55 protein-coding genes (2 of these 55 cut by a window edge) are annotated in these 57,671 nt (G+C 54.6%); 30 read left to right on the top strand and 25 right to left on the bottom strand.

The genetic code is table 11. From position 1 onward, the window contains the following. A protein-coding gene (gene malQ / locus H650_RS12505) for a 4-alpha-glucanotransferase (protein ID WP_020455561.1) crosses the window boundary here: on the top strand, positions 1-1,580 show its 3' portion. Its footprint begins 511 nt before the window's first position; only the last 1,580 of its 2,091 coding nucleotides appear in the window; its start codon lies off the left edge, out of view; the stop codon is at positions 1,578-1,580. Between the two features lie 43 nt (positions 1,581-1,623). Here the strand turns inward: malQ and gntT are convergent, their stop codons facing one another. The 4 genes from gntT to gntX form a co-directional block, all read right to left on the bottom strand. Then, the gene (gene gntT / locus H650_RS12500; protein WP_020455560.1) at positions 1,624-2,940 is read right to left on the bottom strand and encodes a gluconate transporter; all 1,317 of its coding nucleotides are present in this window, start codon (positions 2,938-2,940) and stop codon (positions 1,624-1,626) included. Between the two features lie 3 nt (positions 2,941-2,943). Then, complete coding sequence (locus tag H650_RS25750; RefSeq protein ID WP_147271695.1) at positions 2,944-3,165, bottom strand: hypothetical protein; 222 nt, start codon at positions 3,163-3,165, stop codon at positions 2,944-2,946. 134 nt (positions 3,166-3,299) lie between these two features. Continuing rightward, positions 3,300-3,875 carry a Fe-S biogenesis protein NfuA gene (gene nfuA / locus H650_RS12495; RefSeq protein WP_017459535.1) on the bottom strand — a complete coding sequence of 192 codons (576 nt, stop codon included), beginning with the start codon at positions 3,873-3,875 and terminating at the stop codon, positions 3,300-3,302. Positions 3,876-3,933: 58 nt separating this feature from the next. After that, on the bottom strand, positions 3,934-4,617 hold the full coding sequence (gene gntX / locus H650_RS12490; protein ID WP_044489512.1) for a DNA utilization protein GntX: 684 nt from the start codon (positions 4,615-4,617) through the stop codon (positions 3,934-3,936). Positions 4,618-4,655: 38 nt separating this feature from the next. Here gntX and bioH point away from each other — a divergent pair, with 38 nt between their 5' ends. Further along, positions 4,656-5,429: a pimeloyl-ACP methyl ester esterase BioH gene (gene bioH / locus H650_RS12485; protein ID WP_020455558.1), complete on the top strand. Its 774-nt coding sequence runs from the start codon at positions 4,656-4,658 to the stop codon at positions 5,427-5,429. Here the strand turns inward: bioH and feoC are convergent. From feoC to greB, 5 genes are all read right to left on the bottom strand, one after another. Beyond that, positions 5,426-5,665: a [Fe-S]-dependent transcriptional repressor FeoC gene (gene feoC, locus H650_RS12480; protein WP_020455557.1), complete on the bottom strand. Its 240-nt coding sequence runs from the start codon at positions 5,663-5,665 to the stop codon at positions 5,426-5,428. The two genes, bioH and feoC, sit on opposite strands and share 4 nt — an antisense overlap. A gap of 12 nt (positions 5,666-5,677) precedes the next feature. Beyond that, entirely contained in the window at positions 5,678-7,996 is a 2,319-nt protein-coding gene (feoB, locus tag H650_RS12475; RefSeq protein ID WP_020455556.1) for a Fe(2+) transporter permease subunit FeoB, read from the bottom strand. A 33-nt stretch (positions 7,997-8,029) separates the two neighbouring features. Next, a complete protein-coding gene (gene feoA / locus H650_RS12470) occupies positions 8,030-8,257 on the bottom strand; it encodes a ferrous iron transporter A (RefSeq protein ID WP_017459530.1) in 228 nt (75 codons plus the stop codon). Between the two features lie 493 nt (positions 8,258-8,750). Beyond that, on the bottom strand, positions 8,751-11,090 hold the full coding sequence (locus H650_RS12465; RefSeq protein WP_020455554.1) for a Tex family protein: 2,340 nt from the start codon (positions 11,088-11,090) through the stop codon (positions 8,751-8,753). Positions 11,091-11,185: 95 nt separating this feature from the next. Further along, a complete protein-coding gene (greB, locus tag H650_RS12460) occupies positions 11,186-11,659 on the bottom strand; it encodes a transcription elongation factor GreB (protein ID WP_020455553.1) in 474 nt (157 codons plus the stop codon). A gap of 227 nt (positions 11,660-11,886) precedes the next feature. On the opposite strand from greB, the gene ompR reads away from it, so the two are divergent. Both ompR and envZ read left to right on the top strand, forming a co-directional pair. After that, the gene (ompR, locus tag H650_RS12455) at positions 11,887-12,606 is read left to right on the top strand and encodes an osmolarity response regulator transcription factor OmpR (RefSeq protein WP_001157751.1); all 720 of its coding nucleotides are present in this window, start codon (positions 11,887-11,889) and stop codon (positions 12,604-12,606) included. Continuing rightward, positions 12,603-13,955 (top strand): two-component system sensor histidine kinase EnvZ, encoded by a 1,353-nt coding sequence (gene envZ / locus H650_RS12450; RefSeq protein ID WP_020455552.1) that lies wholly within the window; start codon positions 12,603-12,605, stop codon positions 13,953-13,955. The genes ompR and envZ overlap by 4 nt, the downstream gene beginning before the upstream one ends. A 45-nt stretch (positions 13,956-14,000) precedes the next feature. Here envZ and pckA read toward each other — a convergent pair whose 3' ends face one another. The 5 genes from pckA to H650_RS12425 all read right to left on the bottom strand — a co-directional run bounded on the left by pckA (position 14,001) and on the right by H650_RS12425 (position 20,138). Next, the gene (gene pckA / locus H650_RS12445; protein ID WP_020455551.1) at positions 14,001-15,620 is read right to left on the bottom strand and encodes a phosphoenolpyruvate carboxykinase (ATP); all 1,620 of its coding nucleotides are present in this window, start codon (positions 15,618-15,620) and stop codon (positions 14,001-14,003) included. Between the two features lie 337 nt (positions 15,621-15,957). After that, positions 15,958-16,836 (bottom strand): Hsp33 family molecular chaperone HslO, encoded by an 879-nt coding sequence (gene hslO / locus H650_RS12440; RefSeq protein ID WP_020455550.1) that lies wholly within the window; start codon positions 16,834-16,836, stop codon positions 15,958-15,960. A 24-nt stretch (positions 16,837-16,860) separates the two neighbouring features. Next, positions 16,861-17,262, bottom strand: coding sequence for a ribosome-associated heat shock protein Hsp15 (gene hslR / locus H650_RS12435; protein ID WP_020455549.1), 402 nt, complete (start codon positions 17,260-17,262; stop codon positions 16,861-16,863). Beyond that, complete coding sequence (gene yrfG / locus H650_RS12430; RefSeq protein ID WP_044489747.1) at positions 17,262-17,939, bottom strand: GMP/IMP nucleotidase; 678 nt, start codon at positions 17,937-17,939, stop codon at positions 17,262-17,264. Before yrfG ends, hslR begins: the two co-directional genes overlap by 1 nt. A gap of 60 nt (positions 17,940-17,999) precedes the next feature. After that, positions 18,000-20,138, bottom strand: coding sequence for an intracellular growth attenuator family protein (locus H650_RS12425; RefSeq protein WP_020455547.1), 2,139 nt, complete (start codon positions 20,136-20,138; stop codon positions 18,000-18,002). A 316-nt stretch (positions 20,139-20,454) separates the two neighbouring features. Here H650_RS12425 and nudE point away from each other — a divergent pair, with 316 nt between their 5' ends. Then, positions 20,455-21,015, top strand: coding sequence for an ADP compounds hydrolase NudE (gene nudE, locus H650_RS12420; RefSeq protein WP_020455546.1), 561 nt, complete (start codon positions 20,455-20,457; stop codon positions 21,013-21,015). 78 nt (positions 21,016-21,093) lie between these two features. Here nudE and mrcA read toward each other — a convergent pair whose 3' ends face one another. After that, entirely contained in the window at positions 21,094-23,646 is a 2,553-nt protein-coding gene (gene mrcA, locus H650_RS12415; RefSeq protein WP_020455545.1) for a peptidoglycan glycosyltransferase/peptidoglycan DD-transpeptidase MrcA, read from the bottom strand. Between the two features lie 119 nt (positions 23,647-23,765). Between mrcA and H650_RS12410 the strand changes: the two genes are divergently transcribed. The 12 genes from H650_RS12410 (at position 23,766) to trpS (ending at position 33,797) form a co-directional block, all read left to right on the top strand. Then, positions 23,766-24,551 carry a hypothetical protein gene (locus H650_RS12410; protein ID WP_020455544.1) on the top strand — a complete coding sequence of 262 codons (786 nt, stop codon included), beginning with the start codon at positions 23,766-23,768 and terminating at the stop codon, positions 24,549-24,551. Next, complete coding sequence (locus H650_RS12405) at positions 24,551-25,087, top strand: PilN domain-containing protein (RefSeq protein ID WP_020455543.1); 537 nt, start codon at positions 24,551-24,553, stop codon at positions 25,085-25,087. The genes H650_RS12410 and H650_RS12405 overlap by 1 nt, the downstream gene beginning before the upstream one ends. Continuing rightward, positions 25,071-25,532 carry a HofO family protein gene (locus H650_RS24250; protein WP_238328349.1) on the top strand — a complete coding sequence of 154 codons (462 nt, stop codon included), beginning with the start codon at positions 25,071-25,073 and terminating at the stop codon, positions 25,530-25,532. Before H650_RS12405 ends, H650_RS24250 begins: the two co-directional genes overlap by 17 nt. Next, positions 25,522-25,869 carry a HofP DNA utilization family protein gene (locus H650_RS12395; protein WP_020455541.1) on the top strand — a complete coding sequence of 116 codons (348 nt, stop codon included), beginning with the start codon at positions 25,522-25,524 and terminating at the stop codon, positions 25,867-25,869. The genes H650_RS24250 and H650_RS12395 overlap by 11 nt, the downstream gene beginning before the upstream one ends. After that, entirely contained in the window at positions 25,835-27,070 is a 1,236-nt protein-coding gene (gene hofQ, locus H650_RS12390; protein ID WP_071925237.1) for a DNA uptake porin HofQ, read from the top strand. The genes H650_RS12395 and hofQ overlap by 35 nt, the downstream gene beginning before the upstream one ends. 287 nt (positions 27,071-27,357) lie before the next feature. Then, positions 27,358-27,879 carry a shikimate kinase AroK gene (gene aroK, locus H650_RS12385; protein ID WP_017459852.1) on the top strand — a complete coding sequence of 174 codons (522 nt, stop codon included), beginning with the start codon at positions 27,358-27,360 and terminating at the stop codon, positions 27,877-27,879. A gap of 55 nt (positions 27,880-27,934) precedes the next feature. Further along, entirely contained in the window at positions 27,935-29,023 is a 1,089-nt protein-coding gene (gene aroB / locus H650_RS12380; RefSeq protein ID WP_044489511.1) for a 3-dehydroquinate synthase, read from the top strand. A gap of 88 nt (positions 29,024-29,111) precedes the next feature. Further along, a complete protein-coding gene (damX, locus tag H650_RS12375; RefSeq protein WP_020455538.1) occupies positions 29,112-30,431 on the top strand; it encodes a cell division protein DamX in 1,320 nt (439 codons plus the stop codon). Between the two features lie 67 nt (positions 30,432-30,498). Further along, complete coding sequence (gene dam / locus H650_RS12370; protein WP_020455537.1) at positions 30,499-31,320, top strand: adenine-specific DNA-methyltransferase; 822 nt, start codon at positions 30,499-30,501, stop codon at positions 31,318-31,320. Positions 31,321-31,371: 51 nt separating this feature from the next. Further along, positions 31,372-32,049 carry a ribulose-phosphate 3-epimerase gene (gene rpe, locus H650_RS12365; protein WP_020455536.1) on the top strand — a complete coding sequence of 226 codons (678 nt, stop codon included), beginning with the start codon at positions 31,372-31,374 and terminating at the stop codon, positions 32,047-32,049. Then, positions 32,042-32,800, top strand: a complete 759-nt coding sequence (gph, locus tag H650_RS12360) for a phosphoglycolate phosphatase (protein WP_020455535.1) — start codon at positions 32,042-32,044, stop codon at positions 32,798-32,800. The genes rpe and gph overlap by 8 nt, the downstream gene beginning before the upstream one ends. Continuing rightward, positions 32,793-33,797: a tryptophan--tRNA ligase gene (gene trpS / locus H650_RS12355; protein WP_020455534.1), complete on the top strand. Its 1,005-nt coding sequence runs from the start codon at positions 32,793-32,795 to the stop codon at positions 33,795-33,797. Before gph ends, trpS begins: the two co-directional genes overlap by 8 nt. A gap of 48 nt (positions 33,798-33,845) precedes the next feature. Here trpS and cysG read toward each other — a convergent pair whose 3' ends face one another. From cysG to nirB, 4 genes are all read right to left on the bottom strand, one after another. Then, positions 33,846-35,210 carry a siroheme synthase CysG gene (gene cysG, locus H650_RS12350; RefSeq protein ID WP_020455533.1) on the bottom strand — a complete coding sequence of 455 codons (1,365 nt, stop codon included), beginning with the start codon at positions 35,208-35,210 and terminating at the stop codon, positions 33,846-33,848. A 17-nt stretch (positions 35,211-35,227) separates the two neighbouring features. Then, a complete protein-coding gene (nirC, locus tag H650_RS12345; RefSeq protein ID WP_044489510.1) occupies positions 35,228-36,037 on the bottom strand; it encodes a nitrite transporter NirC in 810 nt (269 codons plus the stop codon). A gap of 95 nt (positions 36,038-36,132) precedes the next feature. Then, positions 36,133-36,459, bottom strand: a complete 327-nt coding sequence (gene nirD / locus H650_RS12340; protein ID WP_020455530.1) for a nitrite reductase small subunit NirD — start codon at positions 36,457-36,459, stop codon at positions 36,133-36,135. Beyond that, entirely contained in the window at positions 36,456-38,999 is a 2,544-nt protein-coding gene (nirB, locus tag H650_RS12335) for a nitrite reductase large subunit NirB (RefSeq protein ID WP_020455529.1), read from the bottom strand. Before nirB ends, nirD begins: the two co-directional genes overlap by 4 nt. 240 nt (positions 39,000-39,239) lie before the next feature. Between nirB and H650_RS12330 the strand changes: the two genes are divergently transcribed. The 6 genes from H650_RS12330 (at position 39,240) to argD (ending at position 44,028) form a co-directional block, all read left to right on the top strand. Further along, positions 39,240-40,541, top strand: a complete 1,302-nt coding sequence (locus H650_RS12330) for a cytosine deaminase (RefSeq protein WP_020455528.1) — start codon at positions 39,240-39,242, stop codon at positions 40,539-40,541. A gap of 143 nt (positions 40,542-40,684) precedes the next feature. Beyond that, a complete protein-coding gene (gene ppiA, locus H650_RS12325) occupies positions 40,685-41,257 on the top strand; it encodes a peptidylprolyl isomerase A (protein ID WP_017459864.1) in 573 nt (190 codons plus the stop codon). A 105-nt stretch (positions 41,258-41,362) separates the two neighbouring features. After that, positions 41,363-41,533: a FicA/YhfG family antitoxin gene (ficA, locus tag H650_RS24585; RefSeq protein WP_020455527.1), complete on the top strand. Its 171-nt coding sequence runs from the start codon at positions 41,363-41,365 to the stop codon at positions 41,531-41,533. After that, entirely contained in the window at positions 41,523-42,125 is a 603-nt protein-coding gene (locus H650_RS12320; RefSeq protein WP_020455526.1) for a putative adenosine monophosphate-protein transferase Fic, read from the top strand. Before ficA ends, H650_RS12320 begins: the two co-directional genes overlap by 11 nt. A 31-nt stretch (positions 42,126-42,156) precedes the next feature. After that, positions 42,157-42,720, top strand: a complete 564-nt coding sequence (gene pabA / locus H650_RS12315) for an aminodeoxychorismate synthase component 2 (protein WP_020455525.1) — start codon at positions 42,157-42,159, stop codon at positions 42,718-42,720. Positions 42,721-42,807: 87 nt separating this feature from the next. Further along, on the top strand, positions 42,808-44,028 hold the full coding sequence (gene argD, locus H650_RS12310) for a bifunctional acetylornithine/succinyldiaminopimelate transaminase (RefSeq protein WP_020455524.1): 1,221 nt from the start codon (positions 42,808-42,810) through the stop codon (positions 44,026-44,028). Here the strand turns inward: argD and H650_RS12305 are convergent. Next, positions 44,018-46,096: a YccS/YhfK family putative transporter gene (locus H650_RS12305; RefSeq protein WP_020455523.1), complete on the bottom strand. Its 2,079-nt coding sequence runs from the start codon at positions 46,094-46,096 to the stop codon at positions 44,018-44,020. The two genes, argD and H650_RS12305, sit on opposite strands and share 11 nt — an antisense overlap. A 46-nt stretch (positions 46,097-46,142) precedes the next feature. Beyond that, positions 46,143-46,775, bottom strand: coding sequence for a cAMP-activated global transcriptional regulator CRP (crp, locus tag H650_RS12300; protein WP_000242758.1), 633 nt, complete (start codon positions 46,773-46,775; stop codon positions 46,143-46,145). A 304-nt stretch (positions 46,776-47,079) separates the two neighbouring features. On the opposite strand from crp, the gene H650_RS12295 reads away from it, so the two are divergent. Next, positions 47,080-47,484 (top strand): OsmC family protein, encoded by a 405-nt coding sequence (locus tag H650_RS12295; protein WP_020455522.1) that lies wholly within the window; start codon positions 47,080-47,082, stop codon positions 47,482-47,484. 42 nt (positions 47,485-47,526) lie between these two features. On the opposite strand, the gene H650_RS12290 is transcribed toward H650_RS12295, so the two are convergent. From H650_RS12290 to H650_RS12280, 3 genes are read right to left on the bottom strand one after another with little or no spacing between them, the layout of a single operon-like run. Further along, positions 47,527-48,396, bottom strand: a complete 870-nt coding sequence (locus tag H650_RS12290) for a phosphoribulokinase (protein ID WP_020455521.1) — start codon at positions 48,394-48,396, stop codon at positions 47,527-47,529. Between the two features lie 54 nt (positions 48,397-48,450). Then, on the bottom strand, positions 48,451-48,669 hold the full coding sequence (locus H650_RS12285) for a YheU family protein (RefSeq protein WP_017459872.1): 219 nt from the start codon (positions 48,667-48,669) through the stop codon (positions 48,451-48,453). After that, positions 48,666-49,685: a hydrolase gene (locus H650_RS12280; RefSeq protein WP_044489509.1), complete on the bottom strand. Its 1,020-nt coding sequence runs from the start codon at positions 49,683-49,685 to the stop codon at positions 48,666-48,668. The genes H650_RS12285 and H650_RS12280 overlap by 4 nt, the downstream gene beginning before the upstream one ends. Before the next feature lie 178 nt (positions 49,686-49,863). Between H650_RS12280 and H650_RS12275 the strand changes: the two genes are divergently transcribed. Next, the gene (locus H650_RS12275; protein WP_020455519.1) at positions 49,864-50,985 is read left to right on the top strand and encodes a toxic anion resistance protein; all 1,122 of its coding nucleotides are present in this window, start codon (positions 49,864-49,866) and stop codon (positions 50,983-50,985) included. Positions 50,986-51,002: 17 nt separating this feature from the next. After that, entirely contained in the window at positions 51,003-51,980 is a 978-nt protein-coding gene (locus H650_RS12270; RefSeq protein ID WP_020455518.1) for a hypothetical protein, read from the top strand. A 40-nt stretch (positions 51,981-52,020) separates the two neighbouring features. Here the strand turns inward: H650_RS12270 and H650_RS12265 are convergent, their stop codons facing one another. Further along, positions 52,021-52,743: an NUDIX hydrolase gene (locus H650_RS12265; protein ID WP_020455517.1), complete on the bottom strand. Its 723-nt coding sequence runs from the start codon at positions 52,741-52,743 to the stop codon at positions 52,021-52,023. A gap of 195 nt (positions 52,744-52,938) precedes the next feature. Between H650_RS12265 and prs the strand changes: the two genes are divergently transcribed. The 4 genes from prs to H650_RS12245 form a co-directional block, all read left to right on the top strand. Beyond that, positions 52,939-53,799, top strand: a complete 861-nt coding sequence (prs, locus tag H650_RS12260) for a ribose-phosphate diphosphokinase (RefSeq protein ID WP_020455516.1) — start codon at positions 52,939-52,941, stop codon at positions 53,797-53,799. A gap of 13 nt (positions 53,800-53,812) precedes the next feature. Then, complete coding sequence (locus H650_RS12255) at positions 53,813-55,303, top strand: nicotinate phosphoribosyltransferase (RefSeq protein WP_020455515.1); 1,491 nt, start codon at positions 53,813-53,815, stop codon at positions 55,301-55,303. Positions 55,304-55,511: 208 nt separating this feature from the next. Then, a complete protein-coding gene (gene mdcA / locus H650_RS12250) occupies positions 55,512-57,167 on the top strand; it encodes a malonate decarboxylase subunit alpha (protein WP_020455514.1) in 1,656 nt (551 codons plus the stop codon). Beyond that, positions 57,167-57,671 carry the 5' portion of a triphosphoribosyl-dephospho-CoA synthase gene (locus H650_RS12245; RefSeq protein WP_020455513.1) on the top strand. 353 nt of this gene lie beyond the right edge of the window, so the window shows 505 of its 858 coding nt (coding positions 1-505); the start codon lies at positions 57,167-57,169; its stop codon lies beyond the right edge, outside the window. Before mdcA ends, H650_RS12245 begins: the two co-directional genes overlap by 1 nt.

The raw sequence follows: 57,671 nt of genomic DNA, 5'->3' as shown, positions 1-57,671 counted from the left end.
TCGGCGAGGTGGCCAGCCGTGGCGGTGCGTTTATCGGGCTTAACCCGATTCATGCGCTCTATCCGGCGAACCCGGAGAGCGCCAGCCCGTACAGCCCGTCATCGCGCCGCTGGTTGAATGTTATCTATATCGATGTCAATGCGGTGGCGGATTTCCGCGACAGCGAAGAGGCGCAGGCGTGGTGGAATTTACCCACCACGCGCGAAACGCTACAGGCCGCCCGCGATGCACAATGGGTGGATTACGCCACCGTCACTGCGCTGAAACTGGAGGCATTGCGCATGGCGTGGCAGCGCTTTCGCCAGCGTGCGCAGAGCGATGAACAGGCTGTGGCGTTCCAGCTTTTTGTGCAGCAGGAAGGCGAGAGCCTTTACTGGCAGGCGGCGTTCGATGCGATTCACGCTAATCAGGTGAAAGAAGATGTGCTGCGCTGGGGCTGGCCGGTGTGGCCGGAAGGGTATCAGAATACGAACAGCCCGCAGGTGAAAGCGTTCTGCAAAGAGCATGAGGATGAGGTCAATTTCTACCTCTGGCTGCAATGGCTGGCTTACACCCAGTTCGCCGAATGCTGGCAAACCAGCCAGGGTTACGCGATGCCGATTGGTTTGTACCGTGACCTGGCCGTGGGTGTGGCGGAAGGTGGCGCAGAAACCTGGTGCGATCGCGAGTTGTATTGCCTGAAAGCATCCGTTGGCGCGCCGCCGGATATTCTCGGCCCGTTGGGGCAAAACTGGGGCTTGCCGCCGATGGATCCGCATGTGATCCACGCCCGCGCTTATGCGCCATTTATCGATCTGCTGCGTGCCAATATGAAAAACTGCGGTGCGCTGCGGATTGATCATGTGATGTCGATGCTGCGTCTGTGGTGGATCCCGTATGGTGAAACGGCGGATCACGGCGCGTATGTGCAGTACCCGGTCGATGACCTGCTCGCCATTCTCGCGCTGGAAAGCCAGCGTCATCAGTGCATGGTGATTGGTGAAGATCTGGGAACCGTACCGGTGGAGATCGTCGGTAAACTGCGCAGCAGCGGTGTGTACTCCTACAAAGTGCTCTACTTCGAAAACGATCATGAAAAAACGTTCCGCGCGCCGCAGGCGTACCCGCAACAGTCAATGGCGGTGGCGACAACGCACGATCTTCCTACCCTGCGTGGCTACTGGGAAAGCGGCGATTTGACGCTCGGTAAAACGCTGGGGCTCTATCCGGATGAAGTGGTTTTGCGCGGGTTGTACCAGGATCGCGAACTGGCGAAACAGGGGCTGCTTGATGCGCTTCATCAGTACGGTTGTTTGCCGCAGCGGGCCGGACATAAAGCGTCGCGTATGCCAATGACGTCGGTACTCAACCGTGGAATGCAGCGTTATATCGCCGACAGCAATAGCGCGCTGTTGGGGTTGCAACCGGAAGACTGGCTGGATATGGCCGGGCCGGTGAATATTCCGGGCACCAGTTATCAGTATAAAAACTGGCGGCGGAAGCTGGCGGTGTCGCTGGAGGCGATGTTTGCCGATAAAAAGGTCAATAAGTTATTAAAAGACCTCGATCGACGCCGTAAAGCGGCGGCAAAGCGGAAATAAAAAAGGCCCGGTTATCCGGGCCTTTTTACGTGCAGCGACTGAATTAAACCACCATGCCCAACAGCAGGCAGCCAACCAGACCGCACACGGAAATGATGGTTTCCAGCGCCGACCAGGAGCGCATGGTCTCGCCGATGGTCAGGTTGAAATACTCTTTGAACAGCCAGAAACCCGGATCGTTAACGTGAGAGAAAATCACGCTACCGGAACCGACTGCAATCACCATCAACTCCGGGCTTACGCCGGTGGTGGCAATCAACGGCGCTGCAATACCACCTGCGGTGATTGCCGCAACGGTGGCGGAACCCAGCGCGATACGCAGCACTGCGGCAATTGACCACGCCATAAACAGCGGGGAGAGATTGGTGGAATGCATCATTGAAGCGATGTATTTATCGACGCCGCTATCAACCAGAACCTGTTTGAACGCACCACCACCGCCGATGATCAGCAGCATCATGGCAATGATTTTGATGGAGCTGGTCAGCGTTTCGTTGATGTCGTCCATCGAACGGCCACGGTTCAGGCCGAAGGTGAATACCGCAATCAGCACCGCAATCATGGTTGCCATGACCGGGTCGCCGAAGAATTCAGCGTAAGGCAGCAGCGCATGGCCTTTCGGCAGCAGCATTTCTGCTACCGCGCGCAGTGCCATCAGGATCACCGGTACCAGCGATGTCCAGACGCTGACGCCAAAGCCCGGCATCTCTTCTTCGGTGAAGGTTTTCGCGTTGTAGAGGCCATCCGGGATCGGTTTATCAATGCTTTTCAGGAAACGGGCATAGACCGGGCCAGCAAGGATAACGGTTGGGATACCGAGCAGTGTTCCGTAGAGCAGCGTTTTGCCCATATCCGCATGGAAAATGGTCGCAATCGCTGTTGGGCCCGGGTGTGGAGGCAGAAAACCGTGCGTCACTGACAGCGCTGCCGCCATCGGCACACCCACATACAGCAGCGGAATACGTGCGGATGCCGCAATGGTAAACACCAGCGGCAGCAGCAGTACGAAGCCGACTTCATAAAACAGCGCGAAACCGACGGTAAAACCGGTCAGCACCACTGCCCACTGAATGTACTGGCGACCAAATTTTTCGATAAGCGTGGTGGCAATGCGCTGTGCGCCGCCGCAGTCCGCCAGCAGTTTGCCGAGCATGGCACCAAAACCCATGATCAGCGCAAGGCTGCCGAGCGTACCGCCAACACCATTTTTAATGGATTTAATAACGGCATCGAGCGGCATGCCCTGCATCATCCCCACGGCGAGCGCCACAAGGATTAGGGCGATAAATCCGTTCAGTTTGAAGCGGATCATTAACAGGAGTAAGAGAGCAACACCGATAGCGACTATGACTAATGGCATGATTTACCTGGCCTTTAATTTGTTATGGGTAACGTCAGTATTTCTGGCAGCCGCTGAAAATTCCCGAAAGAGGAAGGAGCGAGCTGCGGCACCGTTGCGGCTGACATCCATTGCTAAAAATTGTAGTCGGATGTTTTTTAAGTTGTCGGTGCTGGCAGGAATGATACGGGTAACATCCACGAAAAGAGAATCACTCTGGCGATCTAAATGTAAGATCTGAGACATGCGTCATATTAACGCCAGGAAACTAAACAGGTATGAAAAGAGAAATGTGGGCGGGGAGATACGGGTAACACAGGATTAACGTTGTAGACCCGGCAAGCAGAACGCCGCCGGGCAATCTACAGCAGAAAGCAGGCTTAGTAGTAAGAGTGCTCGCCGCGCTGGTGTTCGGTCAGATCGCGCACACCTTTCAGTTCCGGGAACTCGGTCAGCAACTGCTTTTCGATACCCTCTTTCAGCGTCACGTCGACCATGGAGCAACCGTTACAGCCGCCGCCAAACTGCAGAATGGCGTAGCCTTCATCGGTGATCTCCATCAGCGAAACACGGCCGCCGTGGCCGGCTAACTGCGGGTTGATTTGCGACTGCAGCAAATACTCAACGCGCTCCATCAGCGGCGCGTCGTCGGACACTTTACGCATTTTTGCGTTCGGCGCTTTCAGCGTCAGCTGGGAACCCAACTGGTCGGTGACAAAATCGATTTCCGCATCTTCCAGATACGGCGCGCTCAGCTCATCGACATAGGCAATCAGTTGTTCAAATTTCAGCGCGGTGTCGGTGGCTTCAACCGCGTCCGGCGGGCAATAAGAGACGCCACACTCAGCGTTGGGCGTGCCTGGGTTAATCACAAATACGCGGATTTGTGTCCCTTCTTCCTGATTTGCCAGCAGTTTGACAAAGTGCGCTTGGGCAGCGTCGGAAATACGGATCATAGCAATGGCCTAATAGTTGACTATTTTACTTGGTTATAATACGCCCATCATCGAGGGTCTACAAGGTTCGACACAGGCACCAGACCTGAACAGTTGCTGCGCCGCTGCGTAATAGCAGCCGGGTGATTTCCGCAACGGTGCTGCCGGTCGTGACGACATCATCCACCACGACGATATGGAGACCGGCAACGGGCAATTCAAGACGAAAGGCATTTTTCAGGTTCTCCTTGCGCAAACGGGCATTGAGTTGATGCTGCACAGGCGTTGCCCGCACCCGGCGTAGAGCGCCGGAAGAGTATGGGCATTGCAACCAATGCGCCAGCGCCCGGCACAGGAGATCGCTTTGATTAAAGCCTCTGCGCCACTGGCGACGCGCATGTAGCGGTACGCTGAGGATAATATCCGGCGTCTGCCAGTTTCCGCTGCGGCGTGCGTTTAATACGGCTAACAGCAGCAGACGGGCCAGCGCGCGGGCGATTTCCGGGCGAGGCATAAATTTAAACTGCTGCACCAGCGGACTAAGCGGTGGTGCATAACGGCTGACGGCAATCAGCCGCTGCCAGGGCGGCGGTTTTTGCAGACAGCGCCCGCAGGCAATGTCGTCGCGAGCGGCGGGTAAACCGCACAAAGGGCAAACTTTTTCGCGCACTTCCATGGCGCGCGTGCAGCCGGAACAGACTCCCCACTGGCTCAGCATCAATGGCATTCGACATAGCCAGCATAAGCCTGGCACTGTTAGCATGTGCCACCTCCTTGTGTGAAAGAAGAGAACGATAGCTGATGAAGAACATCTGGTGGCAAACCAAAGGCGAAGGAAATTGTCATCTTGTGCTGCTGCACGGATGGGGGCTGAATGCGCAGGTCTGGGATTGCATTACACCGGAACTGAGTTCGCAATTTACGCTGCATTTAGTGGATCTGCCGGGCTATGGCAGAAGTGAAGGGTTTGGCGCGCTGGCGCTGCAACAGATGGCGGATATCGTGTTATCTCACGCGCCAAAAAAGGCGATATGGCTGGGCTGGAGCCTGGGCGGGCTGGTGGCGAGCCAGATTGCGTTGCAATCACCTGAACGCGTCAGTGCGTTGGTTACGGTTGCTTCATCGCCCTGTTTTAGCGCGCAGGGCGATTGGGCGGGTATCAAGCCTGAGGTGCTGGCCGGTTTTCAACACCAATTGAGTGAGGATTTTCAGCGTACCGTTGAGCGTTTCCTGGCATTGCAGACGCTCGGCACCGAAACTGCAAGGCAGGATGCGCGCGAGCTGAAAAACGCGGTGTTGTCGCTTCCGATGCCGCCAACGGAAGTGCTGAACGGCGGGCTGGAGATTTTAAAAACGGTAGATTTACGCGAAGCACTGAGTGGACTGACGCTGCCGTTTTTACGTATGTATGGCCGTCTTGACGGACTGGTGCCGCGTAAAATCGTTCCGTTACTGGATGATATGTGGCCGCAGAGCGAGTCGTTGATTTTCCCGAAAGCGGCACATGCGCCGTTTGTTTCCCATCCTGCCGCGTTCTGCGAGGCGTTGCTGGCGCTGAAAGCCAGGCTTGTTTAACGCAGCGCCCACCACTCGCGAGAGCAGGCGCTTTTCCCTTCCGGGCACTGCTTGCAGCTACCGGTTAAACAACCGGTAGCCTCTTCCTGAATACGCACGGCTTTACCCATGGCTTCCATGCGAGCGAGCATGGCGTCGATCATCGCGCGCGGCGTATGCAGCGCGGCGCTCAGTTGCTGAGCCTCCATCCGGCCTTGCAATGCCAACAAATCACGCACTTCAATTAACGACGCCATCGTTGTTGTTCCTTAGTGACAATCGCCCGCCGGGCTGTCGCAGCAGCTGGCGACGGTTTTACGCGTTGCCAGCAGGCTGACATCCACCCGGCTTCTGGCGCGACGAAGGGCGCTAATTACCACCACGTTAAACAGCAGAACCGCCAGAATACAGGTCAGGCTGTAGACCGGGTGCTCGCTGAAGGTCGCCGTCTGGTAAAAGAGCGTGGCGAGCGAGTAAGCGATATTCAGCCCCCACAGCACCGAGAAGCCCATCCAGCCACGGCTGGATTCGCGGGCGATAGCGCCCATCGCGGTGATACACGGTACGTAAAGCAGCACAAAAATCAGGTAGCTGTAAGCGGCTGCCGCACTGCCGAATTTTTCGCTCATTACGCCCATGGTACCGGTCGCCATTTCGCCATCGCCTTTGCTGGCTTCGATTGGGTTAGCCAGTACGCTCAGGCTAAACGTCTCTTTCACGCTTTTCGCCGTATCTTCCAGAGCGGCAATCAGCTCACCCGTCAGGCTGAATTCCGCCGGGTTAAAGGCTTCCTGCTCAATATTTTCCGCGGTGTAAAGTGAGTTCAGCGTACCGACGACCACCTCTTTCGCCATTGCTCCCGTGACAAGACCCACGGTGGCTTGCCAGTGGTCACCATGCACGCCAATCGGCTCCAGCAGCGGGGTAAAGACGCGGCTGACTGAGGCCAGTGCAGATTCATCAATTTTGTGTACGGTACGACCATCCAGCGAGAAGCTGTTCATCGCGCTGAGGAAAATGCTGACGATGATAATCACTTTACCCGCGCGGATGACAAAGCCTTTCAGACGCTGCCAGGTTTGCAGCAACAGGCTTTTCAGATGCGGCACGTGATACACCGGCAGTTCCATCACAAACGGCGATGCTTCGCCGCGCAGCAGCGTATGTTTCAGCACCAGTCCGGTAAGGATCGCCATCACGATACCAATCACATACAGCGAGAAGACGGTGAGCGCTCCTTGCTGGCCGAAAAAGGCGGCAGCGAAAACTGCGAAAATGGCCAGACGCGCACCACAGGACATAAACGGCGCCATCATGATGGTTATCAAGCGCTCACGCGGCGCGTCTAATGTACGTGCGCCCATCACTGACGGTACGTTACAGCCGAAACCGACAATCAGCGGTACGAAAGATTTGCCCGGCAGCCCCAGCGATTGCATCAGACGATCCATCACAAACGCGGCGCGCGCCATATAACCGGAGTCCTCAAGAAAAGACATAAACAGGTACATCATGCCGAGCTGCGGCACCAGCGGCAGCACGGTATTCACGCCGCCACCAAGCCCTTGTGCGAGGAATACGGTCAGCCATTCCGGGAAGTGCAGCGTATAACCCAGCCACTGAATACCGTGAATGAAGATCGCGACTGAACCTGCGTCGAAAATCGGCTGGAACGCGCCGCCGATGTTAATCGCGAACAGGAACATCAGATACATGACGAACAAAAAGATCGGCAACCCTAAAAAGCGGTTAATGATGATGCGATCAACCGCGGCGGTGAACTGGCTTGGCTCAGCGGTGAGCGTGTTGCTGACGGTATCGCAAATCGCCGCAATCGATTGATAACGCGCATCAGCAATATGCAACGCAGGGTCGTCCATTTCCGCTCCCAGGCGAGCGAGCGAGGCAGCCAGTTGCTGTTCGTTTACGCCAGAATTGGCGCGGCTGTAGATATCACCTTCCAGCATTTGCAGGCCCATCCAGCGACGTTGCTGCAACGGCACATCATCGGCCATTTGCTGCGCCAGCGCGTCTGCTTCGCGGGAAAGGGGTTGGGCGTAATGCACCAGTTCAACGTTGTCGTTGTGTTGGTGACGATCGACAGCCATTTTTAGCGCTTCAATCCCGCGACCACGCGTGGAAACCAGCGGGATTACCGGGCAGCCAAGGCGCGCGGCAAGACCATCGATATCAATACGGACTTTCTGTTTTTCCGCGATATCCAGCATGTTGAGGGCGATAATGCACGGCACGCCCAGCTCCAGCAATTGCAGCGTCAGGTAAAGGTTGCGCTCAAGATTGGAGGCATCGACCACGTTGATCACCAGATCGGCGTCACCGCTTAAAATGTAGTGGCAGGCGATTTGCTCATCGAGCGACGTTTGCGCGGAAATGGTAGTGAGCGAATAGGTGCCGGGAAGATCGACCAGCGTCACCTGGTGGTCGGTCGTGTTGAACTGTCCCTCTTTGCGCTCAACGGTTACGCCGGACCAGTTTCCCACCCGCTGACGTGCGCCGGTGAGCTGATTAAATAACGTTGTCTTGCCAGAATTAGGGTTACCAATTAAGCCAATGGTCAATTTTTTCATTTTTACTTAGCACTCTTTGTAACAACTGGCTGATTAACGAGATACCGCTTCCAGTTCAAGGAACGCGAGATCTTTTTTCCGTAACACTAAATTAACGCGGCGGGTTTCAATATGAATAGGGTCACCCAAAGGGGCGACGCGCACCACATTAAAAGAGGAGCCGGGCAACATCCCTAATGACAGAAGTTTCTGTCGCCAGGCCGGACTTATTTCTTGGGAGAAACCGGTAATTTTCCACGCACTGTCTGGAGAGAATTGCATAGAGCCTACTTATTTACGCTGCGAGCCAAGAGTTTCCACGCGCCGTCTGGCGCACTGTTCATCATCGAAGGAGTGGAGAAATAATCTACTGATCCAATGATAATGAGAATAGTTTTTATCATCAATCATAAAAATGCGTTTGCCGGGGGCAGAAATGAGAATTTGATTCTCTTTTGACGTAGCTCAAAAATTTGTTGGGTTGTGTATTACCAGCGCAAAACGAGAAAATATTACCGCCAGGCTAAAAAGGTAATTTTTATTTTACAAAGTTAATTCGCGTTTAATGTTTGTAATATGCGCCGCGCAAGGAAAATAACGCCGATGCCGATTGTGTAATTAAATACAGGCAGTGATTAGTTAATAATTTTGAATAGTAAATAACAGCTGAAATAACAAGTTAATTGCTTTTCGTTCATCATTTGACAGATTTAATCTGGACTTTTTCGAACGTGTTTGCAAAAAATACCCCTCCCGGTGAAGGGAGGGGTAAAGATTAACGTTTTTTACCCATTGCCGCAGCGAGTGCATCCATCATTGCACTGTTGCCGCCTGGCTGGTTGTCGCGACCGCGTGGCGCTTTCGCCGGACGAGCCGCGTTGCGGTTCGCGTTATCGCGATTGCTCGTGTTACCACTCCCTCGACGGGAATTGGTCTCGCCTGGCTGCTCGTCCAGACGCATGGTCAACGCGATTCGTTTGCGCTGTAAATCCACTTCCAGCACTTTGACCTTCACGATATCGCCCGCTTTCACCACGGTATGCGGATCTTCGACGAACTTATCCGCCAGCGATGAAATATGCACCAGACCATCCTGATGCACGCCGATATCAACGAAGGCGCCAAAGTTCGTCACGTTGGTGACCGCGCCTTCAAGCACCATGCCCGGTAGCAGGTCATTCATCGTTTCCACGCCTTCGGCAAAGGTCGCGGTTTTAAACTCCGGACGCGGATCGCGGCCTGGTTTTTCCAGCTCTTTGATAATGTCGGTAACAGTCGGCACACCAAACTGCTCATCGGTAAAATCGCTGGCTTTCAGCTTGCGCAACTCCGCGCTATTGCCCATCAGATCGCGCAGTGACTGCTCGGTTGCCGCCAGAATACGTTCAACCACCGGGTAGGTTTCCGGGTGAACGGTGGAGGCGTCCAGCGGGTTGTCGCCGTGGTTAATACGCAGGAAGCCCGCGCACTGCTCAAAGGCTTTCGGCCCCAGACGGCTCACTTTCAGCAACTGCTGGCGGTTCTGGAACTGACCATTTTCATCGCGCCAGGCGACAATATTCTGCGCCATCATGCGGGTTAAACCGGCGACGCGCGTCAGCAGCGGCACAGAGGCGGTATTCAGGTCGACGCCAACAGCGTTCACGCAATCCTCCACAACTGCATCCAGTTTGCGCGCCAGTTGCGTCTGGCTGACATCGTGCTGGTACTGGCCGACACCGATAGATTTCGGATCGATTTTCACCAGCTCCGCCAGCGGATCTTGTAAGCGGCGGGCAATAGAGACCGCACCGCGCAGTGAAACATCCAGATCCGGGAATTCGAGCGCCGCCAGTTCGGAAGCGGAATAAACCGATGCGCCCGCTTCGCTGACAATCACTTTCTGCGCGGTCACGTTCGGAAACTGTTTCTGCACATCGAGGTAGAAGCGTTCTGTTTCGCGCGAGGCGGTGCCGTTACCAATCGCCACCAGTTCAACATTGTGTTTTTCACACAGCGCTGCGACGGCTACCGCCGCTTTTGCCGCTTGCCCGGTATGCGGATAGATCGTGTCGGTGGCGACCAGTTTGCCGGTGGCATCCACCACTGCGACTTTCACACCGGTACGCAAACCCGGATCAAGACCCATCGTGGCGCGCAGCCCGGCAGGGGCGGCCATCAGCAGATCTTGCAGGTTACGGGCGAAAACATTGATGGCTTCGTCTTCCGCGCGTTCGCGCACGGTGCCCATCAGCTCCGTTTCCAGATGCATCAACACTTTGATACGCCACGTCCAGCTCACCACGCCTTTACGCCAGCTGTCCGCTGGCGCGTTGTTCAGGCGCAGGCCGAGGTGGTCGATAATAATTTGCTCGCAGTGGCTCTCTTTTGGCGGCTCATCAAACTGCGGATCGGCGTTCAGCGCCAGTTGCAGCACACCTTCGTTACGCCCGCGAAACATCGCCAGCGCGCGGTGCGAAGGGACAGTCGAAATCGGTTCGTGATGATCGAAATAGTCGCGGAATTTCGCGCCTTCATCCTCTTTGCCGCTAACCACGGTGGAGACGAGATGGGCGTTTTTCCACAAATAGTCACGCACTTTTGCCAGCAACGCGGCATCTTCCGCGAAGCGTTCCATCAGGATATAGCGCGCGCCATCCAGTGCCGCTTTGCTGTCGGCGACGCCTTTGTCGGCATCGACAAACGTTGCGGCCAGCGTTTCCGGATCTTGCGACGGGTCATTCCAGAGGGAATCTGCCAGCGGTTCCAGCCCTGCTTCAATGGCGATTTGCCCGCGCGTGCGGCGTTTTGGTTTGTACGGCAGGTAGAGATCTTCAAGCTCGGTTTTGCTCAGCGTACCGTTAATGGCTTTTGCCAGCTCATCGCTGAGTTTGCCCTGTTCGCCAATCGATTTCAGAATCGCCTGGCGGCGCTCTTCCAGCTCGCGCAGATAACCAAGGCGGGTTTCGAGCTGACGCAATTGCGTGTCGTCCAGACCGCCGGTGACCTCTTTACGATAGCGCGCGATAAACGGCACTGTGTTCCCTTCATCAAGCAGGCGAACGGCGGATTCCACCTGTTCGGTTCGTGCCTGAAGTTCACCCGCAATAATGCGGCAGAGCGAATCATTCATCATGTCATTTCATCTTCTGAACAAAAATCAGGGGATAGTTATACGGACTGGCATCGCAAAATGCCAGCCGCACAGGGCTTCTCAGACGGTTCTGGGGGCTATTTCACGTATTCAATTTGATTGACGTACCAGGTTGCTTCACCGCCGGGCGTTTGCACTACCGCCACGTCGCCTTCCTCTTTCTTGAGCAGGGCGCGCGCCATCGGCGAATCGATAGAGATGTAATCTTTGCGACCGAAAATTTCGTCATAACCCACAATGCGAAAACGCAATGTATCGCCGTCGTCGTTTTCGATTTCCACCCAGGCGCCAAAAAAGATTTTGCCTTCCTGCTGAGGGGAGTAATCAACGATTTTGAGATTTTCCAGGCATTTGGTGAGATAGCGTACGCGGCGGTCTATCTCGCGCAGGCGCTTTTTGTTGTACTGATAATCGGCGTTTTCGCTGCGGTCGCCGAGGCTGGCCGCCCAGGTGACTTTTTTGGTGACTTCCGGGCGCTCCTGACGCCAGAGAAAATCGAGTTCCTGCTTCAGTTTTTCATAACCTTCGCGGGTAATCAGGGGCGTTTTCATTCTTGGGCCTTATTTCCGTGACGTTCTTGCCTGCACACACGTTACAAACGCGATAGTGTAAGGTGCAGATTAATCATGCTTTCTGTGATGACATATGCATATAAGCTGCTGTTAAATATGCTTTGTAACAATTTCGACTAGAATGTATACCAGATTTCGCTGGTCGTGAACGCGCACTTTTCTAGAATACGGAAACATTATTGTCGGAACCTTTGGGAGTATAAACAATGCAAGAGAATTATAAGATTCTGGTCGTGGATGACGACATGCGCCTGCGCGCATTGCTTGAGCGTTACCTTACCGAGCAGGGCTTCCAGGTTCGCAGCGTGGCTAACGCTGAGCAGATGGATCGTCTGTTAACCCGTGAATCTTTCCATTTGATGGTGCTGGATCTGATGCTGCCAGGCGAAGATGGCCTCTCTATCTGCCGCCGTTTGCGCAGCCAGAGCAACCCGATGCCGATTATTATGGTGACGGCGAAAGGCGAAGAAGTGGACCGCATTGTGGGTCTGGAAATTGGTGCCGACGATTATATTCCCAAACCGTTTAATCCGCGTGAGCTGCTGGCGCGTATTCGTGCTGTGCTGCGCCGCCAGGCGAATGAACTGCCGGGCGCGCCGTCTCAGGAAGAAGCGGTAATTGCGTTTGGTAAGTTCAAACTGAATCTTGGTACGCGCGAAATGTTCCGCGAAGATGAACCGATGCCGCTGACCAGCGGTGAATTCGCGGTGCTGAAAGCACTGGTGAGCCATCCGCGTGAGCCGTTATCGCGCGATAAGTTGATGAACCTGGCGCGCGGGCGTGAATACTCGGCGATGGAGCGTTCTATTGACGTGCAGATCTCGCGCTTGCGTCGCATGGTGGAAGAAGATCCGGCGCACCCGCGCTATATCCAGACCGTTTGGGGCCTTGGTTACGTTTTTGTACCGGACGGCTCTAAAGCATGATGCGAGTGCGTTTCTCGCCGCGCAGTTCTTTTGCCCGCACCCTGTTACTTATCGTCACCTTGCTGTTCGCCAGCCTGGTGACGACCTACCTGGTGGTGCTGAACTTCGCCATTCTGCCCAGCCTCCAGCAGTTTAATAAGGTTCTCGCCTACGAAGTGCGTATGTTGATGACCGATAAACTGCAACTGGAGGACGGCACGCAGCTGGTGGTGCCTCCGGCGTTTCGCCGTGAGATTTACCGCGAGCTGGGCATTTCGCTTTACTCCAACGAGGCCGCAGAAGACGCCGGTCTGCGTTGGGCGCAGCATTACGAATTCTTAAGTCAGCAAATGGCGCAGCAGCTTGGCGGCCCGACCGAAGTGCGCGTTGAGGTGAATAAAAGCTCACCGGTGGTGTGGCTGAAAACCTGGCTGTCGCCCAATATCTGGGTGCGCGTACCGCTGACCGAAATTCATCAAGGGGATTTCTCCCCGCTGTTCCGCTACACGCTGGCGATTATGCTGCTGGCGATAGGCGGTGCCTGGTTGTTTATCCGCATTCAGAACCGACCACTTGTTGACCTGGAACACGCCGCGCTGAAGGTGGGGAAAGGGCATATTCCGCCGCCGCTGCGTGAATATGGCGCGTCGGAAGTGCGCTCGGTTACCCGCGCCTTTAACCAGATGGCCGCCGGGGTGAAGCAGCTTGCCGACGATCGCACGTTATTGATGGCGGGCGTCAGCCACGATCTGCGTACGCCGCTCACGCGTATTCGCCTGGCGACGGAGATGATGGCGGAAGAAGATGGCTATCTCGCTGAATCCATTAATAAAGATATTGAAGAGTGCAACGCGATTATCGAGCAGTTTATCGATTATCTGCGTACCGGGCAGGAAATGCCGATGGAAGTGGCCGAACTGAACGCGGTGCTTGGGGAAGTCATCGCGGCAGAAAGTGGCTACGAGCGTGAAATCGATACCGGGTTGAAAGAGAGCGAGATTTTCGTGCGTATGCACCCGCTTTCCATTAAACGCGCGGTTGCCAATATGGTGGTTAACGCGGCGCGCTACGGCAATGGCTGGATCAAAGTCAGCAGCGGTACCGAGCACAATCGCGCCTGGTTCCAGGTTGAAGATGACGGCCCGGGCATCAAACCGGAGCAGCGCGAACATCTGTTCCAGCCGTTTGTCCGCGGTGACAGCGCGCGCAGCACCAGCGGTACGGGCCTGGGGCTGGCAATCGTGCAGCGTATTGTGGATAACCATAACGGCATTCTTGAATTGGGTACCAGCGAGCGGGGCGGGCTCTGTATCCGCGCCTGGCTGCCGATCCCGATTGCCCGGCTGAGCGGGCAGAATAAAGAAGTGTAAAAAAACCCGCCATCTGGCGGGTTTTGTTTCTCTTGCGTAGCCAAATTACACTTTTGGCCCGGCGCTGACTAACGCGGCACCGGCGGCGGTATCGGTGTACTTCTCGAAATTTTCAATAAACAACGTTGCCAGCTGCGTGGCTTTCTCCTGCCACTGCTCTGCAGACGCGTAGGTATTGCGCGGGTCGAGAATGCGCGTATCTACGCCCGGCAGCGAAGTCGGGATGGCCAGGTTGAACATCGGCAGGGTAAAGGTTTCCGCATCGTCCAGCGAGCCATTAAGGATCGCGTCGATAATCGCCCGCGTATCCTTGATAGAGATGCGTTTACCGGTGCCGTTCCAGCCGGTATTGACCAGATACGCCTGCGCGCCTGACGCCTGCATTCTTTTCACCAGAACTTCCGCATATTGCGTTGGATGCAGTGATAAAAACGCGGCACCAAAACAGGCCGAGAAGGTGGGTGTCGGCTCGGTGACGCCGCGTTCGGTTCCGGCAAGTTTAGCGGTAAAACCGGAAAGGAAATGGTACTGCGTCTGGCTGGCGGTCAGGCGTGAAACCGGCGGCAGCACGCCGAACGCATCTGCCGTCAGGAAGATAACTTTCGTGGCGTGGCCTGCTTTGGAGACCGGTTTTACGATGTTCTGAATATGGTAAATCGGGTACGACACCCGGGTGTTTTCCGTTTTCGACGCATCATCATAATCAATGCTGCCGTCGGCGCGGACGCTGACATTTTCCAGCAGCGCATCGCGACGGATGGCGTGGAAGATATCCGGTTCAGCCTCTTCCGAAAGCCGAATAGTTTTGGCGTAGCAACCGCCTTCGAAGTTGAAAACGCCGTCATCATCCCAGCCGTGTTCATCGTCGCCAATCAGGCGGCGTTTCGGGTCGGTGGAGAGGGTGGTTTTGCCGGTACCGGAAAGCCCGAAGAACACGGCAACATCGCCTTTTTCACCGACGTTTGCTGAACAGTGCATTGAGGCGATGCCCTGTAACGGCAGCAGGTAGTTCATGATTGAGAACATACCTTTCTTCATCTCGCCGCCGTACCAGGTTCCGCCAATCAACTGGATGCGTTCGGTGAGATTAAAGGCGACAAAGTTTTCCGAGTTGAGACCTTGCTCTTGCCATTGTGGGTTGGTGCATTTCGCGCCATTCATCACGATAAAGTCTGGCGTAAAGCTTGCCAGCTCTTCTTCGGTCGGGCGAATGAACATGTTCTTCACGAAGTGCGCCTGCCAGGCCACTTCGGTGATAAAACGCACCGAGAGACGCGTGTCCGGGTTTGCGCCGCAAAAGGCGTCAATAATAAACAGACGCTTGCCGGAAAGCTGCCTGGTGACCAGGCCTTTTAGATGTTGCCAGACCTCAGGCGAGATCGGCTTGTTGTCGTTCTTGCCTTTGCCTTTATCGGACCACCACACGGTATCGCGGGTGGTGTCATCACGCACAATATACTTATCCTTCGGCGAACGGCCGGTAAAAATACCGGTGTCGACGGCGACAGCACCAGAATTCGTCAGTACACCACGCTCATATCCTTCCAGGTCTGGACGGAGCTCCTCCTGATACAGCGTATCGTAATCGGGGTTGTAGACGACATCCTGAACATCGTTGATACCATAAGCCTTGAGATCCTGCGGGGTTAAGCTCTTAACGCGCATGTCACTGCTCCTTAGCCAATATGTACTGCCTGAAATTGTAGGGTTGTTTTTTACCCGCTTACCGGGACGAGGCTCATAGAATTACCTAACTCGACAAACCCAGACTGACGGAAAACACTGTGATTGTGGTCACGTAACGAGACGGATTATGGCAAAAATAGTCTCATTTATGGGGTAAATGTTCCAAAAATGGCGTAAGACGACATTTTTAACCGCGGCTTTGTGACTGTAATCGCTTTCATGAAAGTAAGTTACGTAACACTTTCATTGAGGATTTTAGCGGAAACGTGACGAGTCATGCAAAAGCGCCGCCCGCAGGCGGCGTGAGGAAGGATGTTTAGTGCACCTGTGGATCGGCAGGGGAGGCGTTGTTGCGGATCTCGGCAATATCCATCGCGTTAAACAGATAGTGGTTGCCGCAATAGTCGCAGTGCATATCGATTTCGCCCTCTTCAGCGAGGATGCTATCCACTTCTTCGTCCGGCAGTGTCTTCAGCGCACCCGCGCAGCGTTCGCGCGAGCAAGTGCATTTGAATTCCACATCTTGCGGATCGTACAGCGTGACTTCTTCTTCGTGATACAAGCGCCACAGCACATCTTCCGCCGCCAGCGTCAGCAACTCTTCCGCTTTGATGGTTTCCGTCAGCACGGCCAGATGCTCAAAATCTTCGGCCTGCGTTTCCTGTGCCGGTAATACCTGCAGCAGCATGCCGCCCGCCGCGGGTTGGCCATCGACCTCGCCGGTGCGGATAAACAAGCGCGTTGGCAACTGCTCTGAACGCATAAAGTAATCTTCCAGACAAGCCGCCAGCGTATCACCTTCAAGACCCACAACGCCCTGATAACGCTCGCCCTCTTCCGGCGTAATGGTGATAACCAAATAGCCGTTACCCACCAGCGTTTTCAGATCCGCATTTTCCGGCACATCGCCCTGAACACGCGCCACACCGCGCATTTGCTGGCGATTGTTACCGTTGATCACCGCCAGGCTCATCGGGCCGTCACCCTGCAACTGCACGGTGATATCACCGGCAAATTTCAGCGTTGCAGTCAGCAGGCTGGTAGCAACCAGCAACTCGCCGAGCACCGTTTTTACCGGCAGCGGATAGTTGTGGTTTTCGAGGATCTGTTTCCAGGTATGGGAAACGGTCACCAGCTCGCCGCGAACAGCGTAGTTTTCAAAAAGGTAGCGGTGTAATTGGTCTTGAATGGCCATGATTATCTCTCTTGCGGGTGAGCGTTATTCGCTGTCACCCAATTTAAATTTTATAAGATCGCGACGTTCTTTCTTATCCGGGCGGCGATCGGGGTGGGGCATGGTGAGCGCGTTAAGTTTGCGGGCCAGCGCCATTTTTTCGCGTTTCTCAATGCTTTCTGCCGTCTCTTCATACAGCTCGACAGCTTCATTTGCCGGTCGGCGCTGCTCCGTAATGCCTTTAATGATCACGGTTCGCTCATCATTTCCCTGACGCAGCGTGAGTGTAGCGTTCAGCTCGACGATTTTACTCGGCTTGCTGCGCTGCCCGTTGTAATGCACTTTGCCGCCGTCAACCATTTCGCGGGCAAGGGCGCGAGTTTTATAAAAACGCGCGGCCCACAGCCACTTATCCAGACGAACCTCTTGCGCAGGCTGCTGTTTCATCACATCTCCTTGAGAAGCGAGGGGATCATGCCGCGGTAGTCATTAGTGCCTGGATGGCGCAGATAACGTTTTTCCGCAAGCCCGGAATCCGGGTTGGTGACGCCCAGGCAATAGCGGATGCCAAATTTCGCCGCCGCATCAAGAATCGGTTCGCTGTCATCGATAAACAGCGTCCGTACAGGATTAAGCCCGGTTTCCTGCGCGACAGCCTGCCACAGGCGCTGATCCTCTTTCGGATAACCAAATGTATGGGTGGAAAGCAATAAATCAAGGTGCGACGCAAGACCCGTGTGCTCAAGTTTGACCGCCAGATTATGCGGGTGCGCATTGGTCAGTAAAATGCGGCGTTTACCGCTTTTTTGTAACGCATCCAGAAACGGCACCGTATCTTCACGCAGCACCGCGCGCGGCCCCTGCTGGGTGGTCATGGCGCAAATATCCAGGCCCAGGCGTTCGCTCCAGTAATCCAGACAGTACCAGTTTAGCGTATGCTGCACGGCGTGATACTCCTGACGGAGAACGTTCTGCGCTTCTTCTGGCGTTAAGCCTTGTTTGACGCCAAAGGTTTCCGGCACCAGTTTTTGCCAGAAGAAGTTATCAAACGCGAGATCGAGAAGCGTGCCGTCCATATCCAGCAAAACGGTATCGACGTCCTGCCATGCGATATCAAGGTGCATTAAAAACTCCAGCCAGAGAAAACGTGCGCGACAGGTTAACACAGCTCGCACGACAGATCGTTAGCTGCTGAGGCTATCCTGGGTGGGCAGAAACTGGGGGTTCAGACAGCTTGCGTAATACTGCTGAATCTCTTCGATACGTGTGCGATTGCGCTGGTAACGCCGAAGCGCCAGCACACCGTTGTAAAGGCTGCAAATCACCATCGCGACCAACAGAAGTGTGGTTCCCGCATAACGCCACAGGCCGCTGGCATCCGGCATGCGGTGCAGGCTGATGTGCCTGGTGCCGTTGGCATCGGTATAGATATTGGTAATGATCCCTTCCGCGCGAAACGGCGTCTGCATCAGCATTTGCGCCAGCCGCTGAAATTCCTTCCATTGTTCCTGCGCAGGGTAGTCATACAGCGCAATCGGCGGCCAGGGTTGATCAACCAGCTCGCTACCTTCTTCACTGCTAATCACAAAACCGCCCGGTGCCGGGCTGTTCAGCGACTGCGCGGCGCGGGTCGTTTCCCGCATAATGAACGGCGCGGTGGAGGTGGTAACCAGATTATCCAGCGACTCGGCACTTACCGGGCGCAGCAAAACGTTCACGCCGGTGAGTTTCCCGTCGCTGGCGCGTTTGGTCAGAGTTTCCCAGTCTTTACTGTTTCCGAGGTTGACCAGCGCGTTTTTCAACCTCAAACACTCATCCTGGGCGGCACACAAATCTTGAGTTTTCAGTACGATATCGGCGAAATCATCCAGCAGCACCATGCCGGATTTCTGAATGGCTGAGCGCAACACCGGGCTCACGCGGGAATCTTCTTCGGTAGTGGGGTGAAGCTGGCGGCTGACCGCCTGAGCAAGCGCGGTGGCTTTGTTCACAATATCGGATTCTGGCAACGGCAGGGGTGGGGCGTTGTTCCAGATAATTTGCGAGCAGTCGAACGGCGTAAACGGCGACGTCTGGCGCGAGGTCCAGTTATTTTGCATGTGAATATTACACATGCCGGTACCGCTGATGCGCAACGTGTCACCAATCCGCAACCCGGCAGCTTCAAGCTGATTCACACTGCTCGCTTCAACGGTCTGCGCGCCTTTAATCCACGACACGGTAAATTTGATCGGCATATCCAGCGGCACCCAAATCAACAACATCGCCAGCACCACCAGCGAACCGATAGAAATGACGGCGCTGCGCACCCAGTGCTGCAGCGGGAAATTTTTCACTTCATCGTGCAGGGAGAGAAAACGCCCCTGGCGCACAACGTGGCGATCGAGGTAGATATCAATATCGGTTTGCTGGCCCAAATCCTGTGTGACGAAGGGCTGCCAGTGACGCGGATAAATCAGGTCGATAATACCTAACGAGATATTATTCATTTGCTCCTGATTATTCTCACCGAACAGCCCCCAGCGCTTTGGCGTGCCACGCAGACAATGAATCTCCCGCAGTGTGTTTTTAGCCGGTGGCGCATATAACCCCCAGAGCCCGGCAGCAAGCAACATCACACCGCCGCCCGCCAGCCACGGGATAAAGACATCGGGCGAGGCCAGACAGAAGAAAAACAGTAAAAACGAGACCGAAATCAGCAGCGCTTCGCGCATGCCGTCCGGGCGGCTTAATGCATATTCTTCCGATGTTTCCCGGCGAATATTCAGCAGCTCAATTTGCTCGCTTTCTTCGCCACGGATGGCGGATTGACTCGACGAGACGCGTTCCAGTTCACCGCCGCGCTCTTCGCTCATGTATTCGCTAAGCGTATGCCCGTTAAGCGAAATAACCAGCGGCATTGAGTCGGTGCGGATCAGTTCAACATTGTTCTCGTCGGTAATGTACTGCTCCCATGAAGGGGGCAAGTGCACTTCGACGGAATCAAGGTAGTAGCGCCATTTATTCGGGGCGTCAGTGGTGATGCCATAGCGGGTGATCGGGTGCGTGACATACAGCACCGTGTTGCTATGTGCGTTAAGGCTGATGGAGACAGGGGCGGCAGTCGCGCCCGTCGGGGCGAGATTGTTTTGCGTGCGGGAGAGCGTTTCCAGATAGCGTTCCGCCGTTTCACGCTCTTCAGGTGTTAATTTACGGGTAGTCGCGCCGGTGAATGCCTGCAAATAAGGCAGTCGATACCGACGTTGCGACCTGAACCTGAAAATCCATCCGGCGAGGAATGCGCAGGCCAGCATAGCAGCGAAAAAAATCAAAATGGTGCTCATGCTTTCCCCATCTTACTTTTTCTAACAGGTGTAGTCAGTTGCACCCTTCCCGTAACAATCTAATGTGGTTGGCCTTTTAAGCAAGCAATTAACTTGAGTATTTTTAAGCGCATACCAATGTCAAAGAGAATAGCAAAACCACCCTAACGGGAATATCAGCAAATTCTTAGTTTTATTTCAAGCTATTGACTTTTGGGTTAAATTGGGAATTGATTTCGAAGAGGTTGCAGGAATGTAAATTAGCGGCAAAGTACATTGCCCAAACAGTGCGTAGTGTCGCACAATAACGAAAGTTTCTCTGCAAAGACCGATAATAATGAGCGAATCATTGCAAAAACCCACCATTCTTAACGTAGAAACGGTCGCGTCTTCACGACTTTTTAACGTAGAACGTGTGGATCTGGAATTCAGTAACGGCGTGCGCCGTGTTTATGAACGTATGCGCCCCTCTACGCACGAAGCCGTGATGATTGTGCCAATTGTTGACGATCACCTGATCCTGATCCGCGAATATGCGGTTGGCACTGAATCTTACGAACTGGGATTTTCCAAGGGTCTTATCGATCCGGGTGAGAGTATATACGAAGCGGCGAACCGTGAACTAAAAGAAGAAGTCGGATTTGGCGCAAAAGAGCTTACTTTTCTGAAAAAACTCAGTATGGCGCCTTCTTACTTCTCCAGCAAAATGAACATTATCGTGGCAGAAGATCTCTATCCGGAGTCGCTGCCGGGTGATGAACCAGAACCGCTACCGCAGGTACGCTGGCCGCTGAAGCATTTGATGGACCTGCTGGAAGATCCTGATTTCAACGAAGCCCGCAATGTCAGCGCGCTGTTTTTGGTTCGCGAATGGCTAAAAGGCCAGGGGCGGCTCTGAACGCACAAAAGAATAAATGAAAAGGGCGCATTCGCGCCCTTTTTGCTGTCTGTCAGCCGGGACAAGCCCGGCGCCGAGTTAAAACAGCTCGTGAGACTCACCGTTATCCATTAACGTGGTGCCCACTTCATGGACGGCTTGCTGCGTTGGCTGCGTCCCTTCGATAAAGTACTCCTGGCGGCTGCTACCACCGTTCGCCAGTTGGCCGGTGCTGCGGTCGATATTCACCGTCACTATGCCTGGCGGCGGGGTTAATGGCTCTTCAGGAACCCCATCCAGCACGACTTTCATATACGCATCCCAGGCAGGTTGTGCGCTTTTCGCGCCGCCTTCGTAGCCGGAAATCTGATCTTTAATCGCGCCGGAGGCGGTAGTACGCCCCAAATCCCTGCGATGATCGTCAAAGCCGATCCAAACGGAGGTCACCACACCCGGGCCATAACCCGAGAACCAGGCATCTTTCGAACTGTTCGTGGTCCCGGTTTTACCGCCAATATCATTGCGTTTGAGATCGCGACCTGCGCGCCAGCCTGTGCCCTGCCAGCCGGGCTCGCCAAAGATGTTACTGTTCAGCGCGCTTTTGATCAAAAACGACAGCGGGGTGCTGATAACATGTGGCGCGTACTCTTCGGCACCGCTTCTTTGCACCAGCGCCTGATTGGCTTGCTCAAGCTGCGGCTGCGGTACTGCTGCGTTCTGCTGCTCTTGTGAGGTGGCGACGTTTTCCATGTCTTTGTTTTCCAGCACGTTCGATTTCGGCGTATCGCCGTAAATCACCGGAATATCACAATCGGCACAGGCGATTTTCGGACGTACTTCAAACAGCACATTGCCCTGATCGTTTTCGATTTTGGTAATGAAATACGGATCGATCAGGAAACCACCGTTCGCCATCACCGAATAACCGCGGGCAACCTGCATGGGTGTAAAGGAAGCAGAGCCCAGCGCCAGTGATTCGGTGTGAACAATGTTTTGCGCCGGGAAGCCGAAACGCTGCAGATATTCCGCCGCGTAATCCACACCCATTGCACGCATTGCACGCACCATCACCACGTTTTTAGACTGCCCCAAACCCTGGCGTAAACGAATCGGACCGGCATACTCGTCCGGCGAGTTTTTTGGTCGCCAGTCGGAGCCTGCGCCCGCGTCCCAGCGGGAAATTGGCGCATCATTCAGAATGCTCGCCAGCGTCAGGCCCTTATCCATTGCTGCGGTGTAAAGGAACGGCTTGATGTTAGAACCCACCTGGCGCAGCGCCTGTGTCGCGCGGTTAAACTTGCTTTGGTTGAAATCGAAGCCGCCCACGAGCGCCAATACGGCGCCGTTACGTGGGTTGATGGAAACCAGCGCCGAGTTAACGTCCGGCACCTGTGCCAGCCACCACGCGTCATCCACCTGGCGAACCCAAATCTGCTGTCCGGCCTGCACCACGTCGGTGACTTTGCGCGGCGTTGCGCCTTGTTGCGTATCGGAACGATAAGGACGCGCCCAGCGCATGCCTTCCATGCGCAAAGAGACCGAGGTGCCATCGGCCATCATCGCCGTCGCTTCTTGCGGATTGGCACTGGTCACCACTGCTGGCGAGAGCGGGCCATAAGACGGCAGCGTTTTCAGGGAATCGGTGATTTTTTTACTGTCCCACGCCGCTTCGCCCACTTTCCACAACACATTCGACGGGCCGCGATAACCGTGGCGCATGTCGTAATCCATCACGTTATTACGTACGGCGGCCTGCGCGGCTTGCTGCACTTTGCGGGTGATAGTGGTGTAAACGCGGTAGCCATCTTCGTAGGCTTTATCGCCATAGCGATTGACCAAATCCTGGCGCACCATTTCGGAAAGGTAAGGCGCGGAAAAAGCGATTTCCGGCGCATGGTAATTGGCATCGATAGCTTCACCGCGCGCTTGATCATACTGCTGCTCGGTGATGTAGCCTTCGCTCTCCATACGTGCCAGCACCACATTGCGGCGCGCGGTAGCGCGATCAAGTGAATAGAGCGGGTTAAACGTAGACGGTGCTTTCGGCAGACCGGCAATCACCGCCATTTCACTCAGCGTTAACTGATCGACCGATTTCCCAAAGTACACCTGTGCTGCAGCGCCCACGCCGTACGCGCGGTAACCGAGGTAGATCTTATTGAGATAAAGCTCAAGGATCTCATCTTTGCTCAGCAACTGTTCAATGCGGATCGCCAGGAACACTTCTTTAAGCTTACGCATCAGCGTGCGTTCCGGACTTAAGAAAAAGTTACGTGCCAGCTGTTGGGTAATCGTACTTGCGCCCTGCGACGCACGTCCGGAAAACATCGCCACGCTGGCGGCGCGGAAAATCCCCACCGGGTCAACACCGTGATGTTCATAAAAACGGCTATCTTCCGTGGCGATAAACGCTTTAACCATTTCAGGCGGGATTTGATTCAACGTCAGCGGAATACGGCGTTTTTCACCATATTGCGCGATCAATTCGCCGTCAGCGCTATAGACCTGCATCGGAATTTGTAGCCGCACGTCTTTCAGCGTGGCGACGTCAGGTAGCTGTGGCTCAATATATTTGTACAGACCGTAAATCGAGCCTGCTCCCAGCAGAATGCAACATACTGCAAGGATGAATAAATACTTTACGAACTTCACTGGAGATTTCCCATTTAGAGTCATTTGGGCAGTTTATAAACAACCGCGCGGTAGTATAAAGGCAAGCCTGATGCATTGATATAGCGTCATCCAGCGAGACGATAAGGAGATCGGGAATTATGGCATTCAGGCACTGGCAAATTGGTTTGCATATTCAACAAGATGGCATCTTCATTGTCGCCCTTGCCGCCGGGCGTCGCGGCCAGGCGCTGCGCCGTTGGTGGCACCTTCCGCTATCCCCTGGCGTCGTGGTGCAGGGGCGAATAAAAGCGCCAGAAGAACTGCTCAATGTTTTGCGGCCCTGGCGGCAAACCCTACCGCAACGCCATTGCGTACGCATGGCATTTCCTGCGGGGCAAACCCTGCAAAAAAAGCTGCCGCGACCGGCAGTCACGCTGCGCGAACCTGCTTTAACAAGCTGGGTTTCGCAGGCAATGGCGCGTGAACTGGAGATGGCAGAAAACGATCTCTGTTTCGACTTCACCGAAGATGAACCCGGCAAAGCGTACGGCGTTACTGCTGCACAAAATAAAGATGTGGCGTCACTGCTGGAGATAGCACAGACATTATCCCTTCATCTTTCCTCTATTACCCCGGATGCCAGTGCATTACAGCCATTGTTACCCTGGCTTACTCCACCGGCTCGTTGTCTGGCCTGGGGTGATGAGCGCCAGTGGCTGTGGGCCACGAGAGAGAGCTGGGGACGACGTGCGCGCGAAGAGGCTGAAAATGCCGCCCGGCTTGCCGCCGTGCTTGGGCTGCCCGCAGACGAAATCGCGCAGTGTGGCGGGATGCCCGGAGGATTTGACTGCTGGAGCGCGGTCCCGTCGCGCCAGGCACCATTACCCGATAGCGGAGAACGCTACGCGATAGCGCTGGGACTGGCTGTTGCCAGGGGATACTGATGCAGCCCGTTGTGAATTTTCTCCCCTGGCGGCGTCAAAAGCGGTTGCGCTGCATTCGTCGCTGGTGCGCGGTTTTTATCGCAACAGCGGTGGTGATTGTGCCAGGCGGCGCATTATGGCGGGCATCCGCTGTGGCTGGTCTGCGCCAGGCCACGCTGTGGCAGCAATCTGATGCCGCCTTACTTGCAGGGTTGCACGCCGCCGAGCAGCCGTTGCAGCTTCGACACCAGCGCTGGCAGCAGGAGCAGGCGCAGCGATTACGGCTTCAGCGTACCGAAGCGTGGCGACAGACGTTGCTTACCCTGGCGGAAAATCTGCCTCCCAATGCCTGGCTTACTGCTTTGCGCTGGCAGCAAAACCAGCTTGAAATCACTGGCCTGGCCGGCTCTTTTAACGCATTAAACGAGCTTGAGCAACGGTTGCAGAAAACGGCAGGGTTTCAGCTACAACCCGCAGGCACCGTAGAGCGTGATGCGCAGGGGCGCTGGCAATTCCACTACCAACTGAACCGGGAGCGTGATGATGCTCAACCCTGATGTCTGGTTTGCTTTGTCACTACGAACGCGGGTGCTTTGTTGGCTACTCAGCTCACTTTGCGCGCTGGCACTTTTATGGTGGCTGGCGATAAGTCCAGTCAAAGAGACGCAAATGCGGCTGGTTGATCAACAACAGCAACAAAACACGAAACTGCGCGCGCAGTGGCAAAAGTTACATGCGCTGGTGCCGCCGTCAGAATCCGTGATCTTGCCGCAACGTCGGGCATTTAGCCCGCTGGATTTTCAGTCGCAGGGGCGCCAGCTTGCCCGCTGGCAGCCTGCTCATGGTGGTGGAGAGTTAGTGCTTGCGACCGGCTGGGAAGGCGTGGTTGAGACGTTTTCACTGCTAACGGCGAGCGGCATGCAGGTTCCTGCGTTTTCATTAATGGCCGGTGAAGGCGCGCTGAATTTTACGTTGCGAGTGGAGCAGGACAATGCGAATTAGTCGTCTGTTACTGGCCGCGCTGCTCAGCCTGTTTCTGTGCGGCATGCGCGACCCTTTCCAGCCACCACAGGATATCTGCCGAACCGCCCAGCTCAGCAACTGGCATTTTCACGGCGCGGTGGCGGGGGATCAACCGATAGGGATCGTGCGTGATACCACCGGGCGCTGGTATCGCCTTATTGTCGGCGAAACGCTGCCCACCGGATGGCGCGTTGTCGCCATTCACCAGGACGAAATGCTGATTGAGATTGGCGAAGAGTGCACACCAGCGCAATGGCGCTGGCAACGAGAAGGAACTCAACATGCGAAAATGGATAGCGAGCGCGATGCTCTTTAGCCTGCCGCTTGCCGGCGCGCAGACATCACGTGTCGTCACAATGACCGTCGACGACGTGCCTGTCACCCAGGTATTGCAGGCGCTGGTTGCGCTGGAGAAGCAGAACATGGTGATTTCACCTGAGGTCAGCGGCACGGTGTCGCTGAATCTCAAAGAGGTCCCCTGGCAGCAGGCGCTCCAAACCGTTGCCGCCAGTGCCGGATTAACGTTACACCAGCAGGGCAACATCTGGCAGGTCCATACGACGGCATGGCGGCAGCAAAAGCAGGCGGAGCAGGAGGCCGCTCAGCGCCAGCGCAAGCAGAATATACCCTTGCAAACACGCAGTTTTGTGTTGCGCTATGCCGACGCGGTAGAGCTGGCAAAAGCCGGAGAAAAACTGCTCAGCCCACAAGGGGCGATGACGGTTGATGTGCGGCTTAACCGGTTACTGGTGCGTGATAATAAAGAAGGGCTCGCCGCACTGGAAAAATGGGTCACGCAGATGGATCTACCGGTCGAGCAGGTAGAGCTGGCGGCTTATATCGTCACCATCAATGAAAAAAGCCTACGCGAGTTGGGGGTGAAATGGGGACTGGCGCAGGATAAACCCGCAGCGCGTGGGCGACTTAGCGGTGTTTCTGCCGATCTCTCGGTTCCGGATGCCAGTACGCGCGTGAGCTTTAATATCGGCAGTATCAACGCCCAACTGCTGGAGCTGGAGTTGTCAGCCCTTGAGCAAAAACAGCAGCTTGAAATTATCGCCAGCCCACGCTTGTTGGCTTCTCACCGCCAGCCGGCGAGTATTAAGCAGGGGAGCGAAATACCTTATCAGGTTGCCAGCGGCGATAGTGGCAGCACGGCGGTAGAATTTAAAGAGGCGGTGCTGGGGATGGAAGTTACACCGACGGTGCTGCCCGATAACCGTGTGCGGCTGAAGCTGCGCATTAGCCAAAATATGCCAGGCCAGGTGCTACAGCAAGCAGGGGGCGAGGCGATGGCGATTGACAAGCAGGAAATTGAAACGCAGGTAGAGGTTAAAAGCGGCGATACGCTGGCGCTTGGTGGGATCTTCTCACAAAAGAACTCCGCCGACAGGGCGCAGGTTCCTGGTTTAGGCTCAATTCCAGGTATCGGCAGGTTATTTCGCCAGGACGCCAAAGATAATGAGCGGCGCGAGCTGGTGGTGTTTATTACGCCCAGGTTGGCGGCGGTACATTAAATCTGCCGTAACTCCCCCTTTTTCAATGGAACTTGGTTCATGTGTTTGACGTGAGACATGATTTAGCTTACAAGGAGTACCGATTTGAGCGTCAGTGGTCTCCGTCGAACAATGAGCAGCATGAAGGATTGCGTGTTTATTCAGTTGCCAAACAAGCCGGAGTACTGAGATAATTTTCGATCTGACTCTCGCACTATCGCATATGAGGTTTCAGTTCATGTCCTGCTACGCCGAGTCTTTGCGAAGCGGGTTTATCATCAACGAATAGTCTTAGTAGTACCGAAAAAATGGCAGAGAAACGCAATATCTTTCTGGTTGGGCCTATGGGTGCCGGCAAAAGCACTATTGGGCGTCAGTTAGCTCAACAACTCAATATGGAATTTTACGATTCTGATCAAGAGATTGAGAAACGAACCGGAGCTGATGTGGGCTGGGTCTTCGATGTTGAAGGTGAAGAAGGCTTCCGCGATCGCGAAGAAAAAATCATCAATGAGCTGACGGAAAAACAGGGCATCGTACTGGCGACCGGCGGTGGCTCTGTGAAGTCTCGCGAGACCCGTAATCGTCTCTCCGCCCGTGGCGTAGTGGTTTATCTGGAAACCACTATCGAAAAGCAATTAGCTCGCACTCAACGTGACAAAAAACGCCCGCTTCTGCAGGTGGATACGCCGCCGCGCGAAGTACTGGAAGCGTTGGCCGACGAACGTAATCCGTTGTATGAAGAGATTGCCGACGTGACCATTCGCACCGACGATCAGAGTGCTAAAGTGGTGGCAAACCAGATTATTCATATGCTGGAAAGCAACTAATTCTGGCTTAATTCACACGCCTGCGGGTTTAAGCAACTAAGGTGGATGTCGCGTCATGGAGAGGATCACAGTCACTCTCGGGGAACGTAGTTACCCTATCACCATCGCGGCTGGTCTGTTTAACGATCCAGCTTCCTTCTCGCCCCTGAAGTCTGGTGATCAGGTTATGCTGGTCACCAATGAAACACTGGCTCCGCTCTATCTTGATAAAGTCCGCCATGTTCTTGAACAGGCTGGCGTGAAAGTGGATAGCGTGATTCTGCCGGATGGCGAGCAGTACAAAAGCCTTGCGGTGATGGACACGGTCTTTACCGCATTGTTGCAAAAACCCCATGGGCGCGATACCACACTGGTCGCGCTGGGTGGTGGAGTGGTGGGTGATTTGACCGGCTTCGCGGCCGCCAGCTATCAGCGCGGTGTGCGCTTTATTCAAGTGCCGACCACGCTCCTTTCTCAGGTTGATTCCTCTGTTGGCGGCAAAACAGCGGTGAACCACCCCCTCGGCAAAAACATGATCGGCGCGTTTTATCAGCCTGCGTCGGTGATTGTCGATCTTGATTGTCTGGCTACGCTTCCTGCCCGCGAATTATCGTCCGGCCTCGCGGAAGTGATCAAATACGGCATTATTCTCGACGGCGAGTTCTTTGACTGGCTGGAACAGAACATGGATGCGTTGCTGCGCCTTGATGGTCCGGCGATGGCGTACTGTATTCGCCGTTGTTGTGAGCTGAAAGCAGAAGTTGTTGCCACCGATGAGCGGGAAACAGGCTTACGTGCTTTACTGAATCTGGGGCATACCTTCGGCCACGCTATTGAAGCGGAAATGGGCTACGGGAACTGGTTGCACGGTGAAGCTGTCGCGGCAGGTATGGTGATGGCGGCGCATGCATCTGAACGTCTTGGCCAGTTCAGCAAAGCGGATACGCAGCGTATAAAAGCGCTGCTGAAACGCGCAGGTTTGCCGGTACAAGGCCCACAGGAGATGTCTGCGCAGGCTTATTTACCGCACATGATGCGCGATAAAAAAGTGCTGGCGGGAGAGATGCGTTTAGTGCTCCCGTTGGCAATAGGGAAGAGTGAAGTTCGCGGCGGAGTGCCGCACGACGTAGTACTTGGCGCTATTGCTGATTGCCAGCAGGCGTAACTATTAGAAAGGTCTGGTCACGCACCGCGTGGCGTTTAACTTCGGGCGGGATGCATGATGTGGCATACGCCTTTGTGTGGGGTGTTAAATGGATGAATTCAAACCAGAAGACGAGCTGAAACCCGATCCCAGCGATCGTCGTACTGGTCGTTCTCGCCAATCTTCCGAGCGTGTCGATGAGCCGCAAATCAACTTTGATGATGTTGATGTCGATGCGGACGAACGCCGCCCTTCTCGCAGCCGCCGGGCGCGTGATGAGCGTGAAGAAGAGAGCTATGAAGAAGATGAAAACGCGTATGACGAGGAGCGCGAAGAGCGCCGTCCGCGTAAGCGTAAGAAAGCGGCAGCCGCAAAACCCGCTTCCCGTCAATATGTGATGATGGGCGTCGGCATTCTGGTTCTGCTTCTGTTAATCATCGGCATCGGTTCCGCGCTGAAATCCCCCGCACCGACAACGAGTAATGAACAAAACGCACCGGCGGAGAAAAGCATCGATCTCTCTGCAGGCAATAACAACGCCAGCAATACCGGTGCCGCAGATCAGGCAAATGGCGCACAGCCAGCACCTGCTCAGCAACCCACTTCAGGCAATGCACCTGCGCAGCAGGATGTCTCGCTGCCACCAATTTCTTCTACGCCATCACAAGCTGAAGCTCCTGCCGCGCCTGCGGGCCAGCAGCGTGTTGAAGTGCAGGGCGATCTGAATAACGCACTGACTCAGCCACAAAATCAGTCGCAGATGGATAACGCGGTGAATTCGACGCTGCCAACTGAACCTGCAACAGTTGCGCCGGTACGTAACGGCAATGGCGCTGCTGCGCGTCAGCAACAATCTGCTGCAGCTCAAAGCCATACCGCTGCGCCGCGTGCCGAACGCAAACAGATGGTGATCGAGCCGAAGGCGGTTGCTAAAGAGCCAGTGGCGAAAGCAGAACCGAAAGCCGAATCCAAACCGGTTGCTCAGCCGCCGAAACGCACTGAAACCGCCACGACCTCGCCGGTAAAAGCGCCTGCGGTAACATCGTCACCAGTGCAAACTCAGGCTAAAGCCGCGGCTGCGCCTGCAGCCAGTGCCGCGCCTGCAGCCAGTGCCGCGCCTGCAGCAAGCGCTGCTGCCGCCACCGGGAATGTTGGAGCGTTAAAATCTGCGCCGGGTAACCACTACACGCTGCAGTTGAGCAGTTCCTCGAACTCTAACAACCTGAATGCATGGGCGAAGAAAGAGAATCTGAAAAACTTCGTGGTTTACCAGACAACTCGTAACGGCCAGCCGTGGTACGTGCTGGTGAGCGGTGTGTACGCATCTAAAGACGATGCGAAACGCGCTGTCGCGGCGTTGCCGGCAGACGTACAGGCGAAAAATCCCTGGGCCAAACCGATACATCAGGTTCAGGCCGATCTGAAGTAATGTATAAAGCGCAGGATGCTGTCGGAGCTTTCTCCACAGCCGGAGAGAGTGTAAGTAATCAGTCAGCATGAAAAAGAATCGCGCTTTTTTGAAATGGGCAGGGGGGAAATACCCCCTGCTGGACGATATCGGAAGGCATCTGCCGCAGGGTGAATGCCTTATCGAGCCGTTCGTCGGCGCGGGTTCGGTGTTTCTCAACACGTCGTTCTCCCGCTATATCCTCGCTGATATCAACAGCGATTTGATTAGCCTCTATAACATCGTTAAAGACCAGCCTGACGAGTATGTGCGCCAGGCGCGGGCGTTGTTTGCCCCTGCGACAAACCAGTCCGTGGTTTACTATCAGCTACGCGAAGAGTTTAACCAGTGCCAGGATCCTTTCCGGCGCGCGCTGCTGTTTTTATACCTCAATCGCCATGGCTACAACGGTCTGTGCCGCTATAATTTGCGCGGTGAATTCAACGTGCCTTTCGGGCGTTATAAGAAACCCTATTTCCCGGAAGCGGAGTTGTATCACTTCGCCGAAAAAGCGCAGAATGCCTTTTTTTACTGCGAGTCTTACGCAGATAGCATGGCGCGCGCGGACGAGAACTCCGTGGTCTACTGCGATCCGCCTTACGCCCCGCTGTCGGCGACGGCCAATTTTACGGCGTATCACACCAACAGTTTCAGTCTTGAGCAGCAGGCGCATTTGGCGGCGATTGCCGAAAGCCTGGTGCAAAACCGGATCCCGGTATTGATTTCCAACCACGACACGCTATTAACGCGTGAGTGGTACAGTCAGGCAAAATTGCACGTGGTAAAAGTGCGGCGCAGTATCAGCAGTAACGGTGGTACACGTAAAAAGGTGGATGAGCTGCTGGCACTCTATCGCCCGGCTCCGCGATAATTCGCATTCACCGCGCTGCCTGCCGAACCCTACTTTCTCAAGGAGATGCGGATGAAACAGTATTTGATTGCCCCTTCGATTCTGTCGGCTGATTTTGCACGCCTCGGTGAAGATACCGCCGCCGTACTGGCTGCAGGTGGTGATGTGGTGCATTTCGACGTGATGGATAACCATTACGTGCCGAATTTGACCATTGGCCCGATGGTGCTCAAAGCGCTGCGTAATTATGGCATCACCGCGCCTATTGATGTTCACTTGATGGTGAAACCGGTTGATCGGCTGATCCCGGACTTCGCCGCCGCTGGTGCAAGCATTATCACCTTTCATCCCGAAGCCTCCGAACACGTCGATCGCTCCCTGCAACTCATCAAAGAACACGGTTGTAAAGCGGGACTGGTGCTTAACCCGGCAACACCGCTCAGCTACCTGGACTACGTGATGGATAAACTGGATGTGATCCTGCTGATGTCGGTAAACCCCGGCTTTGGCGGCCAGTCTTTCATTCCACACACGCTGGATAAGCTGCGTGAAGTGCGTCGTCGCATTGATGCCTCAGGCTTTGATATCCGTCTCGAAGTCGACGGCGGTGTGAAGGTGAGCAATATCGGTGAAATTGCCGCAGCGGGCGCGGATATGTTTGTCGCAGGCTCGGCAATTTTCGATAAACCGGATTACAAACAGGTTATTGATGAAATGCGTAGTGAACTGGCAAAGGTAAGTCATGAATAAAATGCAGTCGATTCAGGGTATTGCTTTTGATCTCGACGGTACGCTGGTGGATAGCGCGCCGGGTCTGACCGCTGCTGTTGATAGCGCGCTGTATGCGCTTGAGTTACCGCAGGCGGGCGAAGCGCGCGTTGTCACCTGGATTGGTAACGGCGCGGATGTGTTGATGGAGCGGGCGTTTAACTGGGCTCGCCAGGAGCGCACCAGCCAGCGCGCGGCGCAAGGTAAGCCGGATGTGGATCACGACATTCCACAAGAAGAGCAGATACGCATGCTGCGTAAGTTGTTCAACCGATATTACGAAGAGACGGTGGAAGAGGGCAGTTTTCTCTTCCCGGACGTGGCACAAACGCTGGCAGCTCTGCATGCTAAAGGCTTGCCACTGGCGCTGGTGACCAATAAGCCGACGCCGTTCGTGGCACCGCTGCTGGAGGCGCTGGGTATTGCGCAATATTTCACCTTTGTGGTCGGCGGCGATGATGTGGTAAACAAAAAGCCGCATCCGGAACCGTTGCTTCTGGTGTGCAAAAAGCTCAATATTCAACCTTATGAATTGCTCTTCGTCGGTGATTCGCGCAATGACATCCTGGCGGCAAAAGCGGCTGGAAGCGTCTGTGTCGGTATGACTTACGGTTATAACTACGGCGAAGCGATTACCGCCAGTGAGCCGGACTACGTGTTCGATCACTTCAAAGATTTACTGCCCGCACTCGGGCTTTCGCACAGTGAAAATCAGGAAACGAAAAATGACTAAGCCCATCGTCTTTAGTGGCGCACAGCCCTCAGGTGAATTAACCATTGGTAACTATATGGGTGCGCTGCGTCAGTGGGTGAACATGCAGGACGACTATCACTGTATCTACTGCATCGTTGACCAGCACGCGATTACCGTGCGCCAGGATCCGCTAGCGCTGCGTAAGGCGACGCTGGACACGCTGGCTCTTTACCTGGCGTGCGGCATCGATCCGCAAAAAAGCACCATCTTCGTTCAGTCCCATGTGCCGGAGCATGCACAGCTCGGCTGGGCGCTGAACTGCTACACCTATTTCGGTGAACTGAGCCGCATGACCCAGTTCAAAGACAAATCTGCGCGCTATGCGGAAAACATCAACGCCGGTCTGTTTGATTACCCGGTGCTGATGGCGGCAGACATTCTGCTGTATCAAACCAACCAGGTGCCGGTGGGTGAAGACCAGAAACAGCATCTGGAACTGAGCCGCGATATCGCCCAGCGTTTTAACGCGATTTATGGCGATATCTTTAAAGTGCCTGAGCCGTTTATTCCAAAATCTGGCGCACGCGTGATGTCGCTGCTGGAGCCGACCAAGAAGATGTCCAAGTCGGACGATAACCGCAACAACGTTATCGGCCTGCTGGAAGATCCGAAATCGGTGGTGAAAAAAATCAAACGCGCGGTGACCGATTCCGACGAGCCGCCGGTGGTTCGCTACGACATCGCCAACAAAGCCGGTGTTTCCAACCTGCTGGATATTCTCTCTGCCGTAACCGGCCAGAGTATTGCCGAGCTGGAACAGCACTTTGAAGGCAAAATGTATGGTCATCTGAAAGGGGAAGTGGCGGATGCCGTTTCCGGAATGTTGACCGAGCTGCAAGAGCGTTATCATCGCTATCGCAATGATGAAGCCTTCCTGCAACAGGTGATGAAAGACGGCGCGGAAAAAGCCAGCGCGCGGGCATCGGAAACCCTGAAGAAAGTCTACGAAGCGATTGGTTTCGTTGCTAAACCGTAATCGTTGGCATCATTAAAAAGGGCTGGTTTACCTGCCCTTTTTCTGTTTTTAAAACCATTTAAGCTTATCGCGCAGTCCCACCACGCGACCAACGATGATCAGCGCCGGGCTTTGCACCTGCTGTGCCAGTTCGCCCAGTTGCGTCAAATCACCACTCACGACTTTCTGTTGTACCGAGGTGCCGTTTTCCACCAGCGCCACCGGCATATCTGCCTGCATTCCATGCTCTATTAATTGCGCCTGAATCGTCGCCGCCTGATTCAGCCCCATATAGAACACCAGCGTTTGCTTTTCCGCAGCCAGATTGGCCCAGTCCAGCTCACCACCGGTTTTCAGGTGCCCCGTCACCAGCCGCACGCTTTGTGCGTAATCTCGGTGGGTTAACGGAATGCCGGAGTAGGCCGAACAGCCGGATGCCGCCGTAATGCCTGGCACCACCGAAAAAGGGATACCCGCGTGGCAGAGCGTTTCCAGCTCTTCGCCGCCGCGACCGAAAATAAACGGGTCGCCGCCTTTGAGCCGGACAACGCGTTTACCGCTTTGCGCTTCGCGCAGCAGGATCTGATTGATCTCCTCCTGCGGTACACAGTGATAGCCCGCGCGTTTGCCAACAAACACCCGGTCAGCGTCGCGGCGCACCAGGTTCATGATCTCATCGGAAACCAGCCGGTCATACACCACCACATCGGCTTGCTGGATCTGCTGCAAACCTTTTAAGGTCAGCAGCCCGGCGTCGCCAGGCCCCGCGCCAACCAGTACCACTTCACCACGATTATCCAGCGGCTCGGCCAGCAGTTGTTCGGTTATTTTTTCCACGGCGTTGGTGTCCTGGTTCGCCAGGGATTGCGCCAGTCGGTCGTTGACAAACAATTTTTCCCAGAAGCGGCGACGCTCGCTCATGCTGGCGAACTGTTTCTTGACCCGGCTGCGTAGTTTGCCTGCGTAATGGGCGACGTGGCCCAGATGCTGCGGCAACAGCGATTCGAGTTTTTCACGCAGCAGACGCGCCAGCACTGGCGATGTGCCGCCGGAAGAGACCGCCACCATCAACGGCGAGCGGTCAATGATTGACGGCATGATAAAGCTCGCCTGTTTGGGCGCATCGACAACGTTACAGAAGATACGGCGCTGCTCTGCGGCATCGCTGACGCGCTGATTAACCACTTCGTCATCCGTTGCGGCAATCGCCAGCCAACACGCGTCTAACAGCGTTTCGCTAAATTCGCCTTCAACCAGCGTCAACATGCCTTCTTCGGCCCAGACGGTGAACTGAGGAACAAACGTGAGCGCGTTAACGGTAAGCCGTGCACCCGCATCCATTAACAGCCGGGCTTTACGTTCTGCGACATCGCCTCCACCGACAAGCAGGCACTGGCGATCGCGTAGCTGGCAAAAAATTGGCAAATGGTCCACGACATTACCTCAACATTTTAGTTATTCGCTGTAGCCTGGCTTGCCACGCGGGTGACCGCAGAAGGACGCTCAGATTTCGGCGTAGCATACCAGTAACCTAACCCCATAAATACCGCACCAGAGAGAGTATTGCCAAGCGTTACCCACAGCAGGTTATGACCGATACCGGAGAGGGTATACGCCTCGCTGTGATGACCAAACCAGGAGAGGGCAAAGAGCGTCATATTGGCGATGGAGTGTTCGTAACCCGAGGCGATAAACGCCAGCAGACACCACCAGATAGCGAGGAATTTTGCTGCGCCTTCGGTACGGATTGCCATCCAGATAGCCAGGCACACCAGCCAGTTACACAGCGCGCCCTTAAAGAACAGCACCGTTGCTGGCGCACTGGTTTTCGCCAGCGCTACCGCATGCACCAGACTCGTATCCACCGGTAACAAACTGCCACCGCCCCAGCTGTACAGCAGCGCGACGAACACTGAGCCGAGCAAATTACCGAGCCAGGTTTGCGGCAAAATAGCCCACATTTGCCCGTGGCTGATGGTGCCCGCTTTGACGCCCAGCGTCAGAAACATGGTGTGACCGGTAAACAACTCAGAACCGGCGATAATCACCAGCGTTAAGGCGATACCGAACGTCGCACCCATCACCAGCGGGCGCAATGTTGGATCAAGCAGGTTACCAAGGGTAAAAATCAGGATGATGCCGAGGCCAACATAAGCGCCCGCCATGGCAGAGCTTATCCAGAAACCCAGCGGATTTTGTGAAGAGAGGCGAGCGATACGCGCAGCGTTAGCCGCGCACTTATTAATAGTGTCGGTAAACATGATGTTGATTATCCAAAGTTAAAAGAAAATGTTTAAAAGGAAAAAATGAAAACGAAAAAGTGAAACAGCGGGAGCATTGCGCCCCCGCAGGGGTATTACGCTTTAATCTGTACTTCGCCGTCTTTCACGCGCGCATCGAAATGCGCGACAGAGCGGCTTTCATCTTCCATGCATACGCCGTCGCGCAGGCGGAAGCGCTGTTTTTTCAGCGGGCTGGCAACCCATAACTCGCCCTGATGTTCAGCGATAAGGCCGCGAGAGAGCACGCTGGACTCAAAAAACGGGTCGATATTGCTGATGGCATACACTTGATCATCATGGCGCGGGCGGAAAATCGCGACTTGCTGACCTTTCACCAACGCACACACACCGGTCGCCGGGATGATGTCGTCGATTTTGCAGACGGTGTTCCACTGGCTCATGCGTTATCCTCCACTAACACCACCGGAATTCGTTCATACGGGGTTGCCGGGCGATGTTGCTGACGCTCTGGCACTACCTGCACGTTCGGATCGCGGCGGTCGCTGTTGATAAAGTGTTTGAAGCGAAGCTGCGCAGAAGGCGTGTTCACCGTTTCAGTCCACTCGCAGACTACCGCTTCACGCAGGCGGGTCATCTCTTCTTCAAGCTGTGCGTCAAAGCCCAGTTTGTCATCGATAATCACGCTCTTCAGATATTCGATGCCGCCTTCCATGCTGTCGAGCCAGGAGGCGGTACGCGTCAGTTTGTCGGCGGTACGGATGTAGAACATCATAAAGCGGTCAAGATAGTGCAGCAGGGTTTCGCGATCGAGATCCGCCGCTAGCAGATCCGCGTGGCGCGGTTTCATGCCGCCGTTACCGCACACATACAGGTTCCAGCCTTTTTCCGTGGCGATGATCCCCACGTCTTTACCCTGTGCTTCGGCACATTCACGGGTACAGCCAGAGACGCCGAACTTCATTTTGTGCGGGGTACGAATCCCTTTGTAGCGGTTTTCCAGCTCAACGCCGAAGCCCACACTGTCACCCACACCGTAACGGCACCAGGTCGAACCGACACAGGTTTTCGCCATACGTAATGCTTTGGCGTAGGCGTGCCCGGTTTCAAAGCCCGCGTTAATCAACTGACGCCAGATTTCCGGCAGGTCGTCTTTTTGCGCGCCAAACAGGCCAATACGCTGAGAACCGGTGATTTTGGTGTAGAGATTGAATTCACGGGCAATACGGCCCACTTCCATCAGCCCTTCCGGGGTGATTTCGCCGCCTGCGGAGCGCGGGATCACGGAATAGGTGCCATCTTTCTGGATGTTGGCGAGGAAGTTGTCGTTGGTATCCTGCAACGGTGTGTGCTGCGGTTTCAGGATGTACTCATTCCAGCAGGAAGCCAGCAGTGAACCGATGGTCGGTTTACACACTTCGCAACCATAACCTTTGCCATATTTTGCCAGCAGTTCGTCGAAGGATTTGATGCCTTCCACACGGATCAGGTGGTACAGCTCCTGGCGTGAGTAAGCAAAGTGCTCACACAGATTATTGGTTACTTCGATACCCTGTTTCGCCAGTTCGGCGTTCAGCACCTGGGTTACCAGTGGGATACAACCGCCGCAGCCCGTACCGGCTTTGGTTTCTGCTTTCAGTGCGGCAACGGTGTGACAGCCTTTGTTAATCGCGGCAATCAGGTCGCCTTTGGTGACGTCGAAGCAGGAGCAGATCTGCGCGCTGTCCGGCAGCTTATCCACGCCGATAGAGGGTTTACCGCCTGCCGCATGGGCCGGCAGGATCAGCGCATCCGGGTTTTCCGGCAGTTCAATAGCGTTCAGCACCAGTTGCAGCAGGTTGCCGAAATCACTGGTGTCACCCACCAGTACCGCGCCGAGCAGGGTTTTGTTATCCGGGCTGACAATCAGGCGTTTGTAAACTTCTTTGCTTTCGTCGAGATAGACATAGCTGCGTGCGCCTGGCGTACGACCATGGGCGTCGCCGATACCACCAACATCGACGCCGAGCAGTTTCAGTTTGGCGCTGAGGTCTGCACCTTCAAAGGCGTTGGCGGTGCCGAGGATATGATCCACTGCCACCTGCGCCATTTTGTAACCTGGCGCGACCAGACCGTATACGCGGTTGTTCCAGCTGGCGCACTCGCCGATGGCATAGATATTCGGATCCGAGGTCTGGCAGCTATCGTTGATCACGATACCGCCGCGCTGCGCCACTTCCAGGCCGCACTGGGTCGCCAGTTTGTCGCGCGGGCGAATACCGGTGGAGAAGACGATAAAGTCGACTTCCAGTGCGCTACCATCAGCAAAATGCATGGTTTTACGCGCTTCGGTGCCTTCCTGCACAATCTCTTTGGTATTTTTGCTGGTGTGCACGCGCACGCCCATGCTTTCAATTTTGCGCTTCAGTTGCTCGCCGCCCATCTGGTCGAGCTGTTCTGCCATCAGCATTGGCGCAAATTCAATGACGTGGGTTTCCACGCCTAAGTTTTTCAGCGCTCCGGCCGCTTCCAGACCGAGCAAACCGCCCCCGACGACCGCGCCGCGGCGGCTGCGACGGGCGCAGGATTCAATGGCGTTCAAATCTTCAATGGTGCGATAAACGAAGCAGTCTTGTGTTTCGGAACCTTTGATCGGCGGGATCCACGGATAGGAACCGGTAGCCATGATCAATTTGTCGTAATAAACCGTGCGTCCGGCGCTGGAATGGATCACTTTTTCCTGACGGTTGATAGTGATAGCGCGCTCGCCGACCAGCACTTTTACGCCGTGTTTCTCGTAAAAGCCTTCGCGAACCAGCGACAGCTCTTCAGCCGTATGGTGGGAAAAATAGGAAGAGAGGTGGACGCGGTCGTAGGCTTTACGCGGCTCCTCACAGAAGACGGTAATATCGAACTGGCTGGCGTCGGCTTTATCGAGGAGATCCTCAATAAAACGGTGACCGACCATGCCGTTACCGATAATAGCGAGTTTGACTTTGCTCATTTTTGCCTCGATTTCTTTTCTACTACCACCTACCTTAACGATTCAGCTACCCGGCTTATTGATGTACATCAAATACACCTTCGCATACCACTTAATGGGTAGATATTTGATTTTTATTGGTTTTTATAAGTCGCGGATATCACTGGTTTTTATGGTTTGCGGAATTTGTGTACAAAAAAAGAGGGTTTTTGCACGCACGTCTGATACAAATTATCGGAGGGAAACAGAGGGAGTCACACTATGTCGGCAGCACCGATTTGGTTAGTTCAGAATGTGCATTTACCCGATCGCGAAGGGTTATGGCAAATCGCGATTGAGAATGGTCGCTTCGGTGAAATCACTCCGATGAATGAAACACACAGCGATAGCCTGGAAGTGCTGAATGCGCACGGTGGGCTGGCGCTACCGCCGTTTGTCGAACCGCATATTCACCTGGATACCACGCAAACTGCCGGAGAGCCGAACTGGAATCAATCCGGCACGCTGTTTGAAGGCATTGAGCGCTGGGCGGAACGCAAAGCGCTGCTGAGCCACCAGGATGTCAAAGCGCGCGCCTGGCAAACATTGAAGTGGCAAATGGCCAACGGCGTGCAGCATGTGCGGACCCATGTTGATGTTTCCGATCCCAGCCTGACAGCGCTGAAAGCCATGCTGGAAGTAAAAGTCGAGGTCGCGCCGTGGATTGATTTGCAAATCGTCGCTTTCCCGCAGGAAGGAATTCTCTCCTATCCCAACGGCGCTGCATTGCTGGAAGAGGCGCTCCAGCTTGGCGCGGATGTGGTTGGCGCTATCCCGCACTTTGAATTTACGCGCGAATATGGCGTTGAATCGCTGCACATTGCGTTCGCACTGGCGCAAAAATATGACCGCCCGTTGGATATTCACTGTGATGAAATTGACGACGAGCAGTCGCGCTTTGTCGAAACCGTTGCCGCGCTGGCGCTGAAGATGGGCATTGGCCCGCGCGTCACCGCCAGCCATACCACGGCGATGCACTCTTACAATGGCGCATACACCTCGCGGCTGTTCCGTCTGTTAAAGCTTTCCGGCATTAACTTTGTCGCTAACCCGCTGGTAAACATTCACTTGCAGGGGCGCTTTGACGATTATCCAAAGCGCCGGGGAATTACGCGGGTGAAAGAACTCCTGGCAGCGGGAATAAATGTCTGCTTTGGCCATGACGATGTGTTTGATCCCTGGTATCCGCTTGGCACCGGCAATATGTTGCAGGTGCTGCATATGGGGCTGCACGTTTGTCAGTTGATGGGCTACCAGCAAATTAATGATGGGTTGCGTCTTATCACGCATAACAGCGCCAGAACGTTTGGTTTAACGCAATACGGGATTGAAACGGGTTACCCGGCGAACATGGTCATTTTGCCCGTTGAAAGCGGTTTTGATGCGGTGCGCTGCCAGTCGCCGGTACGCTGGTCGATTCGACAAGGGCGGATCATTGCCAGCACGCAACCTGCGCAAAGCTGGATTCAGATGGATAACGGTGGTGAAGCGGTGCTTTTTAGCCGTTATCGTTCAGGTATGTAGCCTTCGTGAAGCGGGTTGTGAGCGGTCTGGCGTTACATCTGTTACTAAATACGTAAAATTAAGTAAAAGGCTGGCCTGCTGGCTGACTGCTCTTTAGAATCAAGCCACTCGCTTTCTTTACTGCTCTTCGTTAAGGAAACCTTATGGTTAAATCGACTCTGGCGGCTGTTGCGGCTGTGTTTGCCCTTTCTGCTTTCTCTTCTGCTGCGCTGGCGGCAAAAGGCGATCCTCATGTTCTGCTCACCACTTCCGCCGGTAACATTGAACTGGAGCTGAACAACCAGAAAGCCCCTGTGTCGGTGAAAAACTTCCTTGATTACGTAAATAACGGTTTCTATAACAACACCACGTTTCATCGTGTGATCCCGGGATTTATGGTGCAGGGCGGTGGCTTCAACGAACAGATGCAGCAAAAGCAGCCTAACCCGCCTATTAAAAACGAGGCTGACAATGGCTTGCGTAACACGCGTGGCACCATTTCGATGGCGCGCACTGCCGATAAAGACAGCGCAACCAGCCAGTTCTTTATCAACGTGGCTGACAACGCTTTCCTCGATCATGGCCAGCGCGACTTTGGTTATGCGGTGTTTGGTAAAGTGGTGAAGGGCATGGATGTCGCCGACAAAATTTCCCAGGTACCGACGCACGATGTCGGGCCTTACCAGAATGTTCCGTCAAAACCGGTCGTTATTCTCTCCGCGAAAGTGCTGCCGTAAGTTTCCCCCGCACGGGGTATTCACCCCGTGCTTCCTGAGCTTCCCTGCGTAACCTGTCATTTCTGCTTATAATTTGGGCACCGACATGTGAAACAGGGAGGCGCTATGGCCAAAAAACTCACCGACCGGCAAAAATCCCGTCTCTGGGAACAGCAGCGCAATGCCAATTTTCAGGCCAGCCGGCGGCTGGAAAATGTCGACAGCGAACTGGTGACGCTAAGTAGCGCGGAAGCCGATGAGCGCCTTGAAGAACTGCGGAGGCACTATGAGCGATAAATTCGGCGACGGGCGCGATCCGTACCTCTATCCTGGCCTGAATGTGATGCGCAATGAGCTGGGGCTTCGCCAGGCGCAGAAACTGGAGCAGGCGGCTTATCAGTTCACCGCCTTACGCGCCGCCACACTGGATCTTGGCCCGATGGTACGCGGTCTTCCTCATTTATGCGCCATTCACCACCATCTTTATCAGGATGTGTTCGACTGGGCCGGGCAGATCCGTGAAGTGGATATTTACGAAGGCGATACCCGGTTTTGCCACTTCGAGTATATCGAGAAAGAGGGCAATGCATTGATGCAGCAACTGGAAGATGAAGAGTGGCTGTGCGGGCTGGAAAAAGCAGCGTTTATTGAGCGGCTGGCGCACTACTACTGTGAAATCAACGTACTGCACCCGTTTCGCCTTGGCAACGGCATCGCTCAGCGCATCTTCTTTGAACAACTGGCGCTGCACGCGGGTTTTTCGCTCGACTGGCGTGGCATCGATCCTGATGAGTGGCGCGAGGCAAACCAGGCAGGTGCAATGGGCGACTTAGCGCCGCTTTGCACCATCTTCAGCAAAGTGGTGAGCGAAGCGGTCGAAAGCGAGTAAACTAGCGCGGTTTCCGACACCAGAGGCCGCTATGATCCTGCTTATCGACAATTACGACTCCTTTACCTGGAACCTGTATCAATATTTTTGTGAACTGGGGGCAAGCGTAGAGGTGCGGCGTAACGATGAGATCGCGCTTGCCGATATTGCTGCGCTGGCACCGGAAAAGATCGTGATTTCGCCCGGTCCCTGTACGCCGGATGAGTCCGGCGTTTCGCTGGCGGTTATCCGCCATTACGCGGGGAAATTGCCGATTCTTGGCGTTTGTCTTGGTCATCAGGCGATTGCGCAGGTCTTTGGCGCGACTATCGTTCGTGCGGCAAAAGTGATGCACGGTAAGACATCGCCTGTCACCCATAACGGCACTGGCGTATTTAGCGGGCTTAATAATCCGTTAACCGTCACCCGTTACCATTCCCTGGTTATCGATCCGCCTACGTTACCGGCATGCTTTGAGATTACCGCCTGGAGCGATAGCGGCGAGATCATGGGCATTCGCCACCTGGAGTGGGATCTGGAAGGGGTGCAATTTCACCCGGAAAGTATCCTGAGCGAGCAGGGACATCAGTTATTGAAAAACTTCCTCGAACGCTGATTTGTGGTTGCCATTAACTGATTTTTTATGCATATTTCGTGATTATATTTTCATAATCAATGCAACGTAAAACTGGATGGGCAAGCCATGGCAACTCAGCAAGACGCGGTAACGCGTGCAAACTTCGATGACGTTATTCTGCCAATTTACGCACCGGCCGAGTTTATCCCGGTAAAGGGTAAAGGCAGCAGGGTGTGGGATCAGCAGGGTAAAGAGTACGTTGATTTTGCAGGTGGAATTGCGGTTACTGCGTTAGGGCACTGCCATCCGGCGCTGGTGGAGACGCTGAAAACGCAGGGCGAAACGCTGTGGCACACCAGCAATGTTTTTACCAACGAGCCTGCTCTGCGCCTGGCGCGTAAACTCATTGACGCCACGTTTGCCGAGCGTGTGGTGTTTATGAACTCCGGCACTGAAGCTAACGAAACAGCATTCAAGCTGGCGCGTTTTTATGCATCTACGCGTCACAGTCCATACAAAACAAAAATCATCGCGTTTCATAATGCCTTCCACGGCCGTTCGCTGTTTACCGTAAGCGTGGGCGGCCAGCCGAAGTATTCCGATGGTTTTGGCCCGAAACCGGCGGACATTATCCATGTGCCGTTTAACGATCTGCACGCGGTGAAAGCGGTGATGGACGATCACACCTGCGCGGTAGTGGTAGAGCCTATTCAGGGCGAGGGCGGCGTTACTGCCGCCACACCGGATTTCCTGAAAGGTTTGCGCGAGCTGTGCGATCAACACAATGCTCTGCTGGTGTTCGACGAAGTGCAGTGCGGCATGGGCCGCAGCGGAGAGTTGTTTGCTTATATGCACTACGGTGTGACGCCGGATATTCTGACCAGCGCCAAAGCGCTCGGCGGCGGTTTCCCTATCAGCGCGATGCTGACTACACATGAAATTGCCAGTGTCTTCCACGCCGGTTCACACGGCTCTACTTACGGTGGCAACCCGCTGGCCTGCGCTGTCGCCGGAACCGCATTCGACATTATCAATACGGCGGAAGTGCTCAGCGGCGTGAATGAAAAACGTCAGTTGTTCGTTAAACATCTGCAGCAAATTGGCGAGAAATTTGACCTGTTTAGCGATATTCGTGGCATGGGGCTGCTGATTGGTGCTGAGCTGAATCCGCAATATAAAGGCCGTGCGCGCGACTTTCTCTACGCCGCTGCCGATGCGGGCGTCATGGTGCTGAACGCCGGTCCGGACGTCATGCGTTTTGTGCCTTCGCTGATTATTGATGCGCAGGATATCGAAGAAGGGATGAAGCGCTTCGCGAATGCGGTGGCGAAAGTGGTCAACGGTTAAGGCGGCGGTTTAACCAAATGCCATGATGCGGGCGCTGACGCCATGCTACCGACGAAATGGTGTGCATGGTGTTCAGATGCCCGATAATCCGCTGTAAATGCTGCTCCAGCGTGCTCATTGGCCCGTGCGTTAATGCTTCCGGGGCTTCGAGAATATTCACATCGCCGGATCCTCCCGGCCCGTCATACTCCAGCCGCTGCTGGCAGCGCTGCAGGGCAATTTCGCAGGATTGCAAATAACGTTGCGCCAGCTCCGGCGTCAACATCGTATGTTCACGTGCCAGCGTCGTCATTGCATTAATATGCTCAACGATAAACTGGCTGTGCGTTACCCACAGTTTCATATCTTCCAGATAACGCGTATTGAAGCCCGGTTCCTGCATCGCCTGGTTTAGCGAGTTAAACAAAGCGTTATGCGCCTGGTTTACGCGCATGCGCTGCCAGGCAAGCGGAGTGGGCTGCGGGTTATCGCTTAAGATCAGGCGAATCGCTTCCTGATCTGTTTCCAGCGCATCGTGCGCATTCTGGCGCAGCAAGCCACTTTGCCACTGCGGCCACAGCCAGACCATGCCGCCGAAAGCGATCAGGCAACCAATCAACGTGTCGATAAGGCGGGCGACAATAAACTCCTCACCATTTAGCGTCAGCAGTTGCAAGGTGTAGACGGCGGTAATGGTAAAACCCACCATCGCCCAGCCGTAGTTTTTCCGAATAATGAGATAACTGACCAGCGTAATCATCAGCATCGCGGCCAGCGTAAAACCGAGTGGAACATGAAAGTGCAGCGTCGCCCCGGCAATCACCAGTCCCGCAATGGTGCCCGCCGCCCGGTGGACAATGCGAACGCGCGTTGCGCCATAGCCGTTTTGCGTGACAAACATCACCGTCATCATGATCCAGTAGGGTTTTGGTAAATGCAGGGCGCTGCCCATCAGGCTGGCGATACTGAGCATGACGCTGATTCGCGCGGCATTACGCAGCGCCGCAGATTTCAGTGATAAATAGCTTTTTAGCGCCGGGAAAAGGGGCAAGCGACGCTGCTTTTCCGCCATCAGATCGCGGGCATAGAGAGGGCGCTGAGTGCGCAAGACGCGCGCGATACGGCTAAAATGCCAGGCGCAGAACTGCCCGACCGGGTTATCCGGGTGCTGGCGGGCGATTTTTTCCAGCGCGCCAATCTGCTTATCCATGTTGAAGCGCGTGGGATAGCGGTGATAGAGAATGTCGTCTGCCAGCACGCGCAGGCGAGCGGCGACGGTTTGCGCGTTCCAGCGGATCACCTGTTCGGCGTGGGTTTGTTCCACCAGTTTTTGCACTTCTTCCGGCTGGTGCAAACTCACCGAAATGTGCTCTTGCAAATCAATCCCTACCTGGAAAACCCGCAGTAGCCTTTTGTAATCGTTGTGTTTATTGGCAGCCAGCATATGCAGTTGTTGATAGCACTGGCTTATCATATCCACCGCTTTTTGCTGGCGGGCGAGCAACGGCGGCAGCGCTTTTTCTGGGTCGGCGTGTTGCGTCAGCAGGCTGTATTTCGCCTCGCAGTAGTCTGCCAGTTGCCGGTAGAGCAGGCTGAGCGATTCGCGCAGCGGTTGCTCGCGCCACATCCAGAACCAGAACCAGTTGAACAATCCGTACCACAGCGTGCCCAGCGCATAGATAAGTATCGGCTCCCATACCGGCATGTTACCGGCGAGGCTGAGCGTAAAGATGGCGGCAATGAGCGAAGCCGGGAGCAGGCGACCGTGCAGTGCACTGATTTCGGCGGTTACGCCTAAAACCAGCGTCAGCCCGGTGAGGATCAGCGGCAATGGAAGATCTCTCGCCAGCAATAGCTGCACCGCCAGGCTGCTGCCTGCAAACAGCGTTCCGCCAATGATCAGGCGTTTGAAAAAACGTTTATGTGGCGTATCAAGCCCGGCAATGTTGCAGCAGGCGGGAACGAGGGAAAACAGCAGACCTTGTTGCAGATGACCAGTAACCAGACCAATGGCCACAGGTAAACATAACACCAGCGTTTGTCGCAGTGCGTAGTTGATTTCGGGGTGATAAATCAGCCTGCGCCACATGAGGGAAGAAAAACGACGCAGCGCGTAAGCTGCGCCGTTTTACAGATTAACGCGTTCCGTATACGACGATGGTTTTACCGTGGGCGGAGATCAGGTTCTGATCTTCGAGCATTTTGAGAATGCGGCCCACAGTTTCACGGGAGCAACCGACGATCTGACCAATTTCCTGGCGAGTAATTTTAATTTGCATGCCGTCCGGATGGGTCATTGCATCTGGCTGTTTCGCCAGGTTTAACAGCGTTTGCGCGATACGGCCGGTTACATCCAGGAAGGCGAGGTTACCCACTTTTTCTGAAGTGACCTGCAGGCGACGCGCCATTTGCGAGGAAAGACGCATCAGGATATCCGGGTTAACCTGGATTAACTGACGGAATTTTTTGTACGAGATTTCAGCCACTTCACAAGCAGTTTTAGCGCGTACCCATGCACTGCGCTCCTGACCCTCTTCGAACAGGCCCAGTTCACCGATAAAATCTCCCTGGTTCAGGTAGGAGAGGATCATCTCTTTACCCTCTTCGTCCTTGATCAGCACTGCCACTGAGCCTTTAACGATGTAGTACAGCGTTTCCGCTTTTTCACCCTGGTGAATCAGCGTGCTCTTCGACGGGTACTTATGAATGTGGCAATGAGACAAGAACCATTCAAGCGTCGGGTCTGTTTGTGGTTTGCCAAGCACCATGCGCGATTATCCTCTGTTATAAGCTGTCTCAGACACAGGATGAGCCCCTACGTCTGGGGTTGCAATCTAAGCTTCCCGCATCCAGGGAAGTGGACCGTCAGCGTCATCTGCGGTCTCTAAAGTATGATGTCATGCATACATGCGTAACATCCATTTATCTCTGTAGCATCCAGAGTGTTTTAGCATAGCTTTTACCGCCTGTCTCCTGGTGTCTCGCTTCAGCATGACGCAGGTCGCCTTCCGTTGCGAGTTTTGTTATGTACGCGTAATCTGTAAAGAAAATTGCCACTCCGGAGTGAAGAAAATGCAGGCACGTGTGAAATGGGTTGAAGGGTTAACGTTCATCGGTGAGTCCGCATCGGGCCACCAAATCCTGATGGACGGCAACTCCGGCGACAAAGCGCCAAGCCCGATGGAAATGGTGCTGATGGCGGCGGGCGGATGCAGCGCCATTGATGTGGTTTCTATTTTACAAAAAGGGCGTCATGACGTGACTGACTGCGAAGTGAAGCTGACCTCAGAGCGCCGTGAAGAAGCGCCGCGCCTGTTTACCCACATCAATTTGCACTTTATCGTCACCGGTAAAGATCTGAAGGATGCTGCGGTTTCCCGCGCGGTGGATTTATCCGCGGAGAAGTATTGCTCCGTGGCCTTGATGCTCGAAAAAGCGGTGAACATCACCCACTCTTACGAAGTTATCGAAGCCTGATGCGAAAAGCCCGGTAAGCAGCACATCACCGGGCTTTCTGCATTATTTGATCTTTTTACCTTCCATCAGCCGTTGTACCAGCGGCGTCATAATCAACTCCATCGCCAGCCCCATTTTTCCGCCAGGCACCACCAGCGTATCCATATGCGAGATAAACGAGCCTTGCAGCATTGCCAGCAACCACGGGTAATCAATCCCTTCCAGATTGCGGAAATGGATCACCACAAAACTCTCGTCCAGTGAGGGAATGCCTTTCGCGGCAAACGGATTGGACGTATCCACCGTTGGCACGCGCTGGAAGTTAATGTGCGTACGGGAAAACTGCGGCGTAATAAAATTGATGTAATCTTCCATCGAACGCACGACAGAATCCATTACCGCTTCCCGCGAATGCCCGCGCTCGCTGGTATCGCGGACAAGTTTTTGAATCCATTCTAGGTTGACGATCGGCACCACGCCCACCAGCAAATCCACATGACGCGCGACATCGTTTTGCGGCGTCACCACGCCGCCGTGCAGACCTTCATAAAACAGCACATCGGTCGGTTCCGGCAGCGGTTGCCACGGCGTAAACGTGCCCGGTACCTGGTTCCAGGGAACGGCTTCATCGTAGGTATGCAGGTATTTGCGCGCCTGGCCTTTGCCGGTTTGGCCATATTCGATAAACGTCTGTTCCAGCAGGCCAAAATCATTGGCTTCCGGGCCAAAATAGCTGATATGCCGCCCAAGATCGCGGGCCTTACGGATAGCCATATCCATTTCCGGGCGGGTATAGCGATGGAAGCTGTCCCCTTCCACTTCTGCCGCGTGCATATTGAGCTGGGCGAAGATCTTACGAAAGGCGAGGCTGGTGGTGGTGGTTCCCGCGCCGCTGGAGCCTGTAACGGCGATAACCGGATGTTTGGCGGACATAGCAACTCCCTGAATAAACGATTATTTCAGTATAGCCAGCCGCCATGTACCTGTTCAGTCGTGGAACTGCCCGCGCGGCATGATATTGACCGTCTCGTGCAGTTCCGACCACACCAGTACGGCTTCGCCGCGTTGCAGCTGCCGTTTAACGTCGGCGACCTTTTGCTCAAGTGAACGCTCATGTTCACCATAATCAGTGCCTTCGCGCAAGACAAAGCTCTCAATCAGATTGTCCAGCGTCTGCGCATCAATCTCTTGCCAGGGAATAATCATCGTCTTTCCAGGTAAGCGGATAACCAATCCGGAATACGCTTTTCCAGCCACATTTCCGGGTGGCGCAAGGTTCCGCCAACAAACCCGACATGGCCGCCGTGTTCCGTCAGTTGGTATTCAATATTCGCCGGCAAATGTCCGGCATCCGGGATCACATTGTGATCCATAAACGGGTCATCTTTCGCGTGGATAATCAGCGTCGGTTTACGAATATCCGGCAAAACCGGCATCGCGCTACAGCGGCGATAATAATCCAGCGCGTCGGCAAAACCGTGGATTTTCGCGGTGATCAGATCGTCGAACTCGCGAATACGGCGCAGCTTACGCAGCGCCGGCAAGGTGGTTGGCAGCGAACCAGGATAAGCGCGTAATTTGCGCGCGGCGTTCGCTTTCAGCAAATTCAACAAATAGCGCTGATAAACACGGGAAAATCCCTTATCCATATGATAACTGCAGGCTTCCAGCACCAACGGAGCAGAGACAATTACCGCTGCATCGACGGGCAAGTCGTCATCGGCTTTTGCCAGCAAACAACCGAGCATGTTCCCGCCGAGCGAATAACCCACCGCTGCGGTTGGCGCGGGTCCGAATTCCTGATGTAACCAGTGCAAGAACCAGGTGCCATCTTCGGTTTCGCCCGAGTGATAAATCCGGTTCAGACGATTCGGGATGCCGCTACAGCCGCGAAAATGCATTACCACGCCAAGCCAGCCGCGCTGTTTCGCCGCATGCACCAGTCCATGCGCATATGGGCTGTGCAGGCTGCCCTCCAGTCCATGGAAAACCACCAGTCGCGGTTTATGTTTCGCCTGATTCGGCTCTTCGCTCCAGGCCAAATCTACAAAGTCGCCATCCGGCAGCTCAAGGCGCTGCCACCAGGGTTCAAACTGGAGGCGTCGACGTAAAATGCGTGGCAGCATCGTTTGTAGATGCGGATTACGCGCACCTGGCATTGGATGAAAGTTAAGCGAGTCTCCCTGATTTTCAAGGAAATTTGCAGGTGTAATATCTGCCATCTTGTCAATAAACGTAAGTAAATAGACGATTATTATACTTGTTAATAAATGGGCTGTTTAATACTTTGCTGCTGTTGTACCGTATATGCCTTTGCAGTCGGCCCGATAACTTTCTAAGAAATCTATTACTTTCATTGGATTACTGCCGTCTGCTTTTAAATCATTGAGGATGTATTAGATGACAGACAATACCTCGCGTGACCTTGCAGCGTCACCGTTCTTGGGCCAAACCATCAACGACTTACCCGGTAGTAAAGATTTAACGCCAGCCGAGCAGACGCAAATCCAAAATATTGTCGACGAGATTAATATTAACGACCCGGTGTTTTCGCTCTCTTTTGGCGCGAAAACTATGAATAGCATTTCGCAATTCTCTGATTCGCTGATGCAAGAAGTTCGCGCAAAAGACGCGGGTGTTATCGGTGCGCAACTGACTGACTTACTGATGAAAATCAAACAGGTAGATATCAGTCACTTTGAGCAGAAACCGGGCTTTCTTGCCTCGCTTCCGCTGCTGGGTTCGCTGTTTAATCGTATTGAGCGCACCATGCTGGAGTATCAGACGCTGGCGAAGCAAGTCGATACCATCACCGAAAAACTCAATCAGGCAATGGTGGATCTGCTGCGAAATATCTCTGTACTGGAGATCCTCTTTGAACGTAACCGCGATGTTTTCCAACAAATCACGCTGCATATCATTGCCGGTAAGCAAAAGCTTGAGGAGATAAAGCGGAATGAAGTGCCCGCATTACAAGCTCAGGCGTCTGATCCAATGAACGCACAGCGTTTGCGCGACCTGATGGAGGGTATCCAGCGTTTTGAACGTCGTCTGCATGACTTAATGCTGTCGCGCACCATTGCTATGCAGAGCGCCCCGCAAATTCGTCTGATGCAAAGTAACAGCCAATCGCTGGCGGAAAAGATCCAGAGCAGCATCCTCTCCACCATTCCTGTCTGGAAGAGCCAAATAGCGCTGTCGATGTCGCTACAGACTCAGCGTCAGGCAGCGAAACTGCAAAAAGACGTTGCTGATACCACCAATGACCTGCTTCGTCGTAATGCGGAAATGTTGCAAACCGGCACCCTGGAAACGGCGCGAGAAGTTGAACGCTCTATTGTCGATATCGAGACTTTGCGCGACGTACAGTCACGCCTGCTGAACACCCTTGAAGAGTCAGTGAAAATTGCCTCTGATGCGCGCCAACGTCGTGCAGAAGTAGAAAAAGAGCTGGTTACGATGGAAAACGAAATGCGCACTCGCCTGGCTGACATTGCCAGCAGCAAGGCTGCACAGCCGTAAGAGAAACGGAATAAGTTATGTTACAGAAATTACTCCTCCCCTTTGATCACATACGTGACAGCCGATGGATGCGCGTTTTTTTCCATTTGTTCATTTTCATTCTGGCAATGATGTTTCCCTCCTTCTTTAGTGCCATACCTACAGACGTCCAGCCCACGTTGCTGGAGAACGCACAGTGGAAAGGTGCATTAAGTACGCTGTACTGGTTTGCGTTCATCATCTTATGCAGGGGGCTTATTTACGATCGCTCCTCACTGGTTATGGGCATCATCGCTGGAACAATATGGTTATTTTTTGGTGATGCGGCAGCCATGCCTTTCTGGGCGGCAATAACAACGCTGGTTTTTCATTTTTGCCGAAGCCGACACAGTCTCATGAATGTTCATGGGTGGTATCTTTTCGTCGGCGTACTTATGTTTATGGCCTACCAAAAACTTTTTGTTTTCAACGTACCTCCCCTTTTCCTGATCCTGTATGGCCTGATGTTCGTTTCCCTCTTTTTAATAAAAAAATATGCGCAGTACATTGAAGTGCGTAACCAGCAGCGGCTCAAAATCAAACAAGCCCAGGTTAAGTTTGAAGAACAGCGCGAGCAGGAAGTAAAAAGTGCGTTGAGTAGGCAGATTTCTCGTCTGGAAGGCATCGGTCATCTACCTGTCGCATTAAAAAAAGAGCTGAACGTCATTACTAACACCGCGCGGTTAATTGAACTTTGTATGCAGAGAGATGAACGGGATGAACAGCCAGGACGGTTATTTCTTGAGCGTTATTTACCGATGGTCGAAACGATTGTTACTAAAGGACTCTCACTCTCCAACCAATTGAAAGAAGATCAGCAGCAACAGTCGCTTAACGAGCAACTGGAGGCGTTAAGAACGTTAGGTCTTGCCTTTCAGGAGAAGCACCAGGAGCTGTTAATAAACGATCAAACTGATTTAAAAACAGAACTCTCCACACTGGATAAAATGCTAAAAACCGACGGTTACCGCAAGTGACCCTCGTGTGGCGCCCGCACTTTTGCGGGTGCCGATCGCGTTACCCATCCGCCAATAAATTCCGCGAAAACAGATGTATGTCGACGCCTGGTTTGCGCCGCCATAAACGCGCTTTACGCGCGCCGGTCGCCACGCTTTCGCCGGTCTCTTCAAACATGCCGGAGGCTTCAAAGCGGCGAATCAAACTTTTACGCTGAATCGGCTGACCAAGGATTATCTCCGTCGCTTCCTGCAATTGCGCCTGGGTAAAGCTCTCTGGCAAACAGTAAACCGGCAGTAACGAATACATGGTTTTCTGCCGTAGCCGGTGCAGCGCCGCCTGAATAATTGCCCGATGATCAAAAGCCAGCTCAATGGTATCCAGCTCACTCACTGGCACCCATTTCGCATCGCTAACGCTTGCGATATGCGGCGCGCAGGAGACCCACGAAATCAGCGCAAACCAGGCGATGGTCAGGCTCCAGCCGCGCGGATCGCGCTGCGGCCCGGAAAAGGTATCCAACTGTTCCAGCCACGATGGGGAAACGCCGGTTTTTTCCGTCAGTTTGCGCAGCGCCGTGGCGCGCGTGGAATCATCCTGCGCCATATCGATAAACCCACCGGGCAATCCCCAGCGTCCTTGCTGCGGCTGGCTGGCTCGCTGAACCAATAACACGCAAAGCACCTGCTGATGCAGCGTAAACAGCACGCTATCCACCGTCACCAGCGGTGAGGGGAAACGGCTGGCATCATACGTTTTCAGATACTCTGCTTCACTGATCATCGCTTACTCGCTCCTTTTTACACGCCACAAGTTTATCAGCCTGCCCTGGTGCGGCAAGTTAACTTTTATCTGATTAATTTTCAAAGAGTTAACGATTTAATTTATGAATACACAAAAAAATACTTGCCTCATAAGTGTCTTATGGACAATATTAAAAGTGTCTAAGGGACATTAATCATTGCGTCGAGGTGAAAGATGGCGAGCAGAATCGAATTATTCATTGATAACGAGCAGGTTGCACTGAGCCATGGCGTTTTTCCGGACGGAGCTGTCTGGCTCAAAGTGACCGGTAAACTTCCTTCATTCGGCCAGCAGATGCGGGTGCGTGTTGCGGCGATGCGCGATATGAACGACTTTATGCTGCTGGCACAACTGGTGGACGCCGTTCGTCACGCCGCTTATATCGCGGTGAGCCATCTGGAGCTGGCGTGGTTGCCATGGGCGCGTCAGGACAGGCATATGGTGCCCGGCGACAGCTTCGCGCTGAAAGTGTTCGCCAACTTCCTCAACACACTCAATTTCAACAAAGTTTTTGTAATCGACCCGCACAGCGACGCCGCTGCCGCAGCCATCACTAACTGCGTGGCTATTGCGCAGGAAAGCTGCTTAATGCAGAGCGAAACCCTGCGTCGCGCCATTGGCAAAGGCGAGCTGATGCTGGTCGCGCCGGATGCCGGTGCGCTGAAGAAAATCCATAACGTGGCAAAAGCCAGTGGCGCGCAAGAGTACGCCATCCTCACTAAAGAGCGTGATGTCGCCACCGGAAACCTGACCGGCTTTGCGCTGGTGGCTGGTGATGTGGCGGGAAAAGATGTGCTGATTGTTGACGACCTTTGCGATGCAGGCGGCACATTTATTGGTTCAGCCCAGGTGTTGCGCGATGCCGGCGCCCGCAGCGTTAGCTTGTATGTCACGCACGGTGTCTTTTCCAAAGGGGTTGAGAACCTGCTCAATAACGGTATCGACGCGATTTACACCACCACATCTTTCACCTCGCCTGCGCTTGCGGATCCGCGAGTTGAACTGATCGACATTGACGCTATTTTTCGCGCCTGAGGGAGACAACATCATGAATATCAATCCGATTCTGGCTATCGACGGTTACAAAGTTTCACACCGCGTGCAGTACCCGCAGGGGACAACGCAGGTTTACTCCAATTTCACGCCGCGCAGCGACCGCTTTTTCCAGTCGCCGGTAGCCGACGGCAAGCTGGTGTTCTTTGGTCTGCAGGGTTTCCTGAAGTGGTTTATGGTCGATCTGTTCAACGACAGCTTTTTTGCCCGCCCGGAAGAGGAAGTCGTTAACGAATACAAGCAGGTGATGGATAACTATCTCGGCAGGGACGCCGTGGCGGTCGATCACATTCGCGCGCTGCACCGTTTGGGCTATCTGCCGCTGCACATTAAATCGCTGGATGAAGGCAGCAAAGTGCCGATGAAAGTGCCGGTTCTGACCATTACCAATACCCAGGATGAGTTTTTCTGGCTGGTGAACTACCTGGAAACGGTGCTTTCCGCCGAGCTGTGGAAAGCCTCCACCAATGCCACCATTGCGCACCACTACCGGAAAATTTGCGAACAATGGGCGGCAAAGACCTGCACGGATTTGTCGCACCTCGATTTCCAGTGCCACGACTTCTCGTTTCGCGGCATGGCTGGCCTGCATGATACGGCGCAGGCGGGCGCGGGGCATTTACTGAGTTTTAAAGGCACCGACAGCATTCCCTCACTACTGTATGCCCGCGATCACTATACCGATGGAGATGCGTATTTTATTGGTGCCAGCATTCCGGCGACCGAGCACAGCGTGATGTGCATGGGCGAACACGACCACGAAATCGAAACGTTCCGCCGTCTGATTGCCGACATCTACCCGCAGGGATTTGTTTCTATCGTCTCCGATACCTGGGACTATTGGCGTGTACTGACGGAATATACCCGCGAACTGAAACAGATCATTCTGGGCCGTGACGGGCGCGTGGTGTTCCGTCCGGACAGCGGTGATCCGGTAGAGATCCTTTGTGGTACAGGCGCGGATGATGACACGCGGGCAGAACGTAGCCCGGAGGAGAAAGGCTCGGTCGAAGTGCTGTGGGAAATCTTTGGCGGCACGGTCAATGAGAAGGGCTACAAAGTGCTGGATCCGCATGTCGGCCTGATTTACGGCGACTCCATTACCCTGGCGCGCGCCAATGAGATCCTGCGTCGTCTGGAAGCCAAAGGCTTCGCCAGCTCTAACGTGGTGTTCGGCGTCGGCTCGTTTACCTATCAGTACAACACCCGTGACACCTTTGGTTTTGCGATGAAAGCGACCTGGGGCGCGGTCAACGGTGAAGGGCGGATGATCTTCAAAGAGCCGAAAACCGATAACGGTCTGAAACGCTCGGCGCGCGGGTTATTGCGCGTGGATCGCGATGCGCAAGGCGAACTGCAACTGCACGATGAGCAGAGCTGGGAGCAGGAAAAAGGCGGGGAGCTGAAAACCCGCTTCCTCGACGGCAAGCTCTACCAGACCGAACATTTTGAACAGATTCGCCAGCGCCTGGCGAACCAGCGTTAATCCTCAGCTGGCGGTACGCTCGTACCGCCAGCGCCATAAACCTTTCTTTCGATGTCGAAATTGACGCACATCACAATTACTTTCCTTTGATTATTACTCTCAGGCTAATGATTTAGCCGCCTCCTTAATTGATGACTTTCTCATCACGGCGCACACTGAGCTCAGTGTTAAGCAAGTCAAAATGATGAGCTGAATCAGGAGGTTAATAATGTTATCTGGGCAAACGCCAGCACAGGTATGGAACACGCGGCGCAGCGAGAAACAGCGCCGCCTGGCGTCCATTCCCGTGCAGGGCAAGGTACTGCCGACCGGCGACCTTGTCGCCATGCTGGAAAAGCTGATTGCACCGGGCGACCGTGTGGTGCTGGAAGGGAACAACCAAAAACAGGCGGATTTCCTCTCGCGAACACTTGCCGAAGTCAATCCGCAGAAAGTCCACGACCTGCATATGATTATGCCGAGCGTCGGGCGCAGCGAACATCTGGATATTTTTGAAAAGGGCATTGCCCGCAAGCTGGATTTCTCCTTCTCCGGCACCCAGAGTCTGCGCATCTCGCAACTGCTGGAAGATGGCCTGCTGGAAATCGGCGCGATCCATACTTACATCGAACTTTACTCCCGCCTGTACGTTGACCTGTGTCCGAATGTGGCGCTGATTGCCGGTTATAAAGCGGACCGCAAAGGCAACCTTTACACCGGCCCAAGTACGGAAGATACCCCGGCGCTGGTGGAAGCCGCCGCCTTCCGCGACGGCATCGTTATCGCCCAGGTCAATGAGTTGGTGGATGACGAATGTGACCTGCCGCGTGTTGATATCCCCGGTTCCTGGATCGACTACGTAGTGGTCGCCGACAAACCGTTCTTTATCGAGCCGCTGTTTACCCGCGACCCGCGCCTCATCAAGCAAGAACACATTCTGATGGCGATGATGGCGATCAAAGGCATCTACGCCGAGCATCAGGTGCAGTCGCTCAACCACGGTATCGGCTTTAACACCGCGGCGATTGAATTGCTGCTGCCGACCTACGGTGAGCAGCTCGGCCTGAAAGGCAAAATCTGCAAACACTGGACGCTGAACCCGCACCCGACGCTGATCCCGGCGATTGAAAGCGGCTGGGTGGAAAGTGTGCACTGCTTCGGCGGCGAGTTGGGGATGGAAGAGTACATCCGTGCCCGCCCGGACGTGTTCTTCACCGGTTCCGACGGCTCCATGCGTTCTAACCGCGCGTTCTGCCAGTTAGCGGGTCAGTACGCGGTCGATATGTTTATCGGCTCGACGTTACAAGTCGATGGCCTGGCAAACTCCTCGACCGTGACGCGCGGTCGTCTCTCGGGCTTTGGTGGTGCGCCAAATATGGGCCATGACCCGCACGGTCGCCGCCACGCAACACCGGCCTGGCTGAACATGATCACCGAACCTGACCCGATGCAGCGCGGTAAAAAACTGGTGGTGCAGATGGTGGAAACTTTCCAGGCCGGTGCGAAACCCACCTTTGTGGAAAAACTCGACGCCGTGGACGTGGCGAAAACCTCCGGCATGCCGCTGGCTCCGGTAATGATTTATGGCGATGACGTGACGCACGTGCTGACCGAAGAGGGGATTGCTTATCTCTATCGCGCTGAAAGCCTTGAAGAGCGCCGGGCGATGGTCGCGGCGGTGGCGGGGATCACCGATATCGGTCTGGGCGTTGACGCCAAACGTGTCGCCCAGCTTCGCCAGAGCAGCAAAGTGGTCTACCCGGAAGATATGGGCATTCGCCGCACAGACGCCACCCGTTCACTGCTGGCTGCCAGCAGCGTAGCGGATCTGGTGGAGTGGTCCGGCGGACTGTACAACCCACCTGCGAAATTCCGGAGCTGGTAATGAAACTTCTGCCACGGATTGACGCTGAAGGCGGTGCCGAATGGTTGGCGCGAACCGCCACACTGTGTCTGATTGACGAAGCACGATTAAGCCCGAAGCCCGGTCTGGTGGACAGCCGGGGGAACGGCGCGCATCACGATTTAACGCTCGAACTGATGGAGCGTTCCGCGCATAGCCTGACCCCCACGTTTCAGGCGCTGGCGCAACAAAGCTGGCGGCGGCCAGCGGATGTGGCGCTCAGACAAACCATTGGGCGATTAGGTCGGGAAGGTGAGCAGCAGATGATGGCGGCCACCGGTGGCGTGAATACTCATCGCGGCGCGATCTGGGCATTGGGGCTGCTGGTGAGCGCAGTCGCCATGTCGGGCGGTAGCGCACCGGCACAGGCGATTGCCGCCACGGCCGCGAAGCTGGCGCAACTGCCGGATGACGCAGCGCCGAAGCTCTTCAGCAAAGGGCTGCGCGCCACGCACCGTTACCGGGTGCCGGGCGCGCGCGAGGAGG

The sequence above is a fragment of the Enterobacter sp. R4-368 genome, assembly GCF_000410515.1.
In the GTDB taxonomy this organism is placed as follows: Bacteria; Pseudomonadota; Gammaproteobacteria; order Enterobacterales; family Enterobacteriaceae; genus Kosakonia.
The sequence above is the reverse complement of the archived record's forward strand: the minus strand, read 5'-3'. Positions and strand labels throughout refer to the sequence as shown.

Coding starts and splice junctions, on each gene's coding strand:
- gntT (WP_020455560.1), bottom strand. CDS start 2,940: ATGCCATTAGTCATAGTCGCTATCGGTGTTGCTCTCTTACTCCTGTTA.
- H650_RS25750 (WP_147271695.1), bottom strand. CDS start 3,165: ATGTCTCAGATCTTACATTTAGATCGCCAGAGTGATTCTCTTTTCGTG.
- nfuA (WP_017459535.1), bottom strand. CDS start 3,875: ATGATCCGTATTTCCGACGCTGCCCAAGCGCACTTTGTCAAACTGCTG.
- gntX (WP_044489512.1), bottom strand. CDS start 4,617: ATGCTAACAGTGCCAGGCTTATGCTGGCTATGTCGAATGCCATTGATG.
- bioH (WP_020455558.1), top strand. CDS start 4,656: ATGAAGAACATCTGGTGGCAAACCAAAGGCGAAGGAAATTGTCATCTT.
- feoC (WP_020455557.1), bottom strand. CDS start 5,665: ATGGCGTCGTTAATTGAAGTGCGTGATTTGTTGGCATTGCAAGGCCGG.
- feoB (WP_020455556.1), bottom strand. CDS start 7,996: ATGAAAAAATTGACCATTGGCTTAATTGGTAACCCTAATTCTGGCAAG.
- feoA (WP_017459530.1), bottom strand. CDS start 8,257: ATGCAATTCTCTCCAGACAGTGCGTGGAAAATTACCGGTTTCTCCCAA.
- H650_RS12465 (WP_020455554.1), bottom strand. CDS start 11,090: ATGATGAATGATTCGCTCTGCCGCATTATTGCGGGTGAACTTCAGGCA.
- greB (WP_020455553.1), bottom strand. CDS start 11,659: ATGAAAACGCCCCTGATTACCCGCGAAGGTTATGAAAAACTGAAGCAG.
- ompR (WP_001157751.1), top strand. CDS start 11,887: ATGCAAGAGAATTATAAGATTCTGGTCGTGGATGACGACATGCGCCTG.
- envZ (WP_020455552.1), top strand. CDS start 12,603: ATGATGCGAGTGCGTTTCTCGCCGCGCAGTTCTTTTGCCCGCACCCTG.
- pckA (WP_020455551.1), bottom strand. CDS start 15,620: ATGCGCGTTAAGAGCTTAACCCCGCAGGATCTCAAGGCTTATGGTATC.
- hslO (WP_020455550.1), bottom strand. CDS start 16,836: ATGGCCATTCAAGACCAATTACACCGCTACCTTTTTGAAAACTACGCT.
- hslR (WP_020455549.1), bottom strand. CDS start 17,262: ATGAAACAGCAGCCTGCGCAAGAGGTTCGTCTGGATAAGTGGCTGTGG.
- yrfG (WP_044489747.1), bottom strand. CDS start 17,939: ATGCACCTTGATATCGCATGGCAGGACGTCGATACCGTTTTGCTGGAT.
- H650_RS12425 (WP_020455547.1), bottom strand. CDS start 20,138: ATGAGCACCATTTTGATTTTTTTCGCTGCTATGCTGGCCTGCGCATTC.
- nudE (WP_020455546.1), top strand. CDS start 20,455: ATGAGCGAATCATTGCAAAAACCCACCATTCTTAACGTAGAAACGGTC.
- H650_RS12410 (WP_020455544.1), top strand. CDS start 23,766: ATGGCATTCAGGCACTGGCAAATTGGTTTGCATATTCAACAAGATGGC.
- H650_RS12405 (WP_020455543.1), top strand. CDS start 24,551: ATGCAGCCCGTTGTGAATTTTCTCCCCTGGCGGCGTCAAAAGCGGTTG.
- H650_RS24250 (WP_238328349.1), top strand. CDS start 25,071: ATGATGCTCAACCCTGATGTCTGGTTTGCTTTGTCACTACGAACGCGG.
- H650_RS12395 (WP_020455541.1), top strand. CDS start 25,522: ATGCGAATTAGTCGTCTGTTACTGGCCGCGCTGCTCAGCCTGTTTCTG.
- hofQ (WP_071925237.1), top strand. CDS start 25,835: ATGCGAAAATGGATAGCGAGCGCGATGCTCTTTAGCCTGCCGCTTGCC.
- aroK (WP_017459852.1), top strand. CDS start 27,358: ATGGCAGAGAAACGCAATATCTTTCTGGTTGGGCCTATGGGTGCCGGC.
- aroB (WP_044489511.1), top strand. CDS start 27,935: ATGGAGAGGATCACAGTCACTCTCGGGGAACGTAGTTACCCTATCACC.
- damX (WP_020455538.1), top strand. CDS start 29,112: ATGGATGAATTCAAACCAGAAGACGAGCTGAAACCCGATCCCAGCGAT.
- dam (WP_020455537.1), top strand. CDS start 30,499: ATGAAAAAGAATCGCGCTTTTTTGAAATGGGCAGGGGGGAAATACCCC.
- rpe (WP_020455536.1), top strand. CDS start 31,372: ATGAAACAGTATTTGATTGCCCCTTCGATTCTGTCGGCTGATTTTGCA.
- gph (WP_020455535.1), top strand. CDS start 32,042: ATGAATAAAATGCAGTCGATTCAGGGTATTGCTTTTGATCTCGACGGT.
- trpS (WP_020455534.1), top strand. CDS start 32,793: ATGACTAAGCCCATCGTCTTTAGTGGCGCACAGCCCTCAGGTGAATTA.
- nirC (WP_044489510.1), bottom strand. CDS start 36,037: ATGTTTACCGACACTATTAATAAGTGCGCGGCTAACGCTGCGCGTATC.
- nirD (WP_020455530.1), bottom strand. CDS start 36,459: ATGAGCCAGTGGAACACCGTCTGCAAAATCGACGACATCATCCCGGCG.
- nirB (WP_020455529.1), bottom strand. CDS start 38,999: ATGAGCAAAGTCAAACTCGCTATTATCGGTAACGGCATGGTCGGTCAC.
- H650_RS12330 (WP_020455528.1), top strand. CDS start 39,240: ATGTCGGCAGCACCGATTTGGTTAGTTCAGAATGTGCATTTACCCGAT.
- ppiA (WP_017459864.1), top strand. CDS start 40,685: ATGGTTAAATCGACTCTGGCGGCTGTTGCGGCTGTGTTTGCCCTTTCT.
- ficA (WP_020455527.1), top strand. CDS start 41,363: ATGGCCAAAAAACTCACCGACCGGCAAAAATCCCGTCTCTGGGAACAG.
- H650_RS12320 (WP_020455526.1), top strand. CDS start 41,523: ATGAGCGATAAATTCGGCGACGGGCGCGATCCGTACCTCTATCCTGGC.
- pabA (WP_020455525.1), top strand. CDS start 42,157: ATGATCCTGCTTATCGACAATTACGACTCCTTTACCTGGAACCTGTAT.
- argD (WP_020455524.1), top strand. CDS start 42,808: ATGGCAACTCAGCAAGACGCGGTAACGCGTGCAAACTTCGATGACGTT.
- H650_RS12305 (WP_020455523.1), bottom strand. CDS start 46,096: ATGTGGCGCAGGCTGATTTATCACCCCGAAATCAACTACGCACTGCGA.
- crp (WP_000242758.1), bottom strand. CDS start 46,775: ATGGTGCTTGGCAAACCACAAACAGACCCGACGCTTGAATGGTTCTTG.
- H650_RS12295 (WP_020455522.1), top strand. CDS start 47,080: ATGCAGGCACGTGTGAAATGGGTTGAAGGGTTAACGTTCATCGGTGAG.
- H650_RS12290 (WP_020455521.1), bottom strand. CDS start 48,396: ATGTCCGCCAAACATCCGGTTATCGCCGTTACAGGCTCCAGCGGCGCG.
- H650_RS12285 (WP_017459872.1), bottom strand. CDS start 48,669: ATGATTATTCCCTGGCAAGAGATTGATGCGCAGACGCTGGACAATCTG.
- H650_RS12280 (WP_044489509.1), bottom strand. CDS start 49,685: ATGGCAGATATTACACCTGCAAATTTCCTTGAAAATCAGGGAGACTCG.
- H650_RS12275 (WP_020455519.1), top strand. CDS start 49,864: ATGACAGACAATACCTCGCGTGACCTTGCAGCGTCACCGTTCTTGGGC.
- H650_RS12270 (WP_020455518.1), top strand. CDS start 51,003: ATGTTACAGAAATTACTCCTCCCCTTTGATCACATACGTGACAGCCGA.
- H650_RS12265 (WP_020455517.1), bottom strand. CDS start 52,743: ATGATCAGTGAAGCAGAGTATCTGAAAACGTATGATGCCAGCCGTTTC.
- prs (WP_020455516.1), top strand. CDS start 52,939: ATGGCGAGCAGAATCGAATTATTCATTGATAACGAGCAGGTTGCACTG.
- H650_RS12255 (WP_020455515.1), top strand. CDS start 53,813: ATGAATATCAATCCGATTCTGGCTATCGACGGTTACAAAGTTTCACAC.
- mdcA (WP_020455514.1), top strand. CDS start 55,512: ATGTTATCTGGGCAAACGCCAGCACAGGTATGGAACACGCGGCGCAGC.